Source organism: Pseudoclavibacter sp. AY1F1, assembly GCF_002931075.1.
Taxonomy (GTDB): Bacteria; Actinomycetota; Actinomycetes; order Actinomycetales; family Microbacteriaceae; genus Pseudoclavibacter.
The window spans coordinates 1-57671 of record NZ_PSTQ01000009.1 but is presented as its reverse complement, the minus strand read 5'-3'; the positions used below and the strand labels follow the sequence as shown (position 1 = coordinate 57671).

Below are 57671 nucleotides of genomic sequence, written 5' to 3'. Positions count from 1 at the left end.
GGGAACTACGGCGCTTCACACACGGCGCTGCTTGATGCGCTCACGGGGCGCATCACGCCTGAGGGGCGTCTCCCGATGGAGCTCCCGAGCTCGATGGGCGAGGTGCTCAAGAGCTCACCGGACGTGCCTTCGGACACCGAGAACCCGCTCTACCCCGTGGGTTTCGGTCTGTCCTACTGACCAAGAAGGCTGAAGGGACGCCGCGCCGTTCTGATCACGGAGTTTGTCGCTGTTCGCAGACATGAGGTGGGGCAGACTAGTGCCGGAAGTCGCCGCGAGGCGTGAAGGCTGCCCCGCTCGTGGGGCGGTGGCCCGAATTCGACGGCAGAAGCGAGGAACAGGATGGCAGAACGGTACTCGACCCTTGCCGCCCTGATCGCCGCGGTGCGAGCTGAAGAAGGCATCACCCAGTCTGCGGCGGCCCGCCAGACCGGACTCGGTCGCAGCGTCGTCGCCGAGCGAGTCTCCGAGCTCGAACGGGCGGGCCTGCTCCGTTCCCTGGGGCTGGCGCCCTCGACGGGCGGCCGGGCGGCTCACCGTCTCGCACTCAACTCAGCCGTGGGGCTGGTCATCGGCATCGACTTCTTCTCCTGGGGCATCGTCGTCGGTGCCGCAGACCTGAGCGGAACGATCATCGCGGTCGGCGAGATCACGACCGAGCCCGCCGCCGAACCCGAACACCTCCTGTCGACCGTCGACCGCATCATCAGCGACCACCTGGCAGAGCTCTCGAACGCTGGAGTCCTCCTCGGCATCGGAGTGGGCCTGCCGGGTCCGGTCAACTTCGACACCGGCACGCCTATCGCCACCCCTGTCGTCGATGGCTGGGCCGGCTACCCGGTCCGCGCCTGGCTGCAGGAGCGCTGGGAAGTCCCAGTCTGGGTGGACAACCGCACGAACCTGCTCGCCCTGGCTGAGCTCCGAGCAAACCCGGCAGCGTCCCGATCCGGCAACGTTCTCTACTTCGGCGCGACCAACGACGTCGCCGCCGCCCTCGTCGTCGAAGGGCGCATCCACCGTGGCACGCACGGGCTCGCAGGCTCGATCGGGCACGTCCGCGCCGCCGACTCGCGGGACGTGGCCTGCCGATGCGGGCGAACTGGATGCCTCGAGGCGCTCGTCGGCGGTTGGGCGCTCGCGAGGGATGGGGCGGCCCTGGCAGATGCGGGGGCGAGCCCGCTGCTCCGGCAGATCCGCGAGCAGAGTGGGCGGATTCGGCCCCTCGATATCACCGCCGCCGCGAACGACGGCGACGCGGCCGCGCGGGCCCTCATGACGCAGGCTCTGGAGCACATCGGCCACAGTCTGGCGCCGATGATCGCGCTGTTCGCTCCGGAGGTCGTCATCATCGGCGGAGGACTGACCGCAGCGGGTGATTGGGTCCTCGAGCCGATCAGAGCTGCCGTCGCGTCACGTACGTTGTCGGGGTCAACCGCCGACTGCGTTCTCGAGCTTTCCGTCGTGAACGGGCCGCACGGTGCGATGACTGGGGCGACGCAGCTCGCGCTCGACCAGCTCCTCAGCCGCGACGGTCTCAGGGAGTTGCTGCAGCGTCTGTCAGCCGATCGCGGCTGAGCCCGTCGAAGCAGCAGGGGTAAACCTGAACCAGGCCAGCCGCTCTCCCGCACGGGGTGAAACCCTCGAGTGGTTCCACCCCGCGCGGTCAGGCTCCCAGGTGCTCCGCGAGGTAGGAGACCGTGGCCTCGAGGATCGCAGGCCCATCGGGGCACGCATCGAAGCCATGCCCAGCGCCTGGAACCGTCATCAGGGTCACGGGAGCCCCGGCGTGCTCGAGGGCGTCCCGGAGCAGAGTGCTCTGCTCGAAGGGAACGACGGTGTCGGCAGTGCCATGGGCGAGGAAGAACGGTGGCGTCGACTGCGAGACGTGGGTGACGGGGCTCGCATCCCGTCGCACGTCGACAGCGGCGCCGTTCAAGAGGATCTCAAGCGGAGGCTTTCGCGCGTTCTCCGGCAGCTGCGCGAGGATGCTCGCGGGAGTTTCCGGGTGCACGATGCTCTCGATATCGCTCACTCCGAACCAGCTCACCGCGCAGCTCACCGCGCTGCTGCCGATCCGGACGCCGACGTCGCCTTCGAGGTGCGTCGCGTCGGAGGTGAGGGCTACGAGGCTTGCGAGGTGTCCTCCCGCCGATTCGCCGGCGACGGCGATCGCGTCCGGGTCGATGTTGAGCGTCCCCGCGAAGGATCGCAGCCATCGCACAGCCGCCTTGGCATCGTGAAGCTGGGCGGGAAACGGTGCTTCGAGCGCGTGACGGTATTCGATGCTCGCGACGGCCATTCCGGCGTCGGTCAGCGCTGCGAACAGCTCGTCAGGTTCGAGGAAGGGGGGAAGGGTGCGGCGGTCGCCGACCATCCACGCTCCTCCGTGGATCCACACCACGGTGGGAACGGGGGACGAGGACTCGGGAACCCAGAGGTCGAGCTGCAGCGACCGGAACCCCGGCACCGAGGCGTACACGGCGCCGGGGAAGAAGGTGACTGCGTCGTCGAGACGGTACGAGGTGGGCGGGTCCTGGTACTGCCGGAGGATCGCATTCATCTGGTGACCTCGACCGTCAGCTCAGTCGTCGCGTCCAGTCGTGGGCCGACATGGAGCTCGAAGGTGCCGGGCTCCGCTGCGAAATCTCCGTCACGTTCGGTTCCGTGCCAGAAGCCGAGGTCCTCCCAGCCGACCGAGAAGGTCACGTTTTCGCTCGCGCCCGCCTCGAGTGCGACGCGAGAGAAACCGCGAAGCTGGCGCACGGGGCGCGCCAGTGTCGCGACCGCGTCACGTACGTACAGCTGCACGACCTCGTCGCCCTGACGGTCGCCGATATTGCTGACGGCGACCGACACAGTGAACAGCTCGCCGTCGCGGAGCGCGTCGAGTGCCAGCGAGCGGGGTTCCACGGTGAGCTCCGCGTGCTGGAAATCGGTGTAGCTCAGGCCATGCCCGAACTCGAATTCCGGGCCGAGTTCGAGGTCTCGGTATTTGGACGTGAACCGGTCGTCGAGGTTGTTCGGTCCGACGACGCCGATGTCGATCTCTTCCTGATCGAGCGTTCCACCGACGCTGGCCGGACGCCCGGTGTTCTCGTGGTCGTAGTAGATGGGGATCTGACCGGATGCGCGCGGGAAGGACATGGGAAGGCGACCAGCCGGGTTCACGGCACCGCTCAGAACGTTCGCAATGGCCGCGGGGGCTTCGGTCCCGAGATGCCATGCCTCCAGCACCGCAGGAGCGCGGGCTATCCAGTCGCTCGTCACGAGGGGCCGCCCGTTCGCGAGGACCACCGCGAACGGCACTCCAGTGTCCGCGATGGCGTGGATGAGCGCCTCCTGGTCGCCAGGGAGACGAAGGTCGCTGCGAGAACTCGCCTCGCCCGAGAGTGCGCTCGGCTCTCCGACGGTGACGATGATGAAGTCCTTGTCCGCAGCGGCAGCCCTCGCCTCCTCCTGGAGGGCGGGGTTGCTGCCGAAGAAGGTCGCTCCTTCGCATGATGTGATCTCGGAGTCGGGGAGGAGGTCCCGGAGCGCGGCGTTGATCGTGGAGGTGGTCTCGAAGCCGAACGACATGACCCACGCCCCGTTGTGGTCCGTGGAGTCTGCGTACGGTCCCACGACGAGGACCTTGCGCTGCGCGGGCTTGACCGGGAGCAATCCGCCCTCGTTCTTGAGTAGCACTATCGAGCGCTCCGCCGCGCGCAGGGCCGCGCTCCTGCTCTGCTGCGTCGGCGCGTCGAGCTCCGCAGCGGCATCCACGTACGGGTTCTCGAAGAGCCCGAGTCGCACCTTCAGCTGCAGCACCCGACGCACCGCGTCATCGATTCGCTCATCCGTCAACTCACCCGGAAGGATCGACGTCGTGCCGTCGGCCGCGACGACGTGGCCTCCCATCTCGATGTCGAGTCCGGAAGCCAGGGACAGCACGAGCGCGTCGTGCTCGTCCTCGGCCACCCCGTGGTTCACGAGGTTCAGGACGGCGTCCGCGTCGCCGACCACAGGTCCGTCGAAGCCCCACTCCTCCTTCAGTACGCCGGTCAGGAGCTCCGGGTTCGCGTGCATCGGACGGCCGGAGACCGAGTTGAGGGACGCCATCACCGAGCCGACGCCGGCTTCGACGACCGCGCGGAACGGTTCGAGGTAGACGTTGCGCAACCGGTACCAGGATGTGTCGACGGCGTTGTAGTCGCGACCGCCCTCGCCTTGTCCGTAGGCGACGAAGTGCTTCGCGCAGGCCGCGATCGATGTCGGTGCCGCGAGGCTCTCACCTTGGTAACCCCGCACCTTGGCGGTGCCGAGGACTGTCGTCAGATAGGTGTCCTCGCCGAATCCCTCGGCGACGCGGCCCCAGCGCGGGTCCCGTGAGACATCGATCATGGGAGCGAAGGTCAAGTTGATGCCACCAGACCTGGCCTCCTCCGCGGAGACCCGTGCATCGGTCTCGGCAACCGCTGGGTCGAAGCTGGCTGCGGACGCGAGCGGGATCGGGAAGATCGTCCTGATGCCGTGGATCACGTCCAGACCCATGAGCAGCGGAATGCCGTGTGCGGTCTCCTCGCGCGCGATGCGCTGGAGTTCATTCGTCTGGGGGACGTTGCCGGGCCAGAACACGGAGCCGATGCCGCCGCGAACGAGCTCTTTCGCGCGCTCTGGGTCCGGGTGGTACCGAATCTGCAGCTGCGCGAGCTTCTCCTCGCGGCTCATCGCGGAGAGGAGCTGCTCGATTCGGTCGTGGTGGCCCTCGGCTGCTGAAGCGAGTGCTTGCGAGTCGGTCATGGAATCTCCTGTGGTGTCGATGCAGCTCGCCGTCGAGGCTCGTCGCAGCCAGCTCCGCCGGGTCAGGCTGGAGCACCCCGACCATAATCCGGCGGCCGGACGAAGTCAATGGCCCCAGACTGCGCCAGCCGAGACTTGCATTCTTTCCACTGAGCGGAAACAGCGGCCTGCCGTGTCCGCCTCCCACGCACACTCGTCTCACCCTTCCCAACGACGAGAGGCGTTCGATGACGAGCGACGAGAGCCCGAGCCAGACTGCACAGACTGCAGAGGCCGCCGGCGTACGCCAGTCCACGCAGGTGGCGATCATCGGAGCCGGGCCGGCTGGCCTGCTGCTCGGACACATCCTGGGCCAGGCGGGTATCGACTACTGCATCCTCGAGGCCCGCGACAAGGAGTACGTGCTCGGCCGCATCCGCGCCGGCGTACTCGAACAGGACTCCGTCGACCTCCTCGCGAAGTACGGCCTCGACGCCGACCTCAAGGCCAACGGCCTCACCCACCACGGCATCTACCTGCAGCACGAGGGGGAGCGCCACCACATCGACTTCGCCGAGCTCACCGGCCGCACCGTCACCGTCTACGGCCAGCAGGCACTTGTGCACCACCTCGTCGCCGAGCACGAGCGCCTCGGCTCGCAGCTCATCTTCGAAGCCACCGACGTGCAGCCGACCCAGATCGAATCAACGGAGACCGAATCGACGCACGACGGCGACCGCGCATCCGTTGCCTATACGGCCCCGAACGGCGAGCGCATCACCCTCGACTGCGACTACATCATCGGCGCCGACGGCTACCACGGCGTCTGCCGCCGCACCTTCCCCGAAGGCACCCTCGACGTGGCCGAACGCGTCTACGACTTCGCGTGGCTCGGCATCCTCGCCGACGTCGCCCCCTCCACCGACGACCTCATCTACGCCCTCCACCGCGACGGCTTCGCCATGCACTCCATGCGCTCCAGCACCGTCTCCCGCCTCTACCTGCAGGTCAGCCCCGACGACGACATCGCCAACTGGAGCGACGAACGCATCTGGGCAGCCCTCCAGACGCGCCTCGGCACCGAGGGGTGGACCCTCACCGAGGGCCCCATCACCGAGAAGTCGATCCTGCCGATGCGCAGCTTCGTCGTTTCCACCCTCAACTACGGCCGCCTCTACCTGGTCGGCGACGCCGGCCACATCGTGCCCCCGACCGGCGCGAAGGGTCTCAACTCGGCCATCGCCGACGTTGCCCTCCTCGCCGAAGCCCTCCAAGCCCACTACGCCGGCGACGACACCGGGCTCGAGCAGTACAGCGACAAAGCGCTGGACCGGCAGTGGAAGGTGCAGCACTTCTCCCAGTGGATGACCGACATGCTCCACGTGCACCCCGCCGACGGCTCCGCCGAGCAGACCGCCTTCGACTTCCAACGCCAGCTCGGGCAGATCCGCTACGTCACCTCCTCGCACGCCGCGCAGGTCAGCCTCGCCGAGCAGTACGCCGGCCTCCCGTTCGTGGATGCACGATGAGCGCCGGACAGGAACGGCCCGAGACGCTCGACGGGCCCGTCGACTCGCTCGTCAGCCAGGCCTTCATCTCGCAGCAGATCGTGGACACGCACGCGGCGCACGCAGACGACGCCCGCAGCCACCCGCTGCGAGACTTCGCCCCGTACCGCTCGGTCGCGCTTCGCCACCCAACGCACGAACTCGTGCGCGCCGACCCCGAAGAGATCGAGCTCGTCTCGCCCGCCTTCGGGCACACGGATGTGGCCGCCGAGGAGTCCGACCTGACGATCCAGCACACCGGTGAACCCATCGGCGAGCGCATCATCGTCTCCGGCCGCATCCTCGACGGCGAAGGCCGCCCCGTGCGCGGCCAGCTCGTCGAGATCTGGCAGGCCAACGCCGCCGGACGCTACGTGCACAAGCGCGACCAGCACCCCGCCCCGCTCGACCCGAACTTCACGGGCGTCGGCCGCATCATCACGAGCGACAACGGCGAGTACCGCCTCACCACCATCAAGCCCGGCGCGTACCCGTGGAAGAACCACCGCAACGCGTGGCGGCCCGCGCACATCCACTTCTCGCTCTTCGGCACGCAGTTCACGCAGCGCCTCATCACGCAGATGTACTTCCCCGGCGACCCGCTCTTCGCGCTCGACCCGATCTACCAGTCCATCGTCGACCCCGCCGCGCGCGCCCGGCTCGTCGCAAACTACGACCACGACGTCAGCGAGCACGAGTGGGCGATCGGCTACAAGTGGGACATCGTGCTCACCGGATCGAAGTCCACGTGGATGGAACCGGAGGACGACGACCATGCCTGAACCCACGACAACCCGCCGCTCGGCGACGGTCGCGACGCACGCGCCGCTCGGCCAGACCCCGTCGCAGACCGTCGGCCCCTTCTACGGCTACGCCCTGCCCTACGAGCGTGGCGGCGAGATCGCCGCGCCCTGGCGACCCGACTCGATCCGCCTGCACGGCACCATCACTGACGGTGCGGGGGAGGCGGTTCCGGATGCGATCCTCGAGCTCTGGGGCCTCGACGCCCACGGCCATCCGGTCGCGCAGCGCGGCAGCCTCGAACGCGACGGCTACACGTTCACGGGCTTCGGGCGCACCCCCGCCGACCGCGACGGCCACTACTCGTTCACGACCATCAAGCCCGGGCGGCGGGACGCGGGCGCCGCGCCCTACCTGCTCGTCACGATCTTCGCGCGCGGCCTGCTGCACCACCTCTTCACCCGCGCCTACTTCGGCGACCAGCCGACCGAGAACGAGGCAGACGCCGTGCTCGCGGGCATCGCCCCCGAGCGCCGCGCGACCCTCATCGCGACCCCGGATGCGCCCAGCAGCTACCGCTTCGACATCCGCCTTCAGGGCGACGGCGAGACCGTGTTCTTCGACTTCGGTCAGGAGCTGTGAGCGTGTTTGGCGCTGGTTCGGCAGGACCCGGCCCCGGCCCCGGCTCCGGCTCGGGCTCCGGCACGGGCAAGGTGTCTGGCGAGGTCGGCGGCCTCGTGCGGGGCATGCTCGTCGTCGAGGCCGAGCTGCTGCGCGCCTGGGGCGACCTCGAGTCCCGCGACGTGAGCGCGGCGGCTGCGGCCGTCGAAGCCGCCGAGCTGGACGCCGACGCGCTCCGCGACGGCATCGAAGCCGACGGGGTCATCGTGCCGGAGCTGGTGCGCCAGCTGCGCGCATCCCTCGCCTCCGCCGGCGTCGAGGCCCCGCGCCTGCACGCCGGCGCGACGAGCCAGGACATCGTCGACTCTGCGAGCATGCTGCACGCGCGCGAAGCGCTCGCGGCCGTGCGCGCCGACCTGGTCTCCGCGGGCACCCGCCTGCAGGGCCTCGCCGACGCCGAACGCCGCTCGCCCCGCGTCGCCTACACGCTCGGACGACAGGCCGCCGCGAGCACAATCGGCGTGCAGTTCGCGGGCTGGCTCGACGGCGTCACCTCCGCCATCGCCGCCATCGACGGCCTCAGCTTCCCCGTGCAGTTCGGCGGAGCGGTCGGCACCGGCGAGGCAGCCGACCGCCTCGGGTCCGGCGCGCAGACCACGAGCATCCTGCGGGCGCACCTCGCCGACGGCCTCGGCCTCCACGACCCGCGCCGCGCCTGGCACGCCGAGCGCACCCCCGTGCTCGCCGTCGCAAGCGCCGCCACGGCCGTGTGCACAGCGCTCGGCCGCATCGGCCGCGACCTCGTCACCGCCTCCGGCGAGCGCGTCGGCGAGCTGTCGCTCGGCGGCGGCGGCACGTCGTCGGCGATGCCGCACAAGCAGAACCCCGTCGCCCCCATCGTGGTCGTCTCGAACGCCCTCCAAGCGCCCGGGCTGCTCGCGACGGTCGCGTCCGCCGCGGTCTCGCAAGACGAGCGGCCGGCCGGCGAATGGCACGCCGAGTGGGATGCGCTCCGCCGGCTCCTCGAGCTCGCCAGCGTCTCCGCACGGCGGCTCGCCGCATCCCTCGACCGCGTCACGGTCGAGCGCGAGACGGCGCGGCACCACCTCGCCGACTCCGCCGTCGCGGGCGCCGACCAGGTCACGCTGCAGGCCGCCAACCGAGTCGTGAACGCGGCCATCAGCCGGTTCCTGTACCAGGACGCCAGCCGCGACCGGGATGCCGACAGCGACACCGACGGCGACTCGGACGACTCCACCGCACCGGACCACTACACCAACGACGACACGAACAGCGAGGAGACGGCATGACGATCCCACGCCTCAGGGGTGCCTTCGCGCCCGGCACCCAACCAGCGTCGCAGAACGAGCTGCTGGTCCTGCTCCCATCCCTCGGCACGACCATGGCGCTCTGGGACGGCACGGTCGCGGCCCTCCGCGCCTCGACGCCGGGCAGCACGCTCCGCATCCTGCGCCTCGACCTCCCGGGCCACGGCTCCAGCCCGGCCACGGCCGAGCCGTTCACGATCGCCGAGCTGGCGGATGCAGTGCTCGACGTCGTCGAGGAAGCCGGTGGCGGTGCGTTCCACCTCGCCGGGCTGTCGCTCGGCGGGGCGGTTGCGCTCGAGCTGGCCCTCGCGCAGCCCGACCGCGTGAAGAGCCTCGCGCTCTTCTGCACGGACTCGAAGATCGGGACGGCCGAGGGCTGGAAGCAGCGCGCCGCCGCGGTGCGCGCATCCGGAACCGCGTCGCTCGTCACGGGAAGCGCCGAGCGCTGGTTCGCGCCGGGATTCCTCGAGCAGCACCCGCTCTCCGCAGCCGCGCGGTCGCTCTCGACGCTCATCGACATCGACGACGAGTCATATGCGCGCTGCAACGAGGCGCTCGCCGCCTTCGACCGCACCGCGTCGCTCGGCTCGCTGCGCGCCCCGACGCTGGTCGTGAGCGGCGAACACGACGCCGTCACGACGCCAGAGGCCATGCAGGCGCTGACCGAGCGCATCCCGAACGGGTACCACTCGACCATCGCGGGCACCGCCCACCTGGCCGCGCTCGAAGACCCGGACGCCGCCGCCCGCCTCCTCACGACGCACCTGCGCGCATCCGCTTCGCAGGGCCAGTCGACGCAGGCTGCCGCCCACGAGCAGGGGATGCGCGTGCGCCGCGAGGTGCTCAGCGACGCGCACGTCGACCGGGCCGTCGCCGGCACGACCGCCGAGACGGCGCCGTTCCAGGACTTCATCACCCGCTACGCCTGGGGCGAGATCTGGGCGCGCGACGAGCTGTCCCGCCGCGAGCGCTCGATCGCGACGCTCGCGAGCCTCGTCACCGGGTCGCACGAGGCCGAGATCCGGATGCACGTGCGCGCCGCCCTCACGAACGGCCTGTCGCGCGCCGAGATCGCCGAAGTCATCCTGCACACCGCGCTCTACGCCGGGCTGCCTCCCGCCAACGGGGCCCTCGGTATCGCGCGCGGCGTGTTCGCCGAGATTGACGCGGAGCTTGCCAGCCAGTCCGCCGCTGGCGCCGCCGCTGGCGCCGCCGCTGGCGCCGCCGCTGGCGCCGCCGGTACCGCGGCCGGCAACGGCACAGACCAAGAATCCAGCCCCAACGAAGGAGCAGAACGTGGATAAGACCTACGCCTCGGCGGCCGACGCCGTCGCCGACATCCCGGCGGGCGCATCGCTCGCGGTCGGAGGCTTCGGCCTGTCCGGCGTGCCGATCACCCTCATCCGCGCCATCCAGGCGCTCGGCGTCGACGGCCTCGAGGTCGTCTCCAACAACTGCGGCGTCGACGGCTGGGGCCTCGGCGAGTTGCTCTCCGAGGGGCGCATCCGCCGCGTCATCGCCAGCTACATCGGCGAGAACAAGGAGTTCGCACGTCAGTATCTGTCCGGCGAGATCGAGGTCGAGCTCACCCCGCAGGGCACGCTCGCTGAGCGCCTGCGCGCCGGCGGAGTCGGCGTCCCGGCCTTCTACACGGCGACCGGGGCCGGCACCATGGTCTCGGAGGGCGGGATGCCCATTCGCTACAACACCGACGGCACCGTCGGACTCGTGAGCGAGCCGAAAGAGCAGCGCCCCTTCGACGTCTTCGGGGCCTCCAAGGAGTACGTGCTCGAGACCGCCATCAGCACCGACTTCGGGCTCGTGCGCGCCGCTGTCGGCGACCGCCACGGCAACCTGATCTTCGAGAAGTCGACCCGCAACTTCAACCCCCTCGCGGGCATGGCCGGACGCATCACGATCGCCGAGGTCGACCGGCTCGTCGAACCCGGCGAGCTCGACCCCGACGAGATCCACCTGCCAGGCATCTACGTCGACCGCGTCGTCGTGCTGAGCGCAGAGCAGGCGGGCGAGCTGCCCATCGAGAAGACCACCGTCCGGCCGCGCCAAGTCGCCGGCGAATCCACTGCATCCACTGCATCCACCGACTCGAGGGGACACGCCTGATGCCGCTGACCAGGAACGAGATGGCTGCCCGCGCCGCGAAGGAGCTCAAGGATGGCTCGTACGTGAACCTCGGCATCGGGCTGCCGACGCTCATCCCGAACTACATCGACGACGGCATCGAGGTGGTGCTGCACTCGGAGAACGGCATCCTCGGTGTCGGCCCGTACCCGTGGGAGGGCGAGGCCGACCCGAAGCTCATCAACGCCGGCAAGGAAACCGTGACCGTGCTGCCCGGCGCTTCGTTCTTCGATTCGGCGGCGAGCTTCGGCATGATCCGCGGCGGCCGCGTCACCAACGCCGTCCTCGGCGCCATGCAGGTCTCGGCGCAGGGCGACATCGCCAATTGGGCCGTGCCGGGCAAGATGGTCAAGGGCATGGGCGGGGCGATGGACCTCGTCAACGGCGCCGAGCACGTGCTGGTGGTCATGGAGCACGTCGCCAAAGACGGTTCGCCGAAGATCGTCGAGCAGTGCACCCTGCCCCTTACGGGCAAGGGCTGCATTGACCGCATCATCACCGACCTCGCCGTCCTCGACGTGACGGACTCGGGGCTGGTGCTCATCGAGCTCGCGCCCGGCGTCACGGTCGACGAGGTTCGGAATGCGACCGGGGCCGCGTTCACGGTCGCTCCCACGCTTGAGGAGGCCGTCGCGTGACCGAGCTGCGCGAGGTTGTCGTCTGCTCGCCCCTGCGCACGCCGGTCGGGCGTCTCGGCGGCTCGCTCGCCCCGCTCTCGGCTCGTGCGCTCGGCGTCGCCGTGCTCGAGGCGCTCGTCGCGCGCAGCGGGCTCGACGTCAACGCTGTCGACTCGGTCATCGCCGCGCAGGGCTACCCCTCCATGGAGTCGCCCGCCTTCGGGCGCGTGGCGGCGCTGGATGCGGGCTTCCCCATCACCACAACCGGGTACCAGCTCGACCGCCGCTGCGGCTCGGGCCTGCAGGCCGTCCTGAACGCGGCCATGGAGGTGCAGACGGGCGTCGCCGACGTGATCGTCGCGCTCGGTGCCGAGTCGATGTCGAACGCTCCTCTCTATACGGAGCAGGGACGCCGCGGCACCCCGCCCGCCGGCCTCATGCTGCACGACGCGCTCGCCCGGGGCCGCGAGACGGTCGGCGGCGTCAACTACCCGAGCCCCGACGGCAACGTCGGCAGCGCCGAGCTGCTGCGGTCCGAGTACGGCATCTCGCGTGAGGCGCAGGACCGCTTCGCCCTGCAGTCGCACCAGCGGGCCGTCGCGGCGCAGGAGTCCGGCGCGTTCGACGCCGAGCTGGTTCCCGTCACCGTGCCGGGACGCAAGGGCGACGTGCTCGTCGACCGGGACGAGCATCCGCGCGCCGATTCCTCGCTCGAGGCCCTTGCGCGCCTGCGCCCGATCCTCGGGAAGAAGGATGCAGCGTCCACCGTCACTGCCGGCAACTCGAGCGGGCAGAATGACGCGGCCGCGGCGTGCATCGTGACGACGCCAGAGCGCGCCGCTGAGCTTGGGCTCACGCCTTCGGTTCGGCTGGTTTCGTGGGCGGTAGCCGGCAACGACCCGCGACTCTTCGGCGTCGCGCCGGTGCCGGCGACGTCGCTTGCCCTTTCGCGCGCAGGCCTCGGAATCGACGACCTCGACGTGATCGAACTCAACGAGGCCTTCGCCGTGCAGGTGCTCGCGTGCCTCGCCGACTGGGGCATCGACGCCGAAGACCCGCGCCTCAACCCGCGCGGCTCCGGCATCTCGATCGGCCACCCCATTGGCGCCACGGGCATCCGGATGCTCGCGACCCTCGCGAACGAGCTGCCAGCCCTCGACGCGAGCCTCGCCCTCGAGACCATGTGCATCGGAGGCGGTCAGGCCCTCGCCGCCGTCTTCGAGCGCGTGTAGTGGGGTGCGGGCGAGGGGCGTCCCTTGCTCCGCTCCCGTACCCAGCGTGCGCTCCGCCCAGCTCCCGCCCAGCTCCCGCCGAGCCCCGCTGTCCCCCCTTGGATTTCGGGATGGCGCTCGCTTCGTGCTGTGAGCATTTCCCGCACGAAGCGATTTCTCCATCCCGAAACCGTGCGCAGTGCGGGCGGCGAACCGCTACGCGAGTGGCGCGAAACCCGAGTCTCGCAGAAGCTTCTTGACTCCGTCGTGGTCGTCGAAGACATATGCGCGGGCAAGGAGGTCGTTGAAGGTCCGCGCTGGCGTCGGGTCGTCGGAGTCGACCGGAACCGACAGCAGGAGCGGTGACTGGCCGCGAATGGTGAGCGCGTTGGCGACGAACAGAGCGGTGCGCTTGTTGCCGTCCATGAATGGTTGCGCCTTCGCAAGATTCACGAAGAGATCGAGCGCCGCCTCGCGTTGGTCCTCATACGTCATCGAGGCATCGACAATGCTCTGCAGCTGAGGTTTGGAGACGGCGAGCGGTTCATGCCGACCGTGGTTGGTCTGCACGCCGATCTTCTGCTCGGCCCGCCGCAACTCACCGGGGTAGAGGGAGCCGCTCCGGGTGATCTGAGCGTTGACGTCGCGCACGAATGTCGCGTCGATCGGGCGGTGCTGCTTATCGATGATGAACTCCGCGACGTCGCGGAGGTCTTCCAGCAGCGCGAGGTCTTGCCGCGAGGTGACCCCTTCGATGCTGCCCGAACGGAGGAAGTTCTCAGTGTCGAGGCGGCCGGTAGTGAGACCGTCGAAGACCCTTCCCGCGGAGTAGACGGTGGCGGCGAGGTCGGCGGCCGTGAGTCTCGTCATCTTCGGCCCCTCTCAAACTGAACGGGTGGGTTCTTCGGCGCTGGGTGTGCTCTCCCGTCTGAGTCTAGGGGCGCGACGGGCGCGTGGCTGAGGCGGGTTCGGGGCGCGCAGGCTCCCTCCCAGAGAGTGCGGTTGTTCGCCGAGCATGCGCCGTATCGATCTCACCGATGCGCAGATCAACGATCTCTCGTATGCAGGTCGCGCGCCGCCTGCTTGGGTTGAAGCGGATGCGCAGAGCCGCGCGCCGAGAGGAGCCCCGTGCCAGAAACCGCCAGCGCCAGAGCCGGCGCCAGCAACTCAGGCGCCCCCGTCGTCGTGACGGGGGCCGCCTCGGGCATCGGCGCGGCGGTCGTCGAGCGGCTTGTCGCCGACGCCATCCCGGTCATCGCGGCCGACCTGGCTTGGCCAGCGGATGCCCCCGGGCTACCGGGCGTGCACCGGGTTGTTCTCGACGTGCGCGACCCGGAGGGTTGGGCGTCTGTCGCCAAGCTCGCCAAGCTCGCCAAGCTCGCCAAGCTCGCCGCTGCCTCGACCGCTGCCTCGACCGCAGGCTCCGGCGCGCTCGCGGGACTCGTCAACGCGGCCGGCATCACGAGGCGGGCACGAATTGCGAACGTCACCACGGAGGACTTCGAGCTGGCCTTCGCGGTCAACGCGACGGGCCCCGCCCTGGGTATCCAGGCGCTGTCCCCGCTCATGGCGAGCGGCGCATCCATCGTCAATGTCGGCTCGGCTGCCGCCGTGACTGCGCACTATGCAGTTGCCTACGCCGCGAGCAAGTGGGCGCTGCGCGGCATCACGAAGACCGCGGCGATGGAGCTCGGGCCGCGGGGGATCCGCGTGAACATCGTGCACCCCGGGTACATCGAGACGCCCATGACGGCAAGCGCGTCGGCCGCGTTCCGCGACATCAACGTGGAGCTGACGTCGCTCGGCCGCACCGGCTTGCCAGCTGAGGTCGCCGACGTGATCGCGGGCCTGCTCTCACCGGCGACGTCGTTCGTGACGGGTGCCGAGCTCGCTGTTGACGGCGGCCTCACCTCGCACGGCGGCGGGCTGCCGATCGCGCGGGCGATCAGCTGACTCACCACCTACTGCTCACTCGCCACCTACCGCTGCGCCCGTACACCGACCGGCGGCTCTTCCCGAGCCGTGTGCTCGGCCGGCGCTCCGGTGCGCTGAACGGCGAGGGATGCTCGGGCGCTTGCGATTCCGAAGCCGACCTCGAGCAGCGCGACACCCGCGAGGCCCGCGATGACAGCGGGCCAACTGATCCCGACTCCGACGAGCAGCCCGGACACGAGCGGGCCCATCGCGGCAATCGCGTAGCCCACGCCCTGCACCACCGCAGAAAATGCAGCCGTGGCTGCACTGTTCGGGGCCGTGAGCACGATGAGGGCCACCGAGATCCCGAACGCCGAACTCAGAGCGACACCGAGGACGGCCACGACCAGAGTCAGCGCCGAGAGCGGCGCGATGGCGAGGCCCACGAGGCTCACCGTGCCGAGAGTGGCCGTCGCAACCAGCATGGGAGTGCGCCAGCGCGCCCGCGACGCGAGCATGGGCGCGAAGAGCGCAGCCGGGAGGCCCGCGACGCTCATCCAGGCCAGCAACAGACCGGACTGTGCGGCGCTCGCCCCGCGATCGACCGCAATCGTCGGAAGCCAGGCTGTGAGTGCGAAGTACAGCAGCGCCTGACACGCGAAGAACCCCGTCACAGGCCAGAGGCCGCGGGCCCGCCAGATCGAGGCTCCCGCATCCGCGCCTGCTGATCGTCGGACTGGGCCAGGCGCGCCGATGCGCCGACCGAACGCGAGTCCGACGCCCAAAGCGACGAGGAGCGGGACTCCCCACGCGGCGAGCGCTTGGCCCACGTTGTCACCGAACGCGTGGAAGAGCGGAACCGAGAGGGCAGCCCCCGTGGCGGCGCTCACGCCAAACGAGGCCGTGTAAACGCCGGTCCACAAACCAGCACGGGGCGCGAGCGCGCTCCGGATGATCTGCGGCGCGAGGATACCGAGCACCGCGATCGAGGCGCCGATGAGTGCGGTCCCAACGAAGAGGGGCGCCGGACCGAGTGGACGGAGGAGCGTCGCGACCGAGAGCACGCCGAGGAGCAGCGAGAGGGACCTGGACAGGCCGAGCCTGGACACGAGCAGCGGCGCAAGCGGTGCTGCCAGCGCGAAGAGGATCACGGGAATCGTGCTGAGAACCGCAAGCGCGGTCTGCGGGAGCCCATAGCCTGCGCTGATCTCGCCAAGCAACGCGGAGGTGTTCGTGATGGGGAATCTGACGCTCAGCCCGACGGCGACGACCAGGATGCCGGCCGCGACCCCCTGACGCCGCTGCCCGTTCAACGCAGCACCCGGCCGTCGCGCACGACACGAAGAGGTGCCGGCCGGTCGACAACAAGCTGAGCAAGATTCTCGGCGGCGAACTCGAGGTGGGTGCCGCCGCGCGCATCCCACTCGGCGACGCTCGATAGGCCCATCATCTCTCCTCCGGAGATCGAGGCGATGCGGAAGGCTCGCTCCAGTTCCCCGTCGGTCATCGCGCCCGTGCGGTAGGCGAGGAGGTGGGCTCGGTCGACCATGCTGCCGGTACCAAATGGACTCCACGCATCCCGAACCCCATCGGAGCCGGCGGCCACCCGCACGCCATGCCGTTCGAACAGGTCGAGGTCGGGCACCGGGTCGGGGCCGAGCGCGCAGGTCGCGACCCAGATGCCAGCGTCGGCAACGAGATCGAGTGTCTCGCCGAGCGAGGGGAGTGCCGGGTCGCAGAGCGCGAAGGCATGGCCGATCGTGACGCGGCCTTGCCTGCCGCTGCCGATCGTGCGCCGCGCAACCTCGCGAATCTGCTCGAGTCCGCCCTCGCCGCCATCGTGCAGGTGGATGTCGAGGTCGCGTCCCGCGCGGTCTGCGAGTCCGAAGATCGCGTCGAGGTGACCGTGCAGGTCGCCCTCGATGCCACCGGGGTCGATGCCGCCGACGAGATCCGCGCCTGCATCCAGCGCCGACGCCATCACGTCGAGCGTTCCCGGATTCCGGAGGAGACCAAACTGCGGGAACGCGACGATCTGCACCGTGAGGTCGCCCGAGAGCCGTTCGGCGGCTGCCCGCACCCCCTCGACGTTCCGCGTGCCCAGCTCCGAAGACACGTCGACGTGCGCGCGCATCCCCATGGTGCCGTTCTCGAGCGCGTGTGAGAACAGCGCAAACGCACGCTCTTCGACGCTCGTTTCGTATTCGGCCTGCGTTGCGCGGTCGTTCTCGATGAGCTCGATGAGCGTCGCCGCGGAGCGCCGCGACTGCCATCGCTGGCCCCAAGAAGTCTTGTCCGGATGGATGTGCGCATCGACGAGACCCGGTGTGCGCAGCAGGGGCAGGGCGGTGGGGTCAGTCATGTGGAAGCCTTCCCGGTTTCAACGCTGGTAGGGAATCGAGGGCATGGCCTCTGTTGCGACGTCCTCGAGCTGGAGCGCGAGCGGGCCACCATTGCGCTTCCGACGTGCGACGTAGACGATGACGCCCACGAGGAGCCAGGCTGTGCCGAGCACGTAGGTGAACGGGGCAAGCGAGGTCCACAGCCAGGCGACCGACACGAACCCGATGATCGGCATGATCAGGTGCCGGAGCAGCCCCCATCCGCCGCGCAGCTTGAGATCGAAGAAGAGCACCTTGGCGGTCGCGAGGTTCACCATGGCAAACGCCACGAGTGCGCCGAAGTTGATCATGTACACGGCCTGGTCGAGAGTCACGAAGAGCGCGACCAGGGCGATGACCGAGACGACGATGGCCGCCACGTATGGAGTGCGGAAGCGTCGGTGCAGCTTCGCGAGCACCGGCGGCAGGATGCCGTCGCGGCCCATGGCGAACAGCACCCGGCTCACGCTCATCTGCGCCGCCGTGCCGCAGAGCACGATGCCGACGGTGTTCACCATCACGAACACGACCATCAACACGTCCCCACCCGCTTGCTGCATGAGCTCCGTGCCGGCCGCGTCGAGGTTGTCGAGCTTGGTCCAGTCTGGGGCGATGAGGCTACCAGCGATCGAGAAGGCCAGGTAGCCGAGCCCGGCGAAGAGCGTCGCCAGCACGATGCCCTTGGGGATCTTGCGGCGCGGATCGTGTGTCTCCTCGGCGAGCGTAGAAACGCCATCGAACCCGAGGAAGGCGAACGCCACGATTGCCGCTGCCGCGAGGATCGGCGCGAGGCCGCCGTCACCGATCGAAAGCGGGCGAGTGACCGACTCCAGCGTCAGGTCCGGGGCGTTGAGCACCGCCAGGACCAGGAACACGACGATCACGAGCACCGAGGCGATGATGACAACGAAGTTCATCCGCTTGAACCAGGTGACGCCGATGATGCTGAAGACGGCGACGATGACGATGCAGATGAGCGTGCCGACCCAGGTGGGCACCCCGGTGAACAGGCTATTGAAGTACAGGCCGAAGAGCAGGAAGTTCACCATGGGGAGGAAGAGGTAGTCGAGCAGCATCACCCAACCGGTGACGAAGCCGACGGCCGGCCCGAAGCCACGGGTGACGTAGGCGTAGGCGCCGCCGGTGATGGGGACATGAGCTGCCATGCGCCCGTAGCTGTGGGCGGTGAAGAGCATGATCACGATCGCGGCCACGTACGCGGCGGGGAGGTGCCCATCGCTGAGTTCGGTCGCCGGGCCGTAGACGGAGACGACAGAGAGGACGCCCATAGAGGCGAGCCCGTAGCCGATGAGGGCCGGGAGGCCCATTGCGCGCTTGAGGGTCCGCGGACGCGCGTCCTCAACTGTTGTGACGGTATCGGTCATGCTCAGGCTCCTTTGCTTGGGGGATGCACCGATGTCGGGCAGTGCCCGAACACGACAGATGGTATGCCAAAAATCTGGAAACGGAAATAGTTCGGCCTTGAACTGCTCATTCTTCGCTCGATGGCCCACCTTTGGTATACAAAATTGGATGCAGGGTTTCGCGTGAGCGCTATACGATGTGTGCACGGGCATCCCCACTTCTCTGGGTTGCGGCGCGGAGTGAGGCGGCGGAGAGTGGAGGGGTTGATGGTGGAGAAGGTCGGCACGGAAGAGGTGGCGGGGAATCTCGTTGGCTTGGTATCCCACGGGGAGCGCGTGTACGAATGGGTGCGCGACCGCATCATCGATGGCAGCCTCCCAACCGGGAGCAGAGTCCGAGAGCGTGAAGTCGCCGAGGAGCTTGGGGTCTCGCGCATCCCCATTCGCGAAGCGTTTCCGAGGCTGGAGGCCGAGGGCTACATTCGGACGCTCCCGCGCCGCGGGGCCGTGGTGGCGCCAATGGAGCTCGCCGACGTCATCGAGCTCTTCGACGTCCGGGCCTCGCTCGAGGTGCTCGCCGCCCGACTCGCCGCGACACGGTGCGCCGCTGGCGTGTCGGGAGCGGCCCTCCTCGCGGCCCTCGATACTGCCGACCGGGCCGTCGAGTCCTCCGACGAGTCGAGGATCGCTGACGCGACCTCAGACTTCCACGACTCGGTCGTCGAGCTGGCCGGCAGTCGCCTGCTCCAGGACCTGCTTCTGCCCGTCCAGGGTCGGGTGAAGCGGCTCTTCCACATAGCCAGCGAGCGCGACGACGGTGACGTGCACCGGGAGCACCGCGACCTCTGCGACGCGATCGTGCGCGGTCAGGTGGAACGAGCGGCCGCGCTCGCGCTCGCGCATGTCGAGCGGAGTCGGGCAGAAACCCTGCCGTTGCTGGCCTGACCGTCTTCGGGGTGGCGTCCTTCGCGGTATCCCGAAGATCAAAGTTGGCCGAATCCGAGGGATTTCGTTCGGTTCGGCTGCGTTGATTCGTGACGGTGACGGCGACTTGCCCGTGCGTGTGCCTCAGTCGACGCGTGGAGTGAATCTCGCGGGTGGGAGTTCTTCTATGCGCTTCGTGCGTCGAGATAGCTCGTTATTGCGTCACGGACTATGTCGGACTCGCGGCGGTTCTCTGCGGCGGCCAGTGCGGTGACTCGCGCTTGGGGGCTTGATCGCTGCAATGACCTCGATATGGCGATCGTTCGCCCGTGGGGGTGGCCGACGTAGACCATGGTGGTCTCGTCTGGCTCTCCATCAATTTCCTCGGCGCCAATGAAGTTCATCATGGCGTGGAGGGCGTCTGTTCTGGGCACTCCGTGCTTGCCAGCGCTCTTCGTCCACACGACTCCCATAGCGAAAAAGCAGCACAAAAAGGCGGCTACAAAACACCTCTGTCAAAAGCTGCTGCAGGGGGGGCTGGTCTCGTCACCAGCGCTCGTGCAGTGCTGCCCGGAAGAACTCGTCATAGATCTGATGCACGCTCGAGTCGAGGCCGTCGGGAAGTTCGAGCGAGCCAGCCGCGGCGTTCGCCTCTGCCTGTGTGCGGTTGCGAGCGCCGGGGATGACGCTTGTCACTCCGTCCTGCGCGGCGACCCAGGCGATGGCGGACGCAGCGGGCGAGACGCCGTCGGGAAGCGCGGCAGCGAACGCCTGCGCTGCCTCGACTCCGGTCGCGAAGTCGACGCCGGCGAACGTCTCGCCGACGTCGAAGGCGCTGCCGTCGCGGTTGTAGGTGCGGTGGTCGTCGGCCGAGAAGGTCGTGTCCTTCGCGTACTTCGCGCTCAGGAGTCCCGAGGCGAGCGGGACCCGCGCGATGATCCCGACCCCGGCATCCCGTGCCGCAGGCAGCACGCGGTCGAGGGGCTTCAGGCGGAATGCGTTGAACACGATCTGCACGGATGCGGTACCCGGCCGGGCGATGGCCGCGAGCGCTTCCGCTTCGGTCTCGACGCTGACGCCGTACGCCGCGATCGCGCCGTCTTCGACAAGCGTGTCGAGAGCGTCGTACACCGCGTCGGTCGAGAACACCGGTGTCGGCGGGCAGTGCAGCTGGACCAGGTCGAGGGTGTCGACGCCCAGGTTCCTCCGCGACCGGTCAGTCCACGCACGGAAGTTGGCGAGCGTGAACTCGGCCGGATCCTGCGGCCCGCGGCGGCCCATCTTCGTGGCGACGAACACGTCCGCACTCGAGTTCTCCCGGAGGAACTTGCCGATGATCGCCTCACTGCGACCATCCCCGTATACATCGGCCGTGTCGAAGAAGGTGACACCCGCGTCGACGGATGCGCCGAGCGCGTCGAGCGCGGCGCTCTCGTCGACATCGCCCCAATCGGCGCCGAGCTGCCAGGTGCCGAGGCCGACTATGGACACGTTGCGGTCAGTGCGACCGAGGGTTCGCTGAAGCATCCCAGACTGTATCGCGGCCGACCTGACGGGGACCCGACGGATGGGGTCGTCACCATGACTTCGCCCGGTTGAGGCAGCTCCTGACACTCGTCGTTTCGTTACTTCGTCACATTTGGGTGGTGCGTGCGAACCTGTTCCAGGAAGACGATGTCAGCGTCGACGTAGAACCAAATTCGGGCATCGCCGCGCAGGGTTGGCTTGTGTCGCCAGCGTGCGTGGACGCGACCGTCACGCCGAAGGGTGCCGAGTTCGTCGCGAACCGGATGCGGTACTCGACCTTCTTCGTCGGGCGTGGGACTGGTGCGTCCTTTGGCACGTTCTAGGGGCGTTCCACGGTGATATCAGCTTCGAGCCAGTCAGCCTGAACGGGGGTCAGCCCCGCCCCCCGCCGCGAGCGCCGATGCTGTTTCCTTCCACGCTGTGAGCTCGGCAATAGCGAGATGAGCTTGGCCGGTCGAGAAGGATGCACGCGATGCGTCGAGCAGGTCCTGCGCGCACTCGCGTTGCCCGTCTGGGCTGAGCGGCAACATCCACGGAAACATCTGTGACATTCGGTGCTCGAGCGAGCCGCGTTCATCCGTCGCAGCGGCGATGAGCCGCGCCGCGATCTCCAGAAGCTGGTCCCGAGCGTGTGACTCACGCTTCGACATGAGGACAAGATCCTCACCGTCGCGTCGAGTCACGTCGACGGGATGGTCTTCGGCCGCGGCGAAGACCTTCGTTGCGTTGCGGCTCAGGTCGGATGAGTTGAAGGTCCTCGCCTGCGAAGAGATGGGCGTGGGCGGATAGTACTTCAGAAGTAGTTCTGAATAAGGTGACACCGAGAATCTGTGGAGAACTGCAGGCCGTGAAGCGCACACCCATCACCAACCCTGATGCCCTGAATAACGCATCCCCGCTTGGCTGATGACGCCGCACGCGGTTGACTTATGTCACGAACGCACCGAAGCGTCGTGAATTGGAGACCAACCGTGACATCGTCGTCCGAAGGCCTGACCGCCGACTTCGCTCTTGCTCGCTTCAGCGTGGGGGAGGGGAAGCCGCAGCTCGGTCTTGTCGCGGCCGGCCGCATCCGCCCGATCAGCAGCGAAGAGCTCGGCGCCGACTCCCTCAACGATTTCCTCGCAGAGGCGCCAGCCTCGTGGGATCGCCTCGCGCAGCTCGCGGCAGCACGCGATGGCGCCGACTGGCTTGCCCTCGACGACGTCACCCTCGAAGCCCCCGTCGAGCCCCGCCAGGTGCTGCAGACGGGCGCCAACTACCGCACGCACGTCATCGACCTCGTCGCCGCGGGCCGCGCGAAGAACGACCCGCGCCCCATCGAGGAGCTGCGCGATTGGGCGGCCGAGATGATGGATGCACGTGCCAGGGACGGCGAGCCGTACTTCTTCATCGGCCTCCCGACAGCGGTAGCGGGTGTCGACGCCACGCTCGAGCTGCCCGGCTACAGCGACCAGCACGACTGGGAGCTGGAGCTCGCGGTCGTCATCGGGAAGCGCGCGCACCGCGTCTCGCGCGCCGACGCCCTCGAGCACGTCGCCGGCTACACGATCGTCAACGACATCTCGACGCGGGACCTCATCTTCCGCAAGGACATGAAGGAGATCGGCACCGACTGGTACCGCGGCAAGAACGCGCCGGGATTCCTCCCCACCGGGCCCTTCCTCGTGCCAGCCCAGTTCGTGACCGACCCGCACTCGCTGACCTTGAAGCTCACGCTCAACGGCGACACCATGCAGGACGCCGTCACCGACGACCTCCTCTTCGACATCCCCGCGCTCATCTCGGCAGCATCCGAGAACATGCCGCTCCTCCCGGGCGACCTGCTGCTCACGGGCAGCCCCGCGGGCAACGGCATCGTGCACGGCCGTCTCCTCCGCGACGGCGACGTCATGGTGAGTGTCATCGAGGGCCTCGGCACGCAGACCACTAAGGTGCGCGCGGAAGCGGTGTCCTCGTGACGTCCGTCACTAACGCCACAGGTGCCGCGGGAGCCCCCGCAGCCGCAGGCACGCCCGAAACCATGGGCACCCCCACCGAGAACCCGGCCGAGCTCGACCGCACCGACCCCACCACCGAGGTCGCCCGCGCCGCGCAGGCCTTCCGCAACTGGGGCCGCTGGGGCGACGACGACCGCATCGGGACCCTCAACTTCATCGACGACACCAAGCGCGCCGCCGCCGCCCAGCTGGTGCGCACAGGCCGCAGCTTTTCGCTCTCGCAGCCCTTCGATATGAACGGCCCCCAGATGGGGTGGCGGCGCCGCACGAACCCCGTGCACACGATGCTCGACACGGGCACGGATGCGCAGCTCGCGAACCAGGGGTTCCCGCACGGCCTCGGCGGGGCCGACGACGTCATCGCCATGCCGCTGCAGTGCTCTACCCAGTGGGACGGCCTCGGCCACATCTTCGACCACGGCTACGCGTGGAACGGCCGCCGCTCCGGTGAGGTCGTGACGAGCGACGGTGACCTCGTCACCGGCATCGAGCACACGGCGGCCGAGATCGTGAGCCGTGGCGTGCTGCTGGACCTCGGGAGACACCTGCGCGACAACGGCGAACTCGAGGACGGTTACGCGATCACGACCGCCGACCTCGAGTCGTGCATCCACGCGCAGGGCGCGACCTCGGCCGTGGGCCGAGGCGACATCGTGCTCGTGCGCACCGGCCGCTATGCCCGCGCCCAGCGCGACGGGTGGAACGGCTATGCGGGCGGTCCGAGCGCCGGGCTCTCGTTCACGACGGCCGGCTGGCTGCACCGCAGCGAGATCGCCGCGATCGCCACCGACACGTGGGGCTTCGAGGTGCGGCCCAACGAGTTCGACGACGCCTTCCAGCCGCTCCACCAGGTGGTCATCCCCAACATGGGCCTCACCATCGGCGAGATGTGGGACCTCGAGGAGCTCGCCGCGGCGAGCGCCGACGACGGCGTCTATGACTTCCTCCTCGTCGCACCGCCGCTGCCCATCACCGGCGCCGTCGGGTCTCCCGTCAACCCCATCGCCATCCGCTGAGCAGCCCCGCATCTCATCCCCCGCACAGCAGCCCACGGCGGCCCAGCCGCTGCTGACACAGACACCCTCATCGTCAACGCAGACGCAGAAAGCAGGACCATCATGAGTGCAGTTTCCAAGGTCGCCATCGTCGGAGGCGGAGTCGCGGGCATGGTCTCGGCGATCGTCCTCGCCGACGGCGGCGTCGAGGTCGACGTCTACGAGGCGAAGTCCGAGGTCACGGCCCTCGGCTCCGGCATCACCCTGCAGGGCAACGCGCTGCGCGTCTTCGACCAGGTCGGCATCTGGGAGCGCATCCAAGAGCAGTCGTACTCGTTCGACGAGGTCAGCATGCGCGCCCCCGACCCGGCGGGCACCGTCATCGCGAGCCTCACCGAGACCCGCACGGGCGGCCCCGACTACCCGGCGACGGCAGGCATGTACCGCCCAGACCTCGCCAAGATCCTGGCCGAGCGTGCCCTCGAAGTTGGCGCGCGCATCCACTACGGCACGACCGTGACTGGCCTCGAGCAGGCCGCCGACGGCGTGACCCTGACGACGGATGCGGGCGACACCTCGCGCGTCGACCTCGTCATCGGCGCCGACGGACTCAACTCGCCGACCCGCTCCCTCATCGGCATCGAGACCAAGCCCGAGCGCACTGGCATGGGCATCTGGCGCGCCTTCGTGGAGCGCCCCGCCGAGGTCACCCACACCGACCTCTACTACGGCGGCCGCTGCTTCATCGCCGGCTACTGCCCGACGGGCGAGAACAGCATCTACGCGTACCTCGTCGAGAAGGCGCAGGACCGCACCGGCCTCACGCCGGCCGAGAGCGTCGAGATCATGCGCGACCTCGCCGGCAGCTACGGCGGGCCGTGGCAGGAGATCCGCGACTCGCTCACCGAGTCGGCCCGCGTGCACTACACGCTCTTCACGTCTCACGTCGTGCCGGACGCGTGGAACCGCGGCCGGGTGGTCATCATCGGCGACGCCGCCCACAGCTGCCCTCCCACCATCGCGCAGGGCGCCGCCCAGGCTTCCGAGGACGGCCTCGTCCTCGCCACGATGCTGCTCGAGAGCGACCAGCTCGACCAGCAGTTCTGGGACGACTTCCACGCGCGCCGCATCCCCCGCGCGGCGCACGTCGTCGAGGCGTCCACGACGCTCGGCCAGTGGCAGCTCGAGGGCAAGCGCGACGGCAACGTGCCCGCTCTCATGGGTGGCGTCGCACAGCTCGTGGCGGTGCCCGCATGAGCGGCGTCAACGACGTGACCGGTGGGACCGGCGTGGCTGCCGCGGGAGCTGATGGCGCCACCGGCCAGATCGTCGATGTCCACGCGCACCTCCTCCTCCCCGCGCTGCAGGGCGCCGTGCAGGGCCGCGACCCCGAGGGTTTCGCTGCCGCCGGTGAGCTCGAGGCCAAGCGCAACGGGCCTGAGAGCCTGGCTGCATCCGGTGCCATGATCAAATCGCGCTTCCCGAAGCTCATCTCGCTCGACGAGCGCCTCGCGGTGATGGACGCGCAGGGGGTGGATGTGCAGCTCGTGTCGCCCTCCCCGAGCCACTACTACCCGTGGGCGGGCGAGGAGCTTGCCGTGTGGGCGGCGAAGGAAGCGAACGCGGCCATCGCCGATCACGTGGCCGGTGCGCCCGGACGGCTGCGCGGGCTCGGGCTCGTGCCGCTGCAGCATCCGCACCGCCTCGTCGAGCTGCTCGATGACGCCGTGCTCGCCAACGGCCTCGCCGGCGTCGAGCTGTCGTCGTTTGCTGGCGATGTCGAGCTCAGCGACGTGCGGCTCGACGACTTCTGGCGGCGTGCCGAGGAGCTCGAGGCCATCGTGTTCCTGCACCCCTTCGGCTGCAGCCTCGACGAGCGCCTCGACCGCTTCTACCTCTCCAACACGGTTGGCCAGCCCGCCGAGAACGCGGCCGCCATCTCGCACCTCATCTTCGGCGGCGTGCTCGACCGCTTCCCGAACCTCGTGCTCATCGCGGCGCACGGCGGCGGCTACCTGCCGACGTTCATCGGTCGCTCCGACCACGCCTGGGAGGTACGCCCGGAGGCCCGCACCTGCCTGCGCGCGCCGTCCACGTACCTACGGCAGCTGAGCTTCGACTCGCTCGTGCACACGCCGACCGCGCTGCGGAACCTCGTCACCGCCGTCGGCGCCGACCGGGTGCTCCTCGGCTCCGACTACCCCTTCGACATGGGCGTCGAGAACCCCGTCGAGCGCGTGTACGACGCGGAGCTCGGCGCCGACGAGGAAGCGCAGATCCTGTTCGGCAACGCCGCGCGACTGCCCCGCGTCTGGAACACCGTGGAGGCGAACCGTTGAGGTACGCCAGGTGGATGCACGACGGCAGCACCCAAGACGGGGTTGTCGTCGCGCACGAGGGTGGCGACCGACTACTCGCGTTCGCCGACGGGTTGACCGTGCTCGGCGCGACGAGGCTCGGCCTCGAGCGCGCCAACGCGCTCGCGGCCTCACTCGTCGAGGGTGCCTGGGCGGACGGCTCGCTGGGCCTCGCCCCCTCACTCGCCGACGTCGAGCTGCTTGCGCCCATCGAGGCGCCGAGCGTGCGCGACTTCGTGGCGTTCGAGGAGCACGTCGAGGGCGTCGTGAAGTCCATCGACGGCGACTCCGGTGTCGTCGCCGAGTGGTACGACGCGCCCACGTTCTATTTCACGAACCCGCACTCGCTTGTCGGCAGCGGGGCGAGCATCCGCCCGCCCGTGACGGAGCGGCTCGACTTCGAGCTCGAGGTCGCCGTGATCGTCGGCGGCGTGGATGGCAGCGACGGCGCGAACCTCGACGAGACCGGCGCGGCCGCGCATGTCTTCGGCTACAGCGTCTTCAACGACTGGTCGGCGCGTGACATACAGTCGCGCGAGATGAAGGTGCGCCTCGGCCCGTGCAAGGGCAAGGACTTCGCCGCGACCCTGGGCCCGTGGATCGTCACGGCCGACGAGCTCTCCGACGCGCACGACGCCGACGGCTTCCTCGAACTCGAGCTGCAGGTGCTCGTCAACGGTGAGCTGATCGGCAGCGACCTGCTCTCGAACATGGGCTGGTCGTTCCCTCAGTTGCTTGTTTACGCGTCGCGGAACTCGCGGGTCGTGCCCGGCGATGTGCTCGGTTCGGGCACCGCCGGTAACGGCGGTTGCCTCGCTGAGCTGTGGGGCCGCACGGGCTCGCTCACGCCGCCACCGCTCGCGGAGGGCGACGTCGTGGAGCTGCGCGTCGAGCGCATCGGCGACATCAGCAACGTCATCGGCGCGGCCGTCGAAGCCGTGCCCGTTCCCCGCGCCCGCACGGCATCGCGGGACCGAACGAGAGGACGCGTCAGCGCATGAGCGGCACGAGCAGCACGAGCAACATCACCCAGAACACGGTCCCACACCCCAACGACGTCGTCATCGTCGCCGCCGCGCGGACCCCGCAGGGCAAGCTCAACGGGCAGCTCTCGACGCTGACCGCCCCGCAGCTCGGCGCCGCCTCGATCAGCGGCGCGCTCGCGCAGGGCAGTATCGACGCGTCGCTGGTTGACGCCGTCCTCGTGGGCCACGTGCTCTCCGCCGGGGTGGGGCAGAACGCCGGACGCCAGGCTGCGCTCGCCGCGGGCATCCCCGCTTCCGCGCATGTCGCCTCCATCAACAAGGTCTGCCTCTCGGGGCTGACCGCCGTCATCGACGCCGCCCGCTTGCTCAAGACGGGCGACGCGCGGCTTGTGGTCGCTGCCGGCATGGAATCGATGAGCCAGGCACCGCACCTCCTCGCCGGATCCCGCAAAGGCTGGGCGTACGGCTCGGTCGAGGCGCTCGATCACATGGCCCACGATGGGCTGACGGATGCGGCCTCCGGCCAGAGCATGGGCCTGCTCACCGAGCAGCACAACACGAGCCTCGGCATCACACGAGGGGCACAGGATGCGGTCGCCGCGCGTTCGCATCAGCGGGCCGCCGCGGCCGTGGATGCTGGGCTTTTCGACGCCGAGATCGTCGCCGTCGACGTGCCCGCGCGTCGGGGCGACCCGGTTCGCGTGACCCGCGACGAGGGCATCCGACCCTCCACAACCGCCGAATCGCTTGCCGGGTTGCGCGCCGCCTTCGCTACGGACGGGACGATCACGGCCGGCAACGCCTCGCCGATCTCCGACGGTGCGTCCGCGATTGTCCTCACGACTCGCGCCTTCGCCGACGCGCACGGCTACGACGTGCTCGCGGTCGTCGGCGCAGCCGGACAGGTGGCCGGGCCAGACGCGTCGCTGCAGTCGCAGCCGTCCCGAGCGATTGCGAGGGCCTGCGAGAGGCAGGGCATCGACGCGTCCTCGCTCGACCACATCGAGATCAACGAGGCCTTCGCCGCCGTCGTCGTGCAGTCGCAGGCTGAGCTCGGCGTCTCCGACGAGGTGGTCAACCCGCAGGGCGGCGCGATCGCCCTCGGCCACCCGATCGGAGCATCCGGGGCTCGAGTCGTGGTGCACGCCGTGCACGAACTCGTCCGCCGAGGCGCCGGAACCGCGGCCGTCGCCCTCTGCGGCGGAGGCGGCCAGGGCGACGCCCTCATCCTCACCCGCTGACTCGGGACCCGCGCTCCTGTCGGCACCCGCGCGCGAGTGGTCGCAGAGGGTCGTCATGGGGCGCGTGTGGCGACCTTTTGGGGCGACTCGGCGCGATGATCTACGCCCCGCCGGCCTCCGCCTGCATCGCGGCGCCGGCCTGCGCGAAGAGCCGTCGCATCCACGCGTGCTCTGGGTCGCTGTTGTGGGTTGGATGCCACCAGAGGGCCGCCGAGATGGGGGTCGCGTCGAAGGGTGGCTCGAGCACCCGGAACCCTTCCTTCGGGATGAGCACGTCGGTGAGGCGCTTCTGCATGAGCGCGAGCCGGTTGGTGCCTTCGACGAAGTGAGGGAGGACGTGGAATCCTTCGACGACGGCGGCCACGGTGGGTTCGATGCCGAGCTCGCGGATCTGCCGGCTCGCCGAGGTGAACGCCGACCGCGACAGGTAGTTGAACACCCACGGCAGCTCGGCGATGTTTTCCATCGTGATTTGCTCGCCGACGTGCGGATTGTCGTGGGAGCAGATGATGCGCCACTCGTCGGTGAAGAGGTCGTTGTAGGGGAGGTCGCTGAGGAAGCCGTGGGGGATCATCATGGCGTCGACCGAGCGGAGCTGCGCGATGGCGTCCTCGACGATGCTCGGGTTGTGCATGCGGAACCTGAACCGCACCCCGGGAGCGGTCTCGGCGGCCAGCTTGGAGACGGCGACCCCGATCGTCGCGAAGCCGTAGTCGGAGCCGAGCACAGTGAACTCGCGCGTGGACTGGGTCGGGTTCCATTCGGCCTGGCTGTCGAACACGCGCCTGGCGGAGTCGAGGGCGGTGGCGGTCAGCTCGCTGAGTCGGACGGCGAGGGGCGTGAGCTCGTAAGCGTTCCCGGTTCGCGCGAGAATCTTGTCGTCGAAATGCGTGCGCAGCCTGCCAAGGGATGCGCTGAGCGCCGGCTGGCTGAGGTGCAGGCGCTCTGCGGCTCGCGTCACGCTGCGCTCGGTGAGCAGGGCATCGAGCGAGACGAGCAAGTTCAGATCGAGCCTGGAAAGCGGAGTTTCTGAGGTCACTTCGATGTGCTTCCGGGTCGTGGTGTGCTGTCAGCTTAGCGTCCTCGGCCTGCCGAACGGGGGCATCGGCTTCATCGTAGGGGCTTCGCGCGATTGCCGTCGGCACGAGATGGGAGGGACGCTCGCGCTGGTGTGCGGAGGACTCTTCGCCACGCATTTGCGGCGGCGAAGAGGTGCATCAAGGATGTTTATGCACGAAACGAGCATAAGTGCGTAGTCTGAGAGGGCAATAGAAAAACGAGCAAAGAAGCTTGTCGTGAGGAACCCCATCCGGCCGGATCCCTCACCTGCGAACTCTGACTCGTCCGACTCGAATCATGACATCGCTCTCCGTGTGCCGTTCAACGTGCGACGTTCCCGCGAAGGTGACGTCACGCTCGACGCGTACCGCAGCCGCCCGTTTCGATTTCTGTTGCCTCTCGGCTGTGTCGAGTGACGCCACCTCCTCACCTCGTAGAAGGAAAGACCATGTACCAGCTCGCTCCGAACATCGAGCTCCTCTTCACCGAGGCAGGCGATTACCAAGACCGCGTCCGCGCCGCCGCTGCGGCGGGCTTCGACGCCGTCGAGATGTGGGGACCGACCGGGCGCGACGCGCCCGCCAAGCCCAAGGACATCCCCGCTCTCAAGGCGGCACTGCAGGAGACCGGCACGCAGCTCACGGCCCAGCTCGCCGAGCCGCGAACGCAGTTCATGCTGCCGCCAAAAGACCATTCCTTCTTCTACCAGTGTCTCGACGAGGGGGTCGCCATCGCGCAGGAGCTCGGTTGCCCGCGACTCGTCGTCGGCAGCGGGACCGGTTTCGGCGGCTCGAAGCGTCAGACGCAACTCGACGAACTGATCGCCATCTACGAGAAGGCCATCGCGCAGATCGAGGGCTCCGGCATCACGCTCGTGCTCGAGCCCGTCAACATCCGCGTCGACCACCCGGGTGCGCTCATCGACCGCACCTCTGACGCCGTCTACGTTGCGCGCGGCGTCGATTCTCCGAACTTTGGCGTGCTCTACGACATCTACCACTCGGCCGTCGAGGGCGAGGACATGGCCACTGAACTCGCGAACGCCGGCACCATCGTCAAGTACGTGCAGTTGGCGGATGCGCCCGGCCGCGGCGAGCCCGGCAGCGGCGCGCTTGATTGGGCGGAGAAGTTCTCCGTGCTGCGCGCTTCCGGCTACGACGGTCCCATCGGCCTCGAGTACTCCCCGACCACGGAGTCCGCGGCTTCGGTCGCCTTCGTGCGGGAAGTTGGGGTGGCCGCATGACCCGTTATCCAGATCGCGTCGACGTCGCCATCGTCGGCAGCGGACCGGCCGGCGCAACGTACGCACGCATCCTGAGCGAGACAGCACCCGAGCTGCGCATCGCGATGTTCGAGGTCGGGCCGACCGTGTCGAACCCGCCCGGCGCGCACGTCAAGAACATCGAGGACCTCGAGGCACGCGCCACTGCCCAACGGCGCTCCGAGGGGCCAGGGGAGGCTGCCTCCAAGCTCAACAGTCCCGTCGCCCTCGCGCAGGGGAAGCGTCAGTCGCGCCCGGGAACGTACCTGCTTCCCGACGGTGATTTCTCGGTCGGCGGCGGTGAGGGGCTGCCCGTTGCTGCCATGTCGAGCAACGTCGGCGGCATGTCGGCGCACTGGACTGGCGCTTGCCCGCGCCCGGGAGAGAGCGAGCGCGTTGCTTTCCTCGACTCGACGGGTGAGCTCGATGAGCTCCTCGGCGAGGCCGAGCGCCTCTTGGGCGTGACGACGGACGCCTTCGAGGGGGCCCCCTTCAGTCAGCTCATCCGCGATCGGCTCTCTCCGGTCGTCGACGAGGGGCGCGGGCCCGCCGCCCGCGTGCAGCGCATGCCGCTCGCCGTGCGGCGCCGCGATGACGGACGCCTCGTCTGGTCGGGGTCCGACGTCGTTCTCGGTGACGTGACGCGAGAGAACCCCAACTTCGAGCTCTTCGACGAGTCCCTCGTCACCCGGACTGTCATCGGCGACGACGGAGCGGCCGCGGGCGTGGAGGTGCGCGACCTCAGCGAGGCCGGCGCCGAGCAGCTCAGCGTGGTCGCGGCCCGAGTGGTCATCGTGGCCGCCGATGCCCTCCGCACCCCGCAGGTGCTCTGGGCATCCGGGATCCGCCCGGACGCGCTCGGCCGCTACCTCAACGACCAGTCGCAGGTTGTCTTCGCCGCCCGCATCACCGGCATCGATGCCTCTGAAAGCTCGGCGGCGACGGTAATCGACAAGACTGCTGGTGCCATCAGCGAGACGAGCGGCGTCAGCTGGGTGCCGTACACCGACGCGAAGCCGTTCCACGGACAGATCATGCAGCTCGACGCGTCCCCCGTGCCCGTCGCGGTCGACGATGCCGTCATCCCCGGCTCCATCGTGGGGATCGGCATGTTCTGCGCGAAAGAGCTGCAGCGCGACGACCGGGTGCTGTTCACCGACGGCCACCTCGACAGCTACGGGATGCCTGCCGTGCGCATCCACTACACCGCCACCCACAAGGACCGAGCAGTGACGGACGCAGCCGAGGCCGAGCTGCGCCGGCTCGGCGCGGCTGTCGGCGAGCCCCTCGATGAGCGGGTCATGCGCCTGCCGTTCGGGGCTTCCTTGCACTACCAGGGCACGACGCGAATGGGTGAGACGGACGACGGCGAGAGCGTCTGCTCGCCGACGAGCGAGGTGTGGGGCGTGCCGGGGCTCTACGTCGCCGGCAACGGCGTCATCCCGACCTCGACGGCCTGTAACCCGACCCTCACGGGCGTCGCGCTCGCGGTCAAGGGTGCCCGCGACGTCGCGGCGAAGCTCACCGCGGCACCAGCAGTCGCCGCCCAGGCGACACAGAACTGACCATGACTGACAACTGGCTAGGAGGCCACCATGATTCCTGATCGGATGATTGAACAAGACACGCTCAAGACGAACGGGGTACGCACCTCTGTCGAGGTGCGTCTGCCCTGGTACCGCGCGCTTCCCGCATCCTGCATCTCCGAGTTCGGCCTTTCCGTCGACGGCGTTGCCGCCTCGCTGGAGTCGCTGCGCTGGACCATGAACGGGAAGACGTATGCGTCCGACGAACTCGCTGGCGACAGCAGCGAATGGTGGTTCCCGACCGACTCGGTTGTCGTCGAAGGTGACATCCCGATCACCGCCGGGGATGAAGAGCACACCGTCGATGTCGACCTGAGCCTCTACATCCCGTACATCGTGTCTGACCACGGGGTGCTCCGCATCGAAGAACACAGCTCCAAGACGATGAAGGCGGTTTCAGCATGACTGGCGAGCTCGGCACCCCCATCCAGGGGGTCACCCTCTACAGCTTCACCCGCGCGTTCCACGGACGCGAGTACGACCTCGAGGGGCTCATCCGCAAGGTAGCGGCTGACGGTTTCGGGCCGGGCATCGAGATGATCGGGTTCTCGAGCGTTCGCGGCTTCCCGCACGTGACGGATGAGTTCGCCGGTCAGTTCTCGGACCTCGTCGACGAACTCGACCTCGTGCGCACGTCGCTCGCGGTCAACGCCGACATCGGCATTCACCGCGATCGCCTGCTCTCGCAGGACGAGCTCGTCGAGTACATGACCCGCCAGATCGAGGCAGCCGCGAAGCTCGGCTTCCCTGTCGCCCGCGTGCAGATCTCGATCACGCCGGATTCGATGGAGCAGCTCGCGCCGATCGCCGAGAAGCACGGCGTGACCCTCGCCCTTGAGGTGCACGCCGACCAGTACGCCTCGCACCCGCGCATCCTCGCGCTGCGCGACCGCTTCGAGCAGGTCGGCTCCCCGTTCCTCGGCTTCACCGCCGACTGGGGCGCCACCACCAAGGCGTTCGCCCCATCGGCCGTCGAGGCGTACCGGCGCCGCGGCGCCTCGGAGGAGCTGCTCGCCGAGCTCGTCGAGCTGTGGGACGGCTACTACGCCGAGGGCCCGCCGGCCGACCAGGGCGTGCACGGCAAGCGCTTCGGCTCGTTCATCGGCCTCGCCGCCAAGCACGGACGCCCAGACTTCGGCATCGACTTCGCCATTAACGGCACGGGACTCTTCGGCCCGGCTCGGGTCGAGGACTGGCTCGAGATCATGCCGTGGGTCAAGCACGTGCACGGCAAGTTCTTCGGCATCGATGAGCACGGCGAGGAGCCATCGGTTCCCGTGCGCGAGCTCATCGCGCTGCTTGTCGAGCAGGGGTACTCGGGAGCCGTCTCGAGCGAATACGAGGGCTGGCATTGGAACCATTGGGAGAGCGCGTTCGACATCGTGCGCGACGAGCAGGCCGTCCAGCGCTCCGCCGCCTCTGATGCGGGATCGCGGATGATCACCGACCCAGCCGAAGCGCGGCGAGTGCTCGCAGCGCACCACGCGTTGCCAGTTCGCCGCTGACCGCCACGCGTCCGCACCGCAACAAGCCGATCATGATCGACCATCCCGCAGAGAGAAGCAAAGCTCCTATGACCAAGCCCCTTCGAGTCGCCATGATCGGCTACGGCTTCATGGGAGCCGCTCACTCGGTCGGCTGGCGGCAGGCGCCTCGCGTCTTCGGCCTGCCAGCCGACGTCGAGATGGCGGTTGTGGTCGGGCGCAACGGCAAGGCCGTCGCGGAGGCCGCGAAGCAGTGGGGCTGGCGGGAGTCGGCCACCGACTGGCGTGAGGTCATCGGGCGCGACGACATCGACATCGTCGACATTGTCACGCCAGGTGACTCGCACGCCGAGATCGCCATCGCGGCGCTCGAGGCGGGCAAGCACGTCATCGTCGAGAAGCCGCTCTCCAACACGGTCGCCGAGGGTGAGGCGATGGCGGATGCGGCTGCTCGCGCAGCTGAGCGCGGCGTGAAGTCGATGGTCGGCTTCACCTACCGTCGTGTGCCTGCCGTGACCCTGCTGCGCGACCTGATCGCGGAGGGCAAGATCGGCCGCATCCACCGGGTGCGCGCCTCCTACCAGCAGGATTGGCTTGTCGACCCGGACGCGCCACTCTCGTGGCGCCTGCAGAAGGAGCTCGCGGGCTCCGGCGCGCTCGGCGACATTGGGGCTCACGCCATCGACCTCACGCAGTTCGTCATAGGCCAGAACGTCGAGCGGGTCTCCGGCACGATCGACACGATCATCAACGAGCGGCCGCTCGCGGACGGCTCGGGCACCGGGTCGGTGACGGTCGACGACATCGCGATCTTTACCGGACGGCTCTCGGGCGGGGCGCTCGCCTCGTTCGACGCGAGCCGCTTCGCGACGGGCCGCAAGAACGCCCTCGCGATCGAGGTCTCCGGCGAGTTCGGCGCTCTCGCGTGGAACTTCGAGGACCTCAACTCGCTGCAGTACTACGACTGCACGGCCGACAGCCGGGCGCAGGGGTTCGCGCAGATCCTCGTGACCGAGCCCGAGCATCCGTACGTCTCAGCCTGGTGGCCTGCTGGCCACATGCTCGGCTACGAGCACGGCTTCACGCACCAGGTTGTCGACCTGGTGGGCGCCATCGCCGACGCCGCTCCGCTGCACTCGAGCTTCGAAGAAGGGCTCAGCGTGCAACGTGTGCTCGACGCCGTCGAACGCAGCTCGGCCGCCGAGAGTGCGTGGGTCGACACCCGGTCTGCCGTTGTTGTCTGAGCGGCGCGGCTTCAGCATTCGAGAACGTTAGTTAAAGAGGAGAAACATGTCTCGTCCTGTCACGTTGTTTACCGGTCAGTGGGCCGATCTGCCGTTCGAGGAGGTTGCGCGGCTGGCGGGGGAGTGGGGGTATGACGGTCTGGAGATCGCCTGCTGGGGCGACCACCTGGACCCGTGGCGGTGGGATGACGCCGAGTACGTCCAGGGGCGTCTCGACATCCTGGAGCGCAACGGTCTCAAGGTGTGGACGATCTCGAACCACCTCAAGGGGCAGGTCGTGTGCGACGACCCGATCGATCAGCGGCACCGCGACATCGTCTCCGACCGTGTGTGGGGCGACGGCGAGCCCGAGGGCGTGCGGCAGCGGGCTGCGGAGGAGCTGAAGAACACGGCCCGGTTGGCGGCGGCGTTGGGCGTGAAGACCGTCACGGGCTTCACGGGCTCCTCGATTTGGAAGTACGTGGCGATGTTCCCTCCCGCCACCGAGGCGATGGTGGATGCCGGCTACCAGGACTTCGCGGACCGGTGGAACCCGATCCTGGACGTGTTCGAGGAGGTCGGGGTGCGGTTCGCGCACGAGGTGCATCCGTCGGAGATCGCGTACGACTACTGGACCACGAAGCGCGCGTTGGAGGCGATCGGGCATCGGGAGTCGTTCGGGTTGAACTGGGATCCGTCGCACATGGTGTGGCAGGACATCGACCCGGTCGGGTTCTTGTGGGACTTCCAGGACCGCATCTTTCACGTGCACTGCAAGGACACGAAGAAGCGCCTCAGCAATGGCCGGAATGGGCGCCTGTCGTCGCATCTGCCGTGGGCTGACCCGCGGCGGGGGTGGGACTTCATCTCCACCGGGCACGGGGACGTGCCGTGGGAGGACTGCTTCCGCATGCTGAACGCGATCGGCTACGAGGGACCGTTGTCGGTGGAGTGGGAAGACGCGGGCATGGACCGCCTCGTGGGCGCTCCGGAAGCGCTCGGTTTCGTGCGCAAGCTCTCCACGTACCGCCCGTCGGAGGCAGCGTTCGACTCGGCGTTCTCCACCAAGCAGGGCTGACCAAGCAGCGAACTCGTCGGAGACGAACGCCAGGACGTTCCTCCCTCCACCGCATCACCGTTGCACCGCCGCAACGCTCACGCAAGTCAAAGGAGAACCCATGTTCGAGCTTCCACATCTCACCCGTTCAGGCAAGCACCCAGAGTTGATCGTGGATGGGGCACCGTTCCTCTGCGTCGGCGGAGAGCTGCGCAACTCCAGCGCTTCCGACCCCGTTCACATGAAGACCGTCTGGGCGGCTCTCGCAGAGTCGGGCATCAATTCGGTTGTCGCGCCAGTCGGCTGGGACCAGGTGGAGCCGAACGAGGGAGAGTTCGACTTCAGCGTTGTCGATGCCCTCCTGGAAGGCGCGCGCGCGGCGGGCATCCGCCTTGTGCTCATCTGGTTCGGCGCGTTCAAGAACGCCACCTCGACCTACGCGCCGAGCTGGGTTCGCCGCGACCCCTCCCGGTTCGAGCGTGCGGACCGCGGGCCTTCGCCGATGAGAGCCCCGCTCACCTACCCCGGCTCGATGCCGAAGCCGACGCTGTCAGTCTTCTCGCCTCGGTTGAGGGAGGCAGATGCAAGGGCGTACGAGGCGCTCATGCGACACATTGCCCTCGTCGACGAGCAGCACACCGTCATCATCATGCAGGTGGAGAACGAGGTCGGACTTCTCGGCGTCAGCCGCGACCGCTCTGCGGTAGCTGTGGAAGCGTGGCAGTCGCCGGTGCCGTCGGCTCTCGTGGAGGCCGTGGAACGTCACCCCGAAGGGTTCCACGACGACATCGTGGAGCTGTTCCGCGAGCCCGGAACGGCTGGAGCATCCTGGCAGGATCGCTGGGGTGACGAGAATCTCGTCGCCGACGAGGTGTTCATGGCGTGGGGCTTCGCCAGCTACCTCGGGGAACTCGCCAAGCGGGGCAAGTCCATCAAGGGCCTGCCCGCCTACGCCAATGCCTGGCTTGGGCCTCAGCCGGGACAGGACCTCCCGGGTCAGTACCCGAGCGGTGGCCCCACGGCCCGGATGGGTGGCGTCTGGCGGGCGGCTGCACCGCACCTCGACTTCCTCGCACCGGACATCTACACGCCAGACAGTGAATCCGTGATGCGCGAGTACGCCTCCGAGGACAACCCGCTCTTCGTGCCGGAGGCCCGCGTCATCACGGGCGATGCATTCCGTGCCTTCGGCTCGTTCGACGCGATCGGGTACCACGCGTTCGGGATCGACGACGTCCGTCCGGGGAGTCAGCTGTTCGCCGGCTTCCGGCACCTCATCGGCATGGCACCCCAACTGCTCGATGCTCGCCGGGCCGGCCTGATCATGGGGTTCGCCCTCGACCAGGGCGTCGACTCTGCAACAGCTCAGTTCGGATCGACCACCGTGGTCGTCCGGAGTGCTCCGAAGACGCTCGCCGATGTGCTCTTGGATGTCGGCGTTCGCCTCCCGGAACTTCCATCGCTCCCGGACGAGAACCTCCCGACCGCGCACGCCCCCTCCTTCGCCGACTCGCGTCCCTTCGGCATCGTCGTGCAGACGGGACCGCTCGAGTACCTGGCTGTCGGGCAGCGCGCGATCGTCGATTTCTCGCGTGAGGGGGCGACGGTCGAGATATCCAGCGTGCAGGAGCTCCGCCTTGAGGAGGGCGAGTTGGTTGGAGGACGTCTGCTGAACGGTGATGAGCGTCTCGTGACGCTCGACATGGCAGGTGTGACAGCGGTGAGAATCACGCTGCTGGAGTTCGCGGATCCGACTGATGGATAGCGCAGACGAGCGGCGACCGCTCCGGTGGGGCATAGCGGGCACCGGCGCGGTGTCGAAGCAGATCGCGCATGACCTTCATCTGGTCGAGTCCGCATCTCTCGTAGCGGTCGCCTCCAGAAGCATCGAGCGTTCGACGAGGTTCGCGGTCGACTTCGACATCCCGAACCCCTTCGACGACTACACGGCGATGCTGGAGTCGGACATCGACATCGTGTACCTCTGCACGCCTCACGTGACGCACTTCGAACTGGCCAGGCGCGCGTTGCTGCATGGCAAGCATGTGCTGTGCGAGAAGCCCCTGGGCCTCGATGCTCGTGAGGTTCGTGAGCTCGCGGAACTGGCCCGCGACGAGGGTCTCTTCCTCATGGAGGCCATGTGGATGAAATTCAATCCGCTCATGGCGCTTGTCGGCGACATCGTGAGGTCAGGAGAGATCGGCCAGGTCCGCGCCGTGCAAGCATCCTTCGGTGCGCCTTTCCCGCAGGATGGCTCAAGCCGTTGGCAGCCGGGAGGCAGCGCGCTTCTCGACCAGGGCATCTATCCCGTCACGCTGAGCCACATGATGCTCGGCGCCCCGGAACGCGTGCACGCCAACGGTACGGTCAGGGCGGACGGCAACGACCTGAGCGAGCACTTCACGCTCGAGTACGACGGCGGGCGCTTCGCGCACGGGGCGAGTTCCATGGTGGAGTTCCTCAGCTCCTCGGCGGCCATCTCCGGGGATCAGGGCTGGATCGACATCGATCCAGGCTTCTGGTTCTCGTCGAGCCTCACGGTCCACTCCTACGGCCCCGAGGGGCCACGAGCGCGTCACTGCACCGTGGATCGCGAGGGACACGGCTACACGCCGATGCTCCGCGCGGCCAACGACGCTGCGATGTCCGGTCTCCTCGAGCACCCCACGCACACGCTCGAGGACACGGTCAGTGTGTTCGAGACCCTCGATGCCATCAGGCGGGACGCCTTCGAGTCCTGAGCGTCATCAGCTCGATTGGCGTCCTGACAGCTAGCCCGCGAGGAGATCCTGGAGCGAAGCTGCCCGTCCGACCGGTGAGCCCTGATCGATCCAGAGGCCTACCGTGTCTGCTGCGAAGAGTTGCTCGACGGCCAGGATGGCACTGCCCACCAGGCCCTCCCTGTAGTCCAACGATGCCGCTCTGATGGAAAGAGGCTCCAAGGCGTCGGGGGTCAAGCCTTCGCGGAGGGCCTGCTCGACGAGATCGACGGTCCAGTCGCCGATTCTGATCAGACCTCCTCCGATGACAAGCGTTCCGGGGTTGGTGAAGTTCACATGCGGAGCGAGTGCGGAGCCCAGGAACTGTATGCGCGCTCGGACCTCTTCGGCCGCGACAGGGTCCCCGGCCCGCGCGGCATCACCGATGTCCTCGGCCGTCAGCAGTTCCTTGCCCTGGATGCGCGCAGTGAGATACGGGCTCTCCAACGCTCGAGCCGACAGGCGCTCGGCCAGGCTCCAACCGGCCACGACTGCGTCGAGGCAGCCCGTGCGCCCGCACCTGCAGGGGAACGATGGGTCGTCGGTGACCCGCATGTGCCCGATAGCGCCCGTGGCGCCCGAACGGCCGCGGTGGATCTGCCCCTGCGTCACGACTGCTGCGCCGACTTCCTCGTCGACCAGTACGTACATGAGGTCATCCTCGGTCGCGGGGCTGCCCAGGTGCCACTCGCCGAGCGCCATCACGTTCACATCGCGTTCGACCCACACCGGTGCGTCGTAGTGCTGGCGGAGGAACGAGCGGATGCTGAAGTCTGTCCAACCGGTGAGCAGGGGTGACGAAACGAGTCGTCCGCGTTGGAAGTCGACGATACCGGAGACCCCGATGCCGATAGCCCACGGGGTGGCGTGGCCTCGTGCGGCGAGCTGCTCGAACATCTGCTTGAGGGCGTTCAGGGTGTCGACCGGGCCGACCGCTGCGTCCCACGTCAGGTGCATGGAGTCGACCAAGCTGCCGGAGAGCGTGGCGACTGCTGCCCAGAGTTGCGAGGATTCGATGACTCCGACGTAGACGACGCCGACTTCGGAGCGAAAGCGGAGCAGGCGTGAAGGGCGGCCGATGTCCGCGACGGCGAACTCGCTGTCGTCGACGAGGCCCGTCTCGACTGCCTGGCTGACGCACTCGGAGACGATCCGCCTGCTCAGCCCCGTGGCCCGGACGAGCGCTGGCCGGGTGTTCGCGCGTCCTGAGCGGATCAGGTTGATGAGCTGACCGTGCACGAATGCATCCTGAGGCGACAGCTGACCGTTGCTCATGCTCTGCCGTCCTCGTCATCTGTCGGTGGCTTACCCGCGGCGCCTGTGCCGTTCTGGTCGCCGCCGAGTCTAGCTTCTGGGCTCGGCGGTTCATGCGGCGCAGCGAGTACGGTCGGTGCGATGAGGGCGCTCTCCGGCTCTCTGAAGCTCGCCTCACATCTGTCTATACCGGGCATCACCGGTCGCTATCCCCCGACACCCTATTTATGTTCATTCTGGGCTAAAGTCTGGACTAGGCGCACCGGAACACGCAAGCAAGCGGTTCTGCGTCACGAGTCTCGGTCTGGGCCTGGACGCGACTCGAATCCGAACACCGGGCCTGAACAAAGAAACAACGACGTCTCTTCCTCCCTCCTGCGACAAAGTCGCCGCGGCGGGAGGGTGACGCCTGCAGCCACGGCGCTGCAACGGCGTCACCGCTCTCCTGGCGAAGCTGCCGACGTTCGGAGCACAACACCTCAGCCGAAGGAAACGCACATGAGAAGAAAATTCGCGACAGCTGCCGCCGCTGCCATAGCCATCGCGCTCGCCGCCACCGCATGCTCGGGGCAACCTGCCGCCGGCGGGTCGTCGACTGGCGGCACTTTGTCGCTGGCAACCGTCTCACCGCCGCAGTCCTGGCAGCCCGGCGACCTCCTCACGGGGCCGGAGATCTGGTACACCCAGCCCGTCTACGACTCGCTGCTGCGCAATGACAACGAGGGCGAGCCGGGGGCCAACGTCGCCACCGAATGGTCCTACAACGACGACAGCACCGTGCTGAGCCTCAAGCTCCGCGACGATGTGAAGTTCACCGACGGCACACCCCTCGATGGCGAGGCCGTGAAAGCGAACCTCGAGTCCGCGAAGACCGGCTCCGGCGGAAGCGCGACCCAGCTCCGGTTCATCGAAGAGGTGACGGTTGTCGATCCCACCGCCGTCGACATCAAGCTGTCTGCGCCGGACCCCTCCTTCCTGCCCAGCCTCGGAGGCCCTGCCGGCATGATGGCCAGCCCCAGCCACCTGGAAGACGGCTCGCTCGCGACGACTCCGGTCGGTTCCGGCCCCTACACGCTCAGCCCCTCGACCCAGGCCGGCAGCAAATACGTGTACACACGCAACGCCGACTACTGGAACCAGGAGCTGTACCCGTACGACGAGATCACGGCGACGATCTTCAACGACAAGAACGCGATGCTCAACGCGCTTCGCGCGGGGCAGGTCGACGTGACGAACGTCGAACCGAAGGACATCGAATCGGTCTCCTCGTCGGGGCAGGAAGTCGTCTCCTTCCCCTCGTACAACGCGAACGGGCTCTACCTCTTTGATCGTGAAGGCACGATTGTGCCCGCGCTCGGTGACGTGCGCGTCCGCCAAGCAATCAACTACGCGCTCGACCGCCAGTCGCTCTTCGATCAGCTCTACGACGGCAAGGGGGCGAAGACCGCGCAGATGTTCAGCGTCGACAGCACGGCGTACCTGCCTGAGCTGGACGAGCGCTACCCCTACGACGTCACCAAGGCCAAGGAGCTGATGGCTGAAGCGGGCTACGCGGATGGGTTCGTCCTGCCGATGCCGGACGTCTCGCCGATCTACCCGTCGGAGCAGGCAGCGGTCACCGAAGCCCTCGCAGCCATCGGCATCACTGCCGAGTACCAGCCGGTCAATGGTGAGACGTTCATCTCGGACCTCCTCGGCGCGAAGTACCCCGCGGCGATCTTCCGACTCGATGCCAACCGCTCCTGGGACACGACGCAGATCGCGTTGGACCCGGACGCACTCTGGAACACCTTCCATGTGAACGATCCGAAGATCGTCGAGCTCATCACCAAGGCGCAGGGTGAGACCGGAGACGAGCAGGCGAAGACGTTCCAGGAACTCAACACCTACGTCGTCGAGCAGGCCTGGTTCGCCCCCTGGATCCAGGGCGACAACTCCTTCGGGCTCTCCAGCGGCGTGACCGCGGAAGGGCAGAAGTACTCCACCTTCCCGCCGATCTGGAACATCCAGCCGGCCAGCTAAATCTGATGGCCGGCGCCCTCCCCGGGCGTCGGCCACTGGCAGCCGAACCACCTTCCGGATCCCCTCTCGACAGCCCAGGAGTCCACCATGCTCATCTTCATCCTCCGCCGGCTCGGCGCGGGAGCGCTGCTGTTGTTCGTCATCTCGACGTTCACATTCTTCCTGCTCAACTTGACCGGCGCGGATCCCGCGCGGCAGATTCTCGGTCCGACTGCGACCGTGGAGCAGGTCGAACAGAAGCGCGTTGAGCTTGGCCTCACGGAGCCCGTCATCGCGCAGTACTGGAACTGGCTCACCTCGGCCATCCAAGGGGACCTCGGCACCTCATGGTTCGGGAACCAGCCGGTCACCCAAATCGTCGCCCTCACGCTGCCGCCGACGCTCTCGATGGTGGTCGGCTCCATCCTGCTTGCCTCCATCCTCGGCGCCGCAGTCGGAGTCGCGGCCGCACTCCGCCGCGGGGCGCTTGATCGTGGACTGCAGGTCTCCTCGACCTTCGTCCAGGCGATCCCTGGCTTCCTGGTCGCGATCGTCCTCGCATACGTCTTCGCCGTGCAGCTGCGTCTCCTCCCCGCAACCGGGTACGTGGGCATGTTCACTTCACCGTCGCTGTGGTTCGAATCGATCATCCTGCCGGTTGTCGCGCTTGCCCTCGGCGCCGTCGCCTCGATCGCCATGCAGATCCGTGGCTCCATGATCGACGTGCTGCGGCAGGACTTCGTGCGCACGCTGCGCAGCCGAGGCATCCCCGAATCCCGCGTCCTGCTCCAGCACGCCCTGCGGAATGCGGCAGGCCCGACCCTGACAACGGTCTCCCTCATGTTCATCGTCTCGATCTCCGGGTCGGTCATCGTTGAGAAGGTCTTCAACCTTCCGGGAATCGGGACACAGGCGTCCATCTCCGCCAGCCGGGGTGACCTCCCGGTGGTCATGGGGGTCGTGGTCATCACGGTCGTGCTCGTCGTGATCGTGAACCTGCTTGTCGATCTCGCCCAGGGATGGGTCAACCCGAAGGTGCGTGTCTCATGACTGCCGATCTCGTCTCAGGAACGTCCGCCTCGCTGCAGCTCAGCGAAGAGGACGACCGTCGCCCGGGGGTACTTCGAAGGCTCCTCCGCGACCCCGCGGCCGTTGTGTCCGCCGCGTTCATCCTGCTCGTCATCCTCGCGGCGATCTGCGCACCCCTGCTGACGTCGTACGACCCGCTCGAGGCGAAGATCGCCGACGTGCTCGCGCCACCGTTCACCAGTGAGCACCCGCTGGGAGCAGACGGGGTGGGACGCGACGTCTGGGCGAACCTCCTCTACGGCGCCCGGACCAGCCTGATCAGTGCCGCGATCGTGATCGGTGTCAGCATGGCGATCGGCATCCCGAGCGGTCTGCTCGCCGGGTACCGCCAGGGGCTGATCGACGGCATCAGCGTCTGGATCAGCGGCGCGCTCATGTCGCTCCCCGCGATCGTCGTGCTCCTCGTCGTCCTCGCACGCGTCGGGCGCAGCTCCGAACTCGCCCTCGCCGTCTTCGGTGTGCTCATCGCTCCCTCCGTCTTCCTCCTCATCCGAGGTTCCGTCCGCGCCGTGCGCGAGGAACTGTACGTCGACGCGGCCAAGGTCTCCGGGCTGGGCGACACGCGCATCATGCGCAGGCACATCCTCCCCGTCGTGATCAAGCCCACGATCATCCAAGCGGCCATGCTGGCGAGCGCCGGCATCGGCATCGAGGCAGGCATTGCCTTCCTCGGGCTCGGCTCCAGCGACCGGTCGAGCTGGGGCCTCATGCTCTCGGACGCCTCGCAGAACATCTACAACGCCCCGGCGCTGCTGGTCTGGCCGAGCCTCGCGCTTGTCCTCACGATCATGTCGTTCACCCTCATCGGGAACGGCATCCGGGACGCGCTCTCTGACCACACCATCGCGCCCAGCCGCAAAGCCCGCAGAGCCCGCCAAGCTAGCAAGAGCGTCCCCAGCAGTGCCCCCGACTCGACTCCCAAGCGGTCGAAGGTCAGTGCCCAGGCGCCTGCAGGTCAGCTCCTCGGGGTCGAAGGCCTTCGAGTGTCCTACCCTCGAGCCGGCGGCGGCGAGACCATGGTCGTCAAGCAGGTGTCGCTGGCCCTCGAGCGCGGTGAGATTCTCGGGCTCGTCGGCGAGTCGGGTTCCGGCAAGTCGCAGACCGCGTTCTCGGTGCTCGGGCTGCTGCCGCCCGAGGCGCGAATGCAGGCTGACGCCCTCACGTTCAATGGGCAGGATCTGCTCGGACTCTCCCCGAAGAAGCGGGCCTCGCTCCTCGGGAAGTCGATCGGGTACATCCCGCAGGAGCCGATGAGCAATCTCGATCCCGCGTTCCGGATCGGCTTCCAGCTGACGCAACCCATGCGTCATCACCTCGGGCTCGGAAAGAACGAAGCGAAGGCGGAAGCGCTCCGGCTTCTCGCGCGAGTGGGCATCCCCGACCCGGAACGGCTCTTCCGCTCGTACCCCCACGAGATCTCCGGCGGAATGGCCCAGCGCGTACTCATCGCGGGCGCTGTCTCCTGCAACCCCGACCTGCTCATCGCCGACGAGCCGACGACAGCGCTGGATGTGACGGTGCAGGCCGACGTCCTCGAGCTGATCCGCGACCTGCAAGCGGAACGCGGCATGGGCGTGATCATCGTCACGCACAACTTCGGAGTCGTCGCCGACATCTGCGACCGTGTCGCCGTAATGCGCTCTGGTGAGATTGTCGAGGTCGCAGAGGTGAACGAACTCTTCGCGAGGCCACAGCACGAGTACACCCGCTCGCTCCTCGCATCCACGCTCGGACAGGTGGAATGGGAGACAGACGACCCCGCGTCGACTGCAGTGGACGGAATCGCAAGCTCGAAGGGAGCGAACGCATGAACGCCGCCCAGGAATCACCCACCCCGACGACCCAGGGAGACCTGCTGTCGATCGAGAAGCTCGTCGTCGAGTACCCCGGCAGGGTGAGGAAGCGGAAGAAGTTCCGTGTGCTTCACGAAGTCGATCTGCGCATCGCGCCGGGTGAGACGGTCGGGCTCGTCGGCGAGTCCGGGTCCGGGAAGTCGACCATCGGACGCGCCGTCCTCGGGCTGGCACCGATCGCGTCGGGCGAGATCCGGTTCGATGGACGATCGATCGTCAACCTCAACCCAAAGGAGCGCCGGGCTCTGAGCCGCGATATCCAGGTAGTGTTCCAGGACCCGTACACGTCGCTGAACCCCGCCATGACGGTCAACGACATCCTCACCGAACCGCTCCTCGTCACGGGCAGCACGCGAACCGAGGCTGACGCGCGGGTCCGCGACCTCCTCGACCAGGTTCAGTTGCCCGCGAACTCCGGAAACCGGTACGCGAAGGAGTTCTCCGGCGGTCAGCGGCAGCGAATCGCCATCGCTCGCGCGCTGTGCAGGGACCCCCGCCTGATCGTCTGCGATGAGGCGGTCAGCGCCCTGGACCTGACGACCCAAGCACGCGTCCTGGAGCTCTTCACCGAGATCCGCGAACGCACTGGCGTCGCGCTGCTCTTCATCACCCACGACCTCGATGTCGTCAAGCACATCAGCCAGCGGGTGGCCGTCATGCGGGATGGGCGCATCCTCGAGACCGGGCCGACAACTTCGGTCATCGAGGACCCCCGGCATGCCTACACGCGAGCGCTGCTACTTGCAGCTCCGGTCGCGAACCCTGCGGTGCAAGCGAGGCGACGAGCGGAACGGCGCAGGTTCCTCGATGCGCAGACGGAGTCGATCACAGCGGTCCGCTGAGGACGCCGCGGCAGGCACCTTCAACGACGTGAGCAAGAGAGACCCCGCCATGACTGAACGCCACCATGAGCTCTGGAACGCATTCGTCCAGCCGCCAGACGACGCGCGACCACGCGCCTGGTGGCACTGGATGGACGGGAACGTCGATCCCGACGGCATCGACGCCGATCTGCGCTGGCTGCACGCAGTCGGGATCCGGGGAGTCCAGGCCTTCGATGGTGCTCTCGGAAACCCGCTTGTCGTCCCGGACCCGGTCATCCCGGGGACGGGGCGCTGGCGGGACGCGATCGGGTCAGCGAGCGCGACTGCCCGCGGACTGGGGCTCGAGTTCACCGTGGCGACGTCGGCGGGCTGGAGCGCGTCTGGCGCCCCGTGGGTCAGCGCGGACGACGCCATGCGCAAGCTCGTCTGGTCGCAGACGGTCGTGGACGGCGGAACGGTCGCCGAGCTCGCTCCGCTGCCCGACGTCGCGGGGCCGTTCCAGGAGGTTCCCAAGTGGAGGAGCGACGCCGGACCCGGATCCGGGCATGTCAAGGATCTCTTCGTGCTGGCCGTTCCGTTCAACCCCGCGCACGATGCCCTCGAGCCGGAGAGCATCGTGACCTCTGCCGTCTCCGTCCGCGACGGGGTCATGGAGGCGCCGGTCGGGAGCGTTCGGCTCGAACGCGACCCCGACGAGTTCTCGACGGCCTGGATCGAGCAGCATTTCGACGAGCCCGTCACTGTACGTTCGTGTGTCATCGTGCTCCCGGGCCCGCACGGTTTCGGTGCGGCACCCGCGGTCGCGGCGACGCTCCAGGTGCAGGACGAGGACGGCGAGTACATCGATGCGACGTCGTTCCCGGTGAACCAGTGCCCGTCTCGAACCGCGTCGTTCGCGCCGGTCTCCGGACGCGCGTTTCGACTGCTGCTCAGCGCAGACGGCATCCGCGCCGTCTCCTCGGCCTTCGAGCGCGGCGTCAGGCCGCCGCCCATCTTCCAGCCGCTGAGCGAGTTCATCGTCGACCGCTTCGAACTCTTCGTTGCCGGAAAGCCGGCGCACGTCGAAGCCAAGAGCGGGTTCGCCACCTCAGTCGACTACGACGTGCTCGACACCGACCCGCAGGCCGCCCATGCCGTCGTCCCGTCCGAGGCGATCATCGATCTCAGCGGAAGCCTGAGCGGGGATCGGCTGACCGAGGCGCTGCCAGCAGGACGGTGGCGGATCATCCGCTTCGGGTCGTCGCTCACCGGACAGACCAACGGCCCGGCCCTCCCCGAAGCGACTGGGTTGGAAGTCGACAAACTCGACGCAGAACGCGTGCGGGCCTACATCACTCGCCACCTCGACCAGTTCGGCGACGCAGAGATCGACGCGCTCTTGAGCGACAGCATCGAAGCCGGTCTGCAGAACATCACTGATCGCCTCGTCGGGCATTTTGTCCGGCTCCGCGGCTACAACCCCGTCCCGTGGCTGCTCGCCACGGCAGGCTTCCAGGTCGAAAGCGTTGCCGCGACTGACCTGTTCCTCAGCGACTTCAGGCGAACGATCGCTGAAGTGTTTGCGGATGCGTACTACGGCACCCTGGCCGACGAAGCGCACCAGCGCGGCATGACCTACTACGCGGAGGCGCTCGAGGATCGGCGGCCTCAGCTCGGGGACGACCTCGCGATGCGCTCGCACGCCGACGTCCCCATGGGGGCTATGTGGACCTTCGACTCGAAGACGGGCCCCGCCCCGAGTTACGTTGCCGATCTCAAAGGCGCATCCTCGGTGGCACACGTCCATCAGCGAGCGCACACCGGGTCGGAGGCGTTCACGTCCGGTCGAAACCCGTGGAGCGATTCGCCGAAGTCGCTCAAGCACGTCGCCGATCTTCAGCTCACCCTCGGCGTCACCCGATTCTGCATCCACTCGTCACCGCACCAGCCGTCACAGGTGCCGCCCCCTGGTCTGGCGCTCGCTCCATCACTGGGCCAGGCATTCACGCGGAACGAGACCTGGGCCCACGTTGCCCGCCCATGGATCGACTACCTCGCGCGGTGCTCGCACCTGCTTTCCCAGGGGCGGCCAGCGGTCGACGTCGCCTTCTTCATCGGCGAGGAGGCACCCGTCACCGGGCTCTACGGAGATCACTTCGACGAGCACGTCCCGCGCGACTACGACTTCGACTACATCGGCCCCGATGCGCTGTCGGGGATTCTCGAAGTCGCGGACGGCGTGCTGAGCGCAGGCAGCTCCCGCTACCGTGTTCTGTATCTCGGTGGGTCAAGCGACCGGATGAGCACGAGGGCTCTCGAGAATGTCCTGCGACTGGTTGAGGCCGGAGCCACGGTCGTCGGCATGCGTCCGGCACTTCGCTCGCTTGCCGATGACAGCAAGCGCCACGCCAAGCTGTGCGAGCAGATCTGGGGGCAGACGCACAGCGACCGCGTCCACGCGACCCGAGACCTCGGCGAGGTGCTGCGTCGGCACTTCCTCCCGCTGCTCGTCGTGCCCCACACCGGCGTGCGCCGCATCGCCAGATGGCTCGACGGCGAGCTGCTCGTCTTTCTCGCCAATGCGCACGAGGACCCCGTGGCCACGACCATATCCTTGCCCGGGTGCGACCGACCCCTGGTTGCGTGGGACCCGGTCGCACTCGAGAGGCGTGAGCTGCGGCCCACCTCTGACGGAACCGGATTTGAGCTCTCGCTCGCACCGTACGGATCCGTGTTCGTGCTTCCAGGTGGGGTCGGTGACGGAACCCTGCCCTCGAGCGCACTCGTCGAGGTCCCCGTCGGGGGCGAATGGACGACGACCGTCCCAGGCGCTGAGCCGATCCGGAGTGCCAAGCCGATCCTCTGGACTGAGCTCGGGGACGAAAGCCGGCGATTCTCGGGGACGGTGCAGTATCGGTTCGAGTTCGACCTTCCCGAAGCGGGGCATCCTGTTCCAGAAACCAGGCGCCCTGCCCGCATCCGGTTCGGTGACATCAGCGATATCGCGGAGGTGACGATCAACGGCATCGACGCAGGCATCGTGTGGACCGCGCCCTTCGAGCTTCCCGCATGCGGACTCCGACAGGGACGCAACGTGGTCGAACTCCGCGTCACCAACCCCTGGCGGAACCGACTCATCGCGGAAGGACAGGTCAGTTCCGGTTCTCTCTTCGAGCCCATGACCCGAGTGTTCGACGATCAAGCTGAACTCCTCCCAGCGGGCGTCGTGGGGCCCGTCACGCTGGTCTACGACGACACAGACTGCGAACACGCGTCGCGTCACGAACACGAGAGAGTGCGACACGTCGGTTGAGATCCGCGTTGAGAACGTGACGATCGAGGGGCCGAATGGCGAGCTCGACGTCAGAATCTACCTCCCCTCGTCGCCAACCCGCGGCCTCGTCTGGACGAACGGGGGGTGCATTCGCCATCGGCGCGACTCCGACCCTCCCCTCGTGCACCCGGTCAGCGCTTCGCTTCCGAACTCGCAGCAGCAGGGAACGACACCCTGGTCGTCGTCGAGCCGAGGACTGCTCATGGCCACCTTGATGGCCCCACCCAAGTCGGGGCCGCTGCCAGTATCGAGCGCATGGTCTCCTGGCTCAGCGCCGACCGTCACTGAGCGACCTCGAGGCCCGTGCGCAGGAGTTCGATCTCGTGCGCACGGGCCTCGATTCAGGACGGGACACCTCCCTGACTGTCCTAGAGCGGCTGGTAGCGAACCTCGGAGAACTTCGCGGACCCCGTGCCCACTGAGACGAGAGCGGGGCGCAGGCTGACCAGATCGCCCATCGTGTTCGCGTGGTAGCCGGAGGTCTCGTATCGAACGCCGTGTCGCGTCCAGTTCTCGCCGTCGAAGCTGTGCCAGCTGGTGAGAATGTGCTGGTCGTTGACCAGCTTGAGATGGATGCGCCGGGTTGAGGGGATGGGCTCGCGCCAGTGGCTCTTCACGCCACCCGAGTACGTGCTCATCTGCGTTCCATCGATCGTGTGGCCACAGAACAGGCGATTGTTGAAGAACAGCATGAGACCCGCTTCGGCGTCACCGTCCAGCTCGACGACTGCAGAGAACTCGTACGAGCGATCGCCGCCCGTTCGAACGAGCGGTGATGAATCCGCCACGCTGTCGCCCTTGCCGACGACCTCCAGTGAATCCTGCCCCACGGTGAGCCGGGAGCCGTCGCCAGGTGTCTGTCCGTAGAAGGTCCAGCGGTCGCCGAGCTCGAACTCCGTGTGGGGTTCGGCCCCGGTAGAACCGGGTGCCTGTATGCAGGATCGGTCGGGAGCGTCCAGTTCCACCGAGATGTCCTGAGCGAATGCAACGGGCCAGTCATCGTCTGTCCAGGCGATGGGCTCGAGAAGAAGCTGTCTGCCCAGCGTGCGATAGCCGTTCTCGTAGCCGTGGGACAGCATCCACCAATCGCCTCGCGGTCCCTCGATGAGCGTCGCGTGGCCCCGCGACCACCATGCTTCGGAGGGGTCCGTCGTGCGCGCAACTGGATTGCTCGGGGAGTTCTCCCAGACGCCCTCGATGGATCGAGAGCGGGCGACGATCACCATGTGACCCGTAGACGGGCCGCCAGTTCCTCCAACAGCGCTCACGAGGTAGAACCAGCCATTGCGACGGAGGATCTTCGGGCCTTCGAGGGCGTACGCCTCGGTGATCCACTCGTCGGGGTACTGCCAGCCGTCGTAGGCGTGCTCAAGATCCCCGACGGTCGCCAGCCCGTCGTCGGTGAGCTGGATCTTCCTTACGCCGTTGACGAAGAGGTACCGCTTCCCGTCCTCACCGATCGCGTGCCCAGGGTCGATCGCTCCGCGTATGTGCAGATCGATGGGGTCGCTCCATGGCCCGGTCATCGTCGGAGCGTGGATGACGAATATCGACGCGTCGGTGATCGTCGTCGACCACGGCGCCGGGATGAACGGGATGTAGATGTAGAAGTGGCCATCGACTTCGGCGATGTCCATAGCGAAGACCACCCCGGGGGGATCTTGCAGGGCGCTTCCCCGGTGCGTCCAGTTCACGAGATCTGTGGAGTGGTAGATCGGGATGCCTGGGGCTGAGTCGAAGGAGGAGTAAGTCATCCAGTAGTCGTCACCGCTTTTGATGACGGTCGGGTCGGGCCGATCGCCGTCGAGGATGGGGTTCCGGAACTTGCCGGCGCTCGGGCTTCTCATGGGGCGTCATCCTTTTCAGTCGAAGTTGCCCTGCACCTTCGCTGGTGCACGTGCACGTGCACGTGCACGTCGTAGTCGCGGGCGAGTCTTCGGAGGTTGGCCGGACCGGCTTGGGGATTGACTCGCAAAGTTATGTGCGAAATGGACATATGTCAAGGATGTACTGAGCGGTGTGTTCCCCCGGGGGTTGGTCAGTGCTCCGACTCGAATGCCGAGATCTCGGGGCGGCCGTTAGCGAACCATCGTGGGAACGTCTCGTCGAAGAGTTGCTCGCGAACCAACGCGGCTCCTCCCCGAAGTGGCTCCCTGACGTCCCCGACCGACACCATCACGTTGAGATCGCGGGTCGCGAGCGGCGCAGACTGCTCATACACGCGGTGTCTCACCTCGGCGAGGAAGATCTCCCCAGCGGACGCGAGCGCACCTCCGATGACGATCACCTTCGGGTTGAACATATTCACCATGCCGGAGAGAGCCTCGCCGATGACCCGCGCGGACCGCTGGGTGAGCTGTATCGCGAGTGCGTCACCGTCCTCGGCGGCCACGGCGATGAGCTCTGGAATCAGCGGAACCCCAGCGGTGACGCGCGACGCGAGGATCCCGGTTGCCCCCTCCTCGATCGCGAGCTTCGCATCCCTGACGAGCGCCCAGCCGCCCGCGACGGCCTCGACGCACCCCAGCTTGCCGCAGCGGCACGCGATCTCCGACCCCGCGAGTCTCACATGGGCGAGGTCGCCTGCCGTCCCGTTGGCACCGCGGTGGATCCGGCCGCGAGAGACCAGGCCAGCGCCGATTCCAGAGCCGACCTTGCAATAGATCAGGTCGATATCGGGGAGTTGGCGATTGGTGCGCTCGTTGATCGCGAGAAGGTTGACGTCCTTGTCCACCCAGACGGGGGCGTCAAAGTGCTGCTTGAAGCGCCGGCGGAAGTCGAAGCCGTTCCAACCCGGCATGATCGGCGGCGCGACCGGTCGTCCGGAATTGAAGTCGACCGGGCCGGGAATGCCGACCGCGATGCCCCAGACCTGTGTCTCCGTACCTGTTCGCGCGCGTTCCTCTGCGAGCAGCTGCTCGATGAGCTCCAGGGCCACGTCCAGCGTCGCTGCTGGGCCGCGTGCGATGTCCCAGTCGAGATGCGCGTGGGCGGTCACGTCGCCCTCGAGGTGCGAGAGTCCGACGTGGAGGTGCAGGGCTCCGATGGCGCACGTCACGATGAGGCCGCGTTCGCTGTTGAATCGGAGTGTCCGTGGGGCGCGTCCGCCCGAGGAGGGCCCGACTTCGCCTTCGACGACGTAGCCCATGTCGATGGCCTGCTCGACCCTCTGGGTGACGACTCCCCGACCGAGGCCGGTCGCCGTGCCGATCTGGGGTCGCGTCACAGCCTGTCGCGTTCTCACGAGGTTGACCACTCGGAGAAGGCTGGTGACCTCGTCGGTCTGCGCGCCGAATCGTAGCGTCGACTCTCTCATTCCAGAACTTTATCGGACCTTCGGTCGCGGCGACGGGGGTCCGAGCATCTTAAGTAGATTTTCCACATAAGTCAGCGTAGTTTGGGACCTGCGTGGGGCTCAGCGGGCCCGTCGCCGTCGCACAGCAGCGGCAGGTGCACACGATGTCGCGCAGATCGTCCGATCGTTCGGGCTCACACACATGTCACTCTCCCCAACACGGCTCCGGCTCCTCGTCGCCTCACTCCTCACCGTCACCTTCCTCGGTGCCCTCGACCACACCGTCGTCTCCACATCGCTCGCGACCATTGCAGGCGAGCTCAATGCGCTCGAGGAGATGGGCTGGGTCGTCGTCAGCTACACGCTCGCAAGTACGGTGCTGCTGCCCGTCATCGGAAAGCTCGGCGACATCATGGGCGCCCGCTCCGTCTTCATCGCTTCGCTCATCCTCTTCCTTATCGCCTCACTCGCGTGCGGATTCGCGCCCAACATGGGGCTGCTCATCGCGGCTAGGGTCTTCCAGGGAATGAGCTCTGCGGGCCTGCAGCTCATGTCGCAGACGATCGTCGCGCAGGTCACGAGCCCCAGGGCTCGCCCGAAGTACATGGCCATCATCGGAGCCGCCTTCCCGGTCGCGATCCTGGTTGGCCCCTTTCTCGGCGGCCTGATCGCAGACAACTGGGGCTGGCAGTGGCTGTTCTGGATCAATCTCCCGGTCGGCATCATTGCTCTCATCCTCGCGCTCTGCGCCATCCCGAGCATCCCCCGAACATCGATGCTGCGGTTCGACACGCTCGGCGCTGTCGCCTTCACCATCGCGCTTGTCGCGCTCGTGCTCGGTGTGACTTGGGTCTCGGATGGGCAGCTCCTCGCGTCAGCCCTTTCCGCGTTCGCGCTCGCACTCGCTGCCTTCACTCTCTTCTTCTGGGCTGAAGTCCGAGCCGAGAACCCGCTCGTGCCGCTCGCCATCTTCAAGAACCGGACGGTGTCCGTCGGCACCCTCATCGCCGCGGTCAACGGGGTGGGGCTTATCTCCATCACCGCCTACCTGCCCACCTACGTGCAGATGGCCTACGGAACCTCAGCCACCGTCTCCGGGCTCGTCCCGATCGCGACCGTCATGGGAATGCTCGTCAGCAACCTGCTCGTTGGATTCCTCGCGAGCAAGACCGGCAGATACCGGATCTTCCCGATCATCGGGACCGCTCTGGGCGCGGCCGGGTTGTTCACTATGTCGCTGCTGCCCGTCGGACTGCCGCTCTGGACGCCGATGGTCGTCATGTTCGTGGTGGGACTCGGCTCCGGCTCGTTCATGAGCCTGATGATCGCGGTCGTGCAGAGCGCGGCGCCCAAGAGCGCGACCGGGGCCGTGACCGCCTCCGTCAGCATCGTCGGGCAGGTCGGCACGACCGTTACGACCGCCGTCATCGGCGGCGTTATCGGAGTCGGCGTCATTGCCATGCTGCCGCTGGGCGTCGACGCAGCCGGCCTCACCCCCGCGGCCGTGCATGCGAGCGAACCCGCTTTCCAAGCGACCATCGCAGCGATCTACCGGGACGTCTTCTCACCGATCTTCGTCGGCCTTTCGATCGTGTACCTGGCAGGGTTCGCCGCGGCGCTGCTCCTCCCATCCGGCAGGCTCTCCAGCGAGACGGGCGACGACCAACTTTCTCAGCACGAGGCGCAGAAGATCGCACGGAGCCACGCTTGAGCGTGACGGACGCCGCGACGATACGCGTGCTTGGTCCGCAGATCGGCCCGGGCCGCAGCGTCGGTGGCCGCCGTTAGCATTGCCTCGGTTCGACCGGTCTCTGGTCGGCGACTCGAAGGGGAGTAGTCATGTCCGAAATCGCAGAGGGTCTTCCAACGTTCGCGGAAGGTCTGCCGCGCCCGAACATCACGATCGAGGAGGTGCGTCGCCTCGCGGGCGAGCTGTTCGGCGTCTCCGGTGAGGTGCGCGAGCTCGGCAGCCAGCAGGACCGCAACTTCTTGTTCACCGAACCGGGCTCGCTCCCGGACGCGCCGAACCGTCGCGTCCTGTTCAAGATCAGCAACCGTGCCGTTCGTCGCGACGAGATCGAGGCGCAGAACGAGGCGATGCGTCGGATGCACGCGGCGGGCCACCCGTCACCGGCTCCGCTTCAGAGCCTCCACGGCCGCGACATCGAGACGGCCGACGTCGACGGTGCACCGCACAGTATCCGCCTGCTGACATTCGTCGAGGGCACGCCGCTCATCGACTTCGAGCACTTCTCCACCGACACGATCGCGGCGATGGGCGCGCTCGTCGGCCAGGTCGCCGCGACGCTCGCCGGTTTCGAGCATCCGGGACTCGGCCGCGAGCTGCAGTGGGACCTTCGGGTCGGTGAGCAGCTCGTCGAGGAGCTCATCGGCTACGTGCTGGAGCCCGAGCGGCAGGCCTTCGTGCTCGGCGCGCTCGAGGACGTCGCCGCATCGCTGGCTCCCCTCAAGAGCTCTCTGCCGCTGCAGGCCATCCACGGCGACCTCACCGATGACAACCTCGTCGCGATCGCCGGTGAGCTCGGCCGCCCCGAGCTCTCGGGCATCATCGACTTCGGCGACGTGGGAACGGGGTGGCGCATCGCCGAGCTGGCCGTCGCCTGCACGGCCGTGTTCCACCACGACCCCGCCCGACCGCTTGCAGTCCTTCCGCTCATCCGCGCCTTCGACGAGGTTGTGTCGCTCACCGACGCCGAGATCGACGCGCTCTGGCCGCTCATCGTGCTCCGGGGCGCCACGCTGGTCGTCAGCGGCCTCCAGCAGGTCGCCATCGACGAAGGAAACGACTACGCCGAAGAGGCACTCGAACGCGAGTGGACCATCTTCGCCGTTCCTGCCGCCCTCGATTCCCGCGTCGCGACGGCCGCCATCCGGCAGGCGCTCGGCCGGGCGGTCGCCCCGGGCCCCGACGCGGCACCGGCAGATGGTGCGACTCTGCTCGACGCCGAGCTCGCACGTCGCGCCCGCGTCATCACGCTCGACTACACGAGCACGGCGTTGCGCGACGGCTCGTGGCTCGGTGAGGAAGGGGCCGAGGCCGAAGCGCAGCTGCTCCTCCTCGCCGCGCGGAGCAACGGGGTCGCGGTGACTCGCTTCGGCGAGGCCAGGCTCACGCGGTCGATCGGCGTCACCCACGATGCCCCCGTCAACATCGCCACGGGGGTTGAGCTGTACAGCACAAGCGACCTCGCGCTCACCGCCCCCTTCGGCGGGCTCGTGTCGGCGGCCGAGGGGAACGTCACGTTGACGGATGGCACGCGCACGCTTGTCATCGCCGGAGCCCGTGGGCTCATCGAGGGTCACTCTCCTGAAGGGGAAAACTCCGCAGTTCCCACTCGCGTCGAAGCGGGCCAACCCTTCGCCGAGATCGCCGGCTGGGCGCATGTCTCCCTCCAGCTCGGCGAGGCGTCAGCACTGGATGCGGCTGCTGCGCCCGTGCCGCGCTTCGTAACGGCCGAGGAGTTCCCGGCCTGGCTCGCCGTGGTGGGCGACCCGAGCGAGCTCATCGGCCTCGCGCCGGGAGAGGGACGCGAGGGCGAAGCCCGGGCCCTTGCCGACGAGACGCTGCGTGCGCGACTCGACGCCTACGCGCCCCTGCAGGGCCACTACTACGCGCATCCGCCGCAGTTCGAGCGGGGCTGGCGCGAGACACTCATCGACACGGATGGACGCCACTACCTCGACATGGTCAACAACGTGACGGCCCTCGGCCACGGGCATCCCGTGCTCGCCGACGCTGTCGCGCAGCAGTGGCGCAGGCTCAACACCAACTCGCGCTTCAACTACGCGTCGGTCGTCGAGTTCAGCGAGCGCCTCCTCGAGACGCTGCCCGACAGCTTCGACACCGTGCTGCTCGTGAACAGCGGCACCGAGGCGGTTGACCTCGCGCTCCGGCTCACGAAGGCGTTCACGGGGCGGGACGAGGTCGCCTGCGTTGAGGAGTCTTACCACGGCTGGTCGTACGCGGCAGACGCCATCTCGACGTCCACCTCGGACAACCCGCTCGCCGCCGAGCTGCGCGCCCCATGGGTGCACGCCTTCGACGCGCCCAACGCCTACCGCGGCACCCACCGCGGCGATGAAGCAGGCCAGCGCTACGCGGCGGATGCGGTCGCCGAGATCGAGCGCCTCGCCGCCGCCGGCACACCCGTCGGCACGTTCATCGCCGAGCCACGCAACGGCAACGCGGGCGCCATCGAGGTGCCCGCCGGCTACCTGGCCGCGGTCTACGACGCGGTCCGTGCCGGAGGGGGAGCTGTCATCTCCGACGAGGTGCAGGTCGGCTATGGGCGCCAGGGTGACGTGTTCTGGGGCTTCGAGCAGCACTCCGGGCCGGGCGGCGAGGCGATTGTGCCCGACGTCGTGACGGTCGCAAAGGCCATGGGCAACGGGCATCCGCTTGGCGCCGTCATCACGAGGTCCGAGATCGCGCAAGCACTCGCCGACCAAGGCACCTTCTTCTCCTCCGCTGGCGGCTCCACACTCAGCGCGAGGCTCGGCGTCACCGTGCTCGACATCATGCGCGACGACAGACTGCAGGAGAACGCCCGCGAGATCGGCGGTTACCTGCGCGAGCAGCTGCTCGCCCTCGCGGATCGCCAGCCGCTCATCGGCGCCGTCCACGGGCGCGGGCTCTACCAGGGTATCGAGCTGGTGCGCGACCGCGAGACCTTAGAGCCCGCCGACACCGAGACCCGAGCGCTCTGCGACCGGATGCTCGCCCTCGGCATCGTCGTACAGCCCACTGGCGACCGCGGCAACGTGCTCAAGGTGAAGCCTCCGCTCTGCTTCACGAAGGAAAGCGCCGATACCTTCGTCGCTGCCCTCGACGAGGTCCTCACCCGCGGCCTCTGATTCCGCGCCGGCTTCTGACCCGCCCCGCCCGCGCCACGGCGAGTTCGCCCAGATGAGCGCGATGGCTGCGGCGAAGAGGAGGAG

General features: G+C 68.0%; 46 protein-coding genes (1 of these 46 running past the window's edge). 34 read left to right on the top strand and 12 right to left on the bottom strand.

The features are described 5' to 3' along the window. Both C5B85_RS13500 and C5B85_RS13495 read left to right on the top strand, forming a co-directional pair. Positions 1 to 180: the end of a glycoside hydrolase family 3 protein gene (locus C5B85_RS13500; protein ID WP_104286537.1), read on the top strand. The gene continues 1632 nt to the left of window position 1, outside the view; only the last 180 of its 1812 coding nucleotides appear in the window; its start codon lies off the left edge, out of view; its stop codon occupies positions 178 to 180. A 162-nt stretch (positions 181 to 342) separates the two neighbouring features. After that, positions 343 to 1575 carry an ROK family transcriptional regulator gene (locus tag C5B85_RS13495; RefSeq protein ID WP_104286536.1) on the top strand — a complete coding sequence of 411 codons (1233 nt, stop codon included), beginning with the start codon at positions 343 to 345 and terminating at the stop codon, positions 1573 to 1575. An 88-nt stretch (positions 1576 to 1663) separates the two neighbouring features. Here C5B85_RS13495 and C5B85_RS13490 read toward each other — a convergent pair whose 3' ends face one another. Further along, positions 1664 to 2560, bottom strand: coding sequence for an alpha/beta hydrolase (locus tag C5B85_RS13490; RefSeq protein WP_104286535.1), 897 nt, complete (start codon positions 2558 to 2560; stop codon positions 1664 to 1666). Continuing rightward, a complete protein-coding gene (locus C5B85_RS13485; RefSeq protein WP_104286534.1) occupies positions 2557 to 4779 on the bottom strand; it encodes a glycoside hydrolase family 3 N-terminal domain-containing protein in 2223 nt (740 codons plus the stop codon). Before C5B85_RS13485 ends, C5B85_RS13490 begins: the two co-directional genes overlap by 4 nt. Before the next feature lie 227 nt (positions 4780 to 5006). On the opposite strand from C5B85_RS13485, the gene C5B85_RS13480 reads away from it, so the two are divergent. The 8 genes from C5B85_RS13480 to C5B85_RS13445 are packed head-to-tail and all read left to right on the top strand — an operon-like array spanning position 5007 to position 12986. After that, entirely contained in the window at positions 5007 to 6287 is a 1281-nt protein-coding gene (locus tag C5B85_RS13480; protein ID WP_104286533.1) for a 4-hydroxybenzoate 3-monooxygenase, read from the top strand. Further along, positions 6284 to 7087 (top strand): protocatechuate 3,4-dioxygenase subunit beta, encoded by an 804-nt coding sequence (gene pcaH / locus C5B85_RS13475; RefSeq protein ID WP_104286532.1) that lies wholly within the window; start codon positions 6284 to 6286, stop codon positions 7085 to 7087. Before C5B85_RS13480 ends, pcaH begins: the two co-directional genes overlap by 4 nt. Further along, positions 7080 to 7688, top strand: a complete 609-nt coding sequence (pcaG, locus tag C5B85_RS13470; protein ID WP_104286531.1) for a protocatechuate 3,4-dioxygenase subunit alpha — start codon at positions 7080 to 7082, stop codon at positions 7686 to 7688. Before pcaH ends, pcaG begins: the two co-directional genes overlap by 8 nt. Next, the gene (locus tag C5B85_RS13465; protein WP_146077965.1) at positions 7685 to 8977 is read left to right on the top strand and encodes a lyase family protein; all 1293 of its coding nucleotides are present in this window, start codon (positions 7685 to 7687) and stop codon (positions 8975 to 8977) included. Before pcaG ends, C5B85_RS13465 begins: the two co-directional genes overlap by 4 nt. Next, complete coding sequence (locus C5B85_RS13460) at positions 8974 to 10299, top strand: alpha/beta fold hydrolase (protein WP_104286529.1); 1326 nt, start codon at positions 8974 to 8976, stop codon at positions 10297 to 10299. The genes C5B85_RS13465 and C5B85_RS13460 overlap by 4 nt, the downstream gene beginning before the upstream one ends. Continuing rightward, the gene (locus tag C5B85_RS13455) at positions 10292 to 11119 is read left to right on the top strand and encodes a CoA transferase subunit A (RefSeq protein ID WP_104286528.1); all 828 of its coding nucleotides are present in this window, start codon (positions 10292 to 10294) and stop codon (positions 11117 to 11119) included. The genes C5B85_RS13460 and C5B85_RS13455 overlap by 8 nt, the downstream gene beginning before the upstream one ends. Then, a complete protein-coding gene (locus C5B85_RS13450) occupies positions 11119 to 11775 on the top strand; it encodes a CoA transferase subunit B (RefSeq protein ID WP_104286527.1) in 657 nt (218 codons plus the stop codon). The genes C5B85_RS13455 and C5B85_RS13450 overlap by 1 nt, the downstream gene beginning before the upstream one ends. After that, positions 11772 to 12986 carry an acetyl-CoA C-acetyltransferase gene (locus tag C5B85_RS13445; RefSeq protein ID WP_258070797.1) on the top strand — a complete coding sequence of 405 codons (1215 nt, stop codon included), beginning with the start codon at positions 11772 to 11774 and terminating at the stop codon, positions 12984 to 12986. Before C5B85_RS13450 ends, C5B85_RS13445 begins: the two co-directional genes overlap by 4 nt. Positions 12987 to 13181: 195 nt before the next feature. Here C5B85_RS13445 and C5B85_RS13440 read toward each other — a convergent pair whose 3' ends face one another. Continuing rightward, positions 13182 to 13835, bottom strand: coding sequence for a Fic family protein (locus tag C5B85_RS13440; protein ID WP_104286526.1), 654 nt, complete (start codon positions 13833 to 13835; stop codon positions 13182 to 13184). Positions 13836 to 14093: 258 nt separating this feature from the next. On the opposite strand from C5B85_RS13440, the gene C5B85_RS13435 reads away from it, so the two are divergent. Next, positions 14094 to 14918 (top strand): SDR family NAD(P)-dependent oxidoreductase, encoded by an 825-nt coding sequence (locus tag C5B85_RS13435; protein ID WP_181064433.1) that lies wholly within the window; start codon positions 14094 to 14096, stop codon positions 14916 to 14918. 26 nt (positions 14919 to 14944) lie between these two features. Here the strand turns inward: C5B85_RS13435 and C5B85_RS13430 are convergent, their stop codons facing one another. From C5B85_RS13430 to C5B85_RS13420, 3 genes are read right to left on the bottom strand one after another with little or no spacing between them, the layout of a single operon-like run. Continuing rightward, positions 14945 to 16192, bottom strand: a complete 1248-nt coding sequence (locus C5B85_RS13430) for an MFS transporter (protein ID WP_181064432.1) — start codon at positions 16190 to 16192, stop codon at positions 14945 to 14947. Beyond that, positions 16189 to 17241 carry an amidohydrolase family protein gene (locus C5B85_RS13425; RefSeq protein ID WP_104286524.1) on the bottom strand — a complete coding sequence of 351 codons (1053 nt, stop codon included), beginning with the start codon at positions 17239 to 17241 and terminating at the stop codon, positions 16189 to 16191. Before C5B85_RS13425 ends, C5B85_RS13430 begins: the two co-directional genes overlap by 4 nt. Before the next feature lie 18 nt (positions 17242 to 17259). After that, complete coding sequence (locus tag C5B85_RS13420) at positions 17260 to 18645, bottom strand: APC family permease (RefSeq protein ID WP_104286523.1); 1386 nt, start codon at positions 18643 to 18645, stop codon at positions 17260 to 17262. A gap of 246 nt (positions 18646 to 18891) precedes the next feature. Here C5B85_RS13420 and C5B85_RS13415 point away from each other — a divergent pair, with 246 nt between their 5' ends. Then, positions 18892 to 19569 (top strand): GntR family transcriptional regulator, encoded by a 678-nt coding sequence (locus C5B85_RS13415; protein WP_104286522.1) that lies wholly within the window; start codon positions 18892 to 18894, stop codon positions 19567 to 19569. A 525-nt stretch (positions 19570 to 20094) separates the two neighbouring features. On the opposite strand, the gene C5B85_RS13405 is transcribed toward C5B85_RS13415, so the two are convergent. Next, positions 20095 to 21075: an aldo/keto reductase gene (locus C5B85_RS13405; protein WP_104286520.1), complete on the bottom strand. Its 981-nt coding sequence runs from the start codon at positions 21073 to 21075 to the stop codon at positions 20095 to 20097. 119 nt (positions 21076 to 21194) lie between these two features. Here C5B85_RS13405 and C5B85_RS13400 point away from each other — a divergent pair, with 119 nt between their 5' ends. After that, positions 21195 to 21398 carry a hypothetical protein gene (locus tag C5B85_RS13400; RefSeq protein WP_146077964.1) on the top strand — a complete coding sequence of 68 codons (204 nt, stop codon included), beginning with the start codon at positions 21195 to 21197 and terminating at the stop codon, positions 21396 to 21398. 33 nt (positions 21399 to 21431) lie between these two features. On the opposite strand, the gene C5B85_RS13395 is transcribed toward C5B85_RS13400, so the two are convergent. Next, positions 21432 to 21896: a prevent-host-death protein gene (locus C5B85_RS13395; RefSeq protein WP_258070795.1), complete on the bottom strand. Its 465-nt coding sequence runs from the start codon at positions 21894 to 21896 to the stop codon at positions 21432 to 21434. A 150-nt stretch (positions 21897 to 22046) separates the two neighbouring features. Here C5B85_RS13395 and C5B85_RS13390 point away from each other — a divergent pair, with 150 nt between their 5' ends. The 6 genes from C5B85_RS13390 (at position 22047) to C5B85_RS13365 (ending at position 28654) form a co-directional block, all read left to right on the top strand. Then, entirely contained in the window at positions 22047 to 23036 is a 990-nt protein-coding gene (locus C5B85_RS13390) for a fumarylacetoacetate hydrolase family protein (protein WP_258070794.1), read from the top strand. Positions 23037 to 23098: 62 nt separating this feature from the next. Further along, positions 23099 to 24091, top strand: coding sequence for a cyclase family protein (locus tag C5B85_RS13385; protein WP_104286517.1), 993 nt, complete (start codon positions 23099 to 23101; stop codon positions 24089 to 24091). 102 nt (positions 24092 to 24193) lie between these two features. After that, positions 24194 to 25327, top strand: a complete 1134-nt coding sequence (locus C5B85_RS13380; RefSeq protein WP_104286516.1) for an FAD-dependent monooxygenase — start codon at positions 24194 to 24196, stop codon at positions 25325 to 25327. Continuing rightward, positions 25324 to 26409: an amidohydrolase family protein gene (locus C5B85_RS13375; protein ID WP_104286515.1), complete on the top strand. Its 1086-nt coding sequence runs from the start codon at positions 25324 to 25326 to the stop codon at positions 26407 to 26409. The genes C5B85_RS13380 and C5B85_RS13375 overlap by 4 nt, the downstream gene beginning before the upstream one ends. Then, complete coding sequence (locus tag C5B85_RS13370; protein WP_258070793.1) at positions 26406 to 27428, top strand: fumarylacetoacetate hydrolase family protein; 1023 nt, start codon at positions 26406 to 26408, stop codon at positions 27426 to 27428. The genes C5B85_RS13375 and C5B85_RS13370 overlap by 4 nt, the downstream gene beginning before the upstream one ends. Further along, a complete protein-coding gene (locus C5B85_RS13365; protein ID WP_104286513.1) occupies positions 27425 to 28654 on the top strand; it encodes an acetyl-CoA C-acetyltransferase in 1230 nt (409 codons plus the stop codon). Before C5B85_RS13370 ends, C5B85_RS13365 begins: the two co-directional genes overlap by 4 nt. 100 nt (positions 28655 to 28754) lie before the next feature. Here C5B85_RS13365 and C5B85_RS13360 read toward each other — a convergent pair whose 3' ends face one another. Next, a complete protein-coding gene (locus tag C5B85_RS13360; RefSeq protein ID WP_104286512.1) occupies positions 28755 to 29693 on the bottom strand; it encodes a LysR family transcriptional regulator in 939 nt (312 codons plus the stop codon). Between the two features lie 468 nt (positions 29694 to 30161). Between C5B85_RS13360 and C5B85_RS13355 the strand changes: the two genes are divergently transcribed. From C5B85_RS13355 to C5B85_RS13320, 8 genes are all read left to right on the top strand, one after another. Continuing rightward, on the top strand, positions 30162 to 30956 hold the full coding sequence (locus tag C5B85_RS13355; protein ID WP_104286511.1) for a TIM barrel protein: 795 nt from the start codon (positions 30162 to 30164) through the stop codon (positions 30954 to 30956). Then, positions 30953 to 32539: a GMC oxidoreductase gene (locus C5B85_RS13350; protein ID WP_104286510.1), complete on the top strand. Its 1587-nt coding sequence runs from the start codon at positions 30953 to 30955 to the stop codon at positions 32537 to 32539. The genes C5B85_RS13355 and C5B85_RS13350 overlap by 4 nt, the downstream gene beginning before the upstream one ends. Positions 32540 to 32584: 45 nt before the next feature. Next, a complete protein-coding gene (locus tag C5B85_RS13345; protein ID WP_258070792.1) occupies positions 32585 to 32965 on the top strand; it encodes a DUF6379 domain-containing protein in 381 nt (126 codons plus the stop codon). Further along, complete coding sequence (locus C5B85_RS13340; protein WP_104286508.1) at positions 32962 to 34065, top strand: sugar phosphate isomerase/epimerase; 1104 nt, start codon at positions 32962 to 32964, stop codon at positions 34063 to 34065. The genes C5B85_RS13345 and C5B85_RS13340 overlap by 4 nt, the downstream gene beginning before the upstream one ends. Positions 34066 to 34133: 68 nt before the next feature. Next, a complete protein-coding gene (locus C5B85_RS13335) occupies positions 34134 to 35288 on the top strand; it encodes a Gfo/Idh/MocA family protein (RefSeq protein ID WP_104286507.1) in 1155 nt (384 codons plus the stop codon). 46 nt (positions 35289 to 35334) lie between these two features. Then, positions 35335 to 36345 (top strand): sugar phosphate isomerase/epimerase, encoded by a 1011-nt coding sequence (locus tag C5B85_RS13330; RefSeq protein WP_104286506.1) that lies wholly within the window; start codon positions 35335 to 35337, stop codon positions 36343 to 36345. Positions 36346 to 36445: 100 nt separating this feature from the next. Beyond that, positions 36446 to 38089: a DUF5597 domain-containing protein gene (locus tag C5B85_RS13325; protein ID WP_104286505.1), complete on the top strand. Its 1644-nt coding sequence runs from the start codon at positions 36446 to 36448 to the stop codon at positions 38087 to 38089. After that, positions 38082 to 39065: a Gfo/Idh/MocA family protein gene (locus C5B85_RS13320; protein WP_104286504.1), complete on the top strand. Its 984-nt coding sequence runs from the start codon at positions 38082 to 38084 to the stop codon at positions 39063 to 39065. Before C5B85_RS13325 ends, C5B85_RS13320 begins: the two co-directional genes overlap by 8 nt. Positions 39066 to 39095: 30 nt before the next feature. On the opposite strand, the gene C5B85_RS13315 is transcribed toward C5B85_RS13320, so the two are convergent. Beyond that, entirely contained in the window at positions 39096 to 40358 is a 1263-nt protein-coding gene (locus C5B85_RS13315; protein WP_104286503.1) for an ROK family protein, read from the bottom strand. Positions 40359 to 40835: 477 nt separating this feature from the next. Between C5B85_RS13315 and C5B85_RS13310 the strand changes: the two genes are divergently transcribed. From C5B85_RS13310 to C5B85_RS13290, 5 genes are all read left to right on the top strand, one after another. Further along, positions 40836 to 42359: an ABC transporter substrate-binding protein gene (locus tag C5B85_RS13310; protein WP_181064431.1), complete on the top strand. Its 1524-nt coding sequence runs from the start codon at positions 40836 to 40838 to the stop codon at positions 42357 to 42359. Positions 42360 to 42446: 87 nt separating this feature from the next. After that, on the top strand, positions 42447 to 43388 hold the full coding sequence (locus tag C5B85_RS13305; RefSeq protein WP_104286501.1) for an ABC transporter permease: 942 nt from the start codon (positions 42447 to 42449) through the stop codon (positions 43386 to 43388). After that, a complete protein-coding gene (locus tag C5B85_RS13300) occupies positions 43385 to 45238 on the top strand; it encodes a dipeptide/oligopeptide/nickel ABC transporter permease/ATP-binding protein (protein ID WP_104286500.1) in 1854 nt (617 codons plus the stop codon). The genes C5B85_RS13305 and C5B85_RS13300 overlap by 4 nt, the downstream gene beginning before the upstream one ends. Next, entirely contained in the window at positions 45235 to 46122 is an 888-nt protein-coding gene (locus C5B85_RS13295; protein WP_104286499.1) for an ABC transporter ATP-binding protein, read from the top strand. Before C5B85_RS13300 ends, C5B85_RS13295 begins: the two co-directional genes overlap by 4 nt. A 49-nt stretch (positions 46123 to 46171) precedes the next feature. Next, entirely contained in the window at positions 46172 to 49396 is a 3225-nt protein-coding gene (locus C5B85_RS13290; protein ID WP_104286616.1) for a glycosyl hydrolase, read from the top strand. Positions 49397 to 49785: 389 nt separating this feature from the next. Here C5B85_RS13290 and C5B85_RS13285 read toward each other — a convergent pair whose 3' ends face one another. Continuing rightward, positions 49786 to 51264, bottom strand: coding sequence for a family 43 glycosylhydrolase (locus tag C5B85_RS13285; RefSeq protein WP_104286498.1), 1479 nt, complete (start codon positions 51262 to 51264; stop codon positions 49786 to 49788). 191 nt (positions 51265 to 51455) lie between these two features. Beyond that, on the bottom strand, positions 51456 to 52733 hold the full coding sequence (locus C5B85_RS13280; RefSeq protein ID WP_104286497.1) for an ROK family protein: 1278 nt from the start codon (positions 52731 to 52733) through the stop codon (positions 51456 to 51458). A 181-nt stretch (positions 52734 to 52914) separates the two neighbouring features. On the opposite strand from C5B85_RS13280, the gene C5B85_RS13275 reads away from it, so the two are divergent. Continuing rightward, positions 52915 to 54423, top strand: a complete 1509-nt coding sequence (locus tag C5B85_RS13275; RefSeq protein WP_104286496.1) for an MFS transporter — start codon at positions 52915 to 52917, stop codon at positions 54421 to 54423. Between the two features lie 128 nt (positions 54424 to 54551). Further along, a complete protein-coding gene (locus C5B85_RS13270) occupies positions 54552 to 57587 on the top strand; it encodes an aminotransferase (RefSeq protein ID WP_104286495.1) in 3036 nt (1011 codons plus the stop codon). Positions 57588 to 57671 lie beyond the last annotated feature (84 nt).

Coding starts and splice junctions, on each gene's coding strand:
- C5B85_RS13495 (WP_104286536.1), top strand. CDS start 343: ATGGCAGAACGGTACTCGACCCTTGCCGCCCTGATCGCCGCGGTGCGA.
- C5B85_RS13490 (WP_104286535.1), bottom strand. CDS start 2,560: ATGAATGCGATCCTCCGGCAGTACCAGGACCCGCCCACCTCGTACCGT.
- C5B85_RS13485 (WP_104286534.1), bottom strand. CDS start 4,779: ATGACCGACTCGCAAGCACTCGCTTCAGCAGCCGAGGGCCACCACGAC.
- C5B85_RS13480 (WP_104286533.1), top strand. CDS start 5,007: ATGACGAGCGACGAGAGCCCGAGCCAGACTGCACAGACTGCAGAGGCC.
- pcaH (WP_104286532.1), top strand. CDS start 6,284: ATGAGCGCCGGACAGGAACGGCCCGAGACGCTCGACGGGCCCGTCGAC.
- pcaG (WP_104286531.1), top strand. CDS start 7,080: ATGCCTGAACCCACGACAACCCGCCGCTCGGCGACGGTCGCGACGCAC.
- C5B85_RS13460 (WP_104286529.1), top strand. CDS start 8,974: ATGACGATCCCACGCCTCAGGGGTGCCTTCGCGCCCGGCACCCAACCA.
- C5B85_RS13450 (WP_104286527.1), top strand. CDS start 11,119: ATGCCGCTGACCAGGAACGAGATGGCTGCCCGCGCCGCGAAGGAGCTC.
- C5B85_RS13440 (WP_104286526.1), bottom strand. CDS start 13,835: ATGACGAGACTCACGGCCGCCGACCTCGCCGCCACCGTCTACTCCGCG.
- C5B85_RS13425 (WP_104286524.1), bottom strand. CDS start 17,241: ATGACTGACCCCACCGCCCTGCCCCTGCTGCGCACACCGGGTCTCGTC.
- C5B85_RS13420 (WP_104286523.1), bottom strand. CDS start 18,645: ATGACCGATACCGTCACAACAGTTGAGGACGCGCGTCCGCGGACCCTC.
- C5B85_RS13415 (WP_104286522.1), top strand. CDS start 18,892: ATGGTGGAGAAGGTCGGCACGGAAGAGGTGGCGGGGAATCTCGTTGGC.
- C5B85_RS13405 (WP_104286520.1), bottom strand. CDS start 21,075: ATGCTTCAGCGAACCCTCGGTCGCACTGACCGCAACGTGTCCATAGTC.
- C5B85_RS13385 (WP_104286517.1), top strand. CDS start 23,099: ATGGGCACCCCCACCGAGAACCCGGCCGAGCTCGACCGCACCGACCCC.
- C5B85_RS13380 (WP_104286516.1), top strand. CDS start 24,194: ATGAGTGCAGTTTCCAAGGTCGCCATCGTCGGAGGCGGAGTCGCGGGC.
- C5B85_RS13375 (WP_104286515.1), top strand. CDS start 25,324: ATGAGCGGCGTCAACGACGTGACCGGTGGGACCGGCGTGGCTGCCGCG.
- C5B85_RS13365 (WP_104286513.1), top strand. CDS start 27,425: ATGAGCGGCACGAGCAGCACGAGCAACATCACCCAGAACACGGTCCCA.
- C5B85_RS13355 (WP_104286511.1), top strand. CDS start 30,162: ATGTACCAGCTCGCTCCGAACATCGAGCTCCTCTTCACCGAGGCAGGC.
- C5B85_RS13350 (WP_104286510.1), top strand. CDS start 30,953: ATGACCCGTTATCCAGATCGCGTCGACGTCGCCATCGTCGGCAGCGGA.
- C5B85_RS13345 (WP_258070792.1), top strand. CDS start 32,585: ATGATTGAACAAGACACGCTCAAGACGAACGGGGTACGCACCTCTGTC.
- C5B85_RS13340 (WP_104286508.1), top strand. CDS start 32,962: ATGACTGGCGAGCTCGGCACCCCCATCCAGGGGGTCACCCTCTACAGC.
- C5B85_RS13335 (WP_104286507.1), top strand. CDS start 34,134: ATGACCAAGCCCCTTCGAGTCGCCATGATCGGCTACGGCTTCATGGGA.
- C5B85_RS13330 (WP_104286506.1), top strand. CDS start 35,335: ATGTCTCGTCCTGTCACGTTGTTTACCGGTCAGTGGGCCGATCTGCCG.
- C5B85_RS13325 (WP_104286505.1), top strand. CDS start 36,446: ATGTTCGAGCTTCCACATCTCACCCGTTCAGGCAAGCACCCAGAGTTG.
- C5B85_RS13320 (WP_104286504.1), top strand. CDS start 38,082: ATGGATAGCGCAGACGAGCGGCGACCGCTCCGGTGGGGCATAGCGGGC.
- C5B85_RS13315 (WP_104286503.1), bottom strand. CDS start 40,358: ATGAGCAACGGTCAGCTGTCGCCTCAGGATGCATTCGTGCACGGTCAG.
- C5B85_RS13310 (WP_181064431.1), top strand. CDS start 40,836: ATGAGAAGAAAATTCGCGACAGCTGCCGCCGCTGCCATAGCCATCGCG.
- C5B85_RS13305 (WP_104286501.1), top strand. CDS start 42,447: ATGCTCATCTTCATCCTCCGCCGGCTCGGCGCGGGAGCGCTGCTGTTG.
- C5B85_RS13300 (WP_104286500.1), top strand. CDS start 43,385: ATGACTGCCGATCTCGTCTCAGGAACGTCCGCCTCGCTGCAGCTCAGC.
- C5B85_RS13295 (WP_104286499.1), top strand. CDS start 45,235: ATGAACGCCGCCCAGGAATCACCCACCCCGACGACCCAGGGAGACCTG.
- C5B85_RS13290 (WP_104286616.1), top strand. CDS start 46,172: ATGACTGAACGCCACCATGAGCTCTGGAACGCATTCGTCCAGCCGCCA.
- C5B85_RS13285 (WP_104286498.1), bottom strand. CDS start 51,264: ATGAGAAGCCCGAGCGCCGGCAAGTTCCGGAACCCCATCCTCGACGGC.
- C5B85_RS13280 (WP_104286497.1), bottom strand. CDS start 52,733: ATGAGAGAGTCGACGCTACGATTCGGCGCGCAGACCGACGAGGTCACC.
- C5B85_RS13275 (WP_104286496.1), top strand. CDS start 52,915: ATGTCACTCTCCCCAACACGGCTCCGGCTCCTCGTCGCCTCACTCCTC.
- C5B85_RS13270 (WP_104286495.1), top strand. CDS start 54,552: ATGTCCGAAATCGCAGAGGGTCTTCCAACGTTCGCGGAAGGTCTGCCG.